Below are 56,527 nucleotides of genomic sequence, written 5' to 3'. Positions count from 1 at the left end.
CCTCGGCCCAGCGCTCCAGCCGCGCCATCCAGGACAGCTTGTAGGAGAACTTCTTCTCGTCATCGATCGGATTGCCGTTCGGCAAATACAGCGAGGCAACGCGCAACGCGCCCTTGTCGGTCGAGAACACGCCCTCGATGAAACGCGCCTGATCGTCGGCATCGTCGCCCGGCAGGCCCCTGATGACCTCGTCGAAGCGCAGCTTCGACAGGATGGCGACGCCGTTGAATCCCTTTTGGCCATAGATTTCGACGTTGTAGCCAAGCGCCTCGATCTCGGCCCGCGGAAACTGCTCGTCGACCGTCTTGATCTCCTGCAGGCAGGCAATATCGGGCGCGCTTTCCGTCAGCCAGTGTGTCAAATTGCCGATACGGGCCCGAACGCCATTGATGTTCCAGGTGACGATTTTCATGACGGCCTCATTGCTGCTCGGGCGGATGGCGTTCGACGAGGCCGATCGTATTGCCTGCCGGATCCTTTAGAAAGGCCATCCATTCGCTTTCCCCCGCCGGCCCGAACAGGCCCTCGGTATCGCGGTGGACGAGCATCGGCGGCGCAGTGAAGGGGACACCGGCGGCTTTTGCCGAGGCGTGGAAATCGTCAAGGCCCGAAATGTCGAGATAGACGGTGCCGGCCGGCAGGCCATCGGTGAACAGCAGCCGCACATCGCCGGCCATGATGAAGGCGATGCCAGGCGGATCGAAGCGCACGTGCACGGCCATGCCAAGCACGTCCTGCCAGAACGCCAGCGTTGCATCGAGATCGCGCCCGGCTGAAAGCGCGACCTGACGGACCGCGCTAATGGTAGGCATTCTCTAAATACTGAAGCTGGTGCCGCAGCCGCACGAGGCGACCGCATTCGGGTTCCTGATCTGGAACGACTGGCCCATCAGATCGTCGACGAAATCGATCACCGAGCCGCCCATATAGACCAGCGAGAGGTCATCGATCAGCACGGTGGCGCCGTCCTTCTCGATGGCNCGATCACCGAGCCGCCCATATAGACCAGCGAGAGGTCATCGATCAGCACGGTGGCGCCGTCCTTCTCGATGGCGACGTCGTCATCGTTGCGGGTGTCGACCAGGTCGAACCTGTAGGAAAAGCCGGAACAGCCGCCGCCCTCGACCGAAATGCGCAGCGCCGTCTTGCCGGCTTCGCCAGACACAACCTTGGCAATCCGCCTGGCGGCGGCGTCGGTCATCTCGACTTTCATGGCGGTCTTGGCATCAGCGCCCATGGGCGTCACCTTGCTTTCGGTTCCACATGATAGGTATGAAGCGCGAGGGGGCAAGTCAACTGCGGCGTAGGCTATGGAAATTGGCGGGGCTATGGAAATTGGTTGGGGCTATGGAAATCGGTTGGGGCGATGACAAATGAGTTGGGCGACATCGGATTCGGCTATCGGCCGCGCGCCGCCTATGCCTGCGATCCGGCAAAGTCGCGCGGGCGGCTGTTCGACGAGGTGGAGAGCCCGACCCGGACGCCGTTCCAGCGCGACCGCGACCGCATCATCCATTCGACGGCCTTCCGCCGGCTGAAGCACAAGACGCAGGTGTTCGTCGCGCATGAGGGCGACCATTACCGCACCCGGCTGACGCATTCGATCGAGGTGGCGCAGATCGCGCGCGCCCTGGCGCGGGCGCTGCGCGGCGACGAGGACCTGGCAGAGGCGGTGGCGCTGGTGCACGATTTCGGTCACACGCCCTTCGGCCATACCGGCGAGGACGCGCTGAACCAGAAGATGGCGGCCTGGGGCGGCTTCGACCACAATGCACAGTCGCTGCGCGTGGTGACGCGGCTGGAGAGCCGCTATGCCGAATTCGACGGGCTGAACCTCACCTGGGAGACGCTGGAGGGGCTGGTCAAGCACAACGGACCGCTAACCGACGCCAGCGGAAACGGGCTGACGGGGCCGGTGCCGCAAGCGATCCGCGACTATTCGGAGCTGCACGACCTCGAGCTCGACCGCTTCGCCGGCATCGAGGCGCAGTGCGCGGCGATCGCCGACGACATCGCTTACAACAGCCATGACATCGATGACGGCCTGAGGTCGGGCCTTCTGACGCTAGAGATGCTGGAAAATGTCTCGCTGCCCGGCTCGATCCTCGACGGCGTGCGTCAGCGCTATCCGGCGCTGGACGATGTGAGGACAGGGCACGAACTGATGCGCCGGCAGATCACGATGATGGTCGAGGATGTCATCGTCTTCACCACCGCCAATCTGGCCCGCATCAAGCCGGACAGCGCCGACGCGGTGAGGGCGGCAGGCGAGACGATGGTGACCTTTTCAGCCGAAATGGCCGCTTTCGAAGAGGAATTGAAAGCCTTTCTCTACAAGCATCTCTATCGACACAGCGAAGTCGTGCGCGTGCGCAACCAGGCCGAGCAGATCGTCAACGACCTGTTCGAGGTCTATTTCGCCGATCCGCGCGCCATGCCCGATGGCTGGCGCGAAGGGCTCGACCGGGCTGATGATCGCATCAAGGCGCGCAGCGTCGCCGATTTCCTGGCGGGCATGACGGATACCTACGCTTTGAAGGAACACCGCCGTTTGTTTGACCATACGCCTGAATTAAGCTAGGCGGGGCTCGATTTTGCCGGCCAATAGACCGGATTCCCGCAAAGCCGCCAGAGCCAGGGCCACACCAATGAACATCTTCGCCGATTTCAACGCGCGAATTATAAAGGCCGTCGAAGCGCTTGATTTGAAAGACAAAGACGGCGGTTCGCTGGACTTGTCGCGCGTCGCCGTCGAGCCGCCGCGCGACGCCAGCCATGGCGACCTGGCGACCAATGCGGCAATGGTGCTGGCCAAGCCGACCGGCCAGCCGCCGCGCGCACTGGCTGAAAGGCTGGCGCAAGCGCTGCGCTCCGACCCGGACATCGCCGCTGCAGACGTTGCCGGTCCGGGCTTCGTCAATCTCAGGCTCAAGGACGCGTTCTGGCAGGTGCATCTGACTGCGCTGCTCGGCGAAGGCCGCAATTACGGCCGCTCGACCGTTGGCGGCGGCAAGAAGGCCAATGTCGAATATGTCTCGGCCAACCCGACCGGACCGATGCATGTCGGCCATTGCCGCGGCGCGGTGGTGGGTGATGCGCTCGCCAATCTGATGGCCTTCGCCGGTTATGACGTGATCAAGGAATATGTCATCAACGACGCTGGTTCGCAGATCGACGTGCTCGGCCGCTCCGCCATGCTGCGTTACCGCGAGGCGCTCGGCGACGACATCGGCGAGATTCCTGCCGGGCTCTATCCAGGCGACTATCTCGTGCCGGTCGGCCAGGCTCTGGTAAGCGAATTTGGCCGTTCCTTGCTGCAGATGCCGGACGAGGAAGCGCTTGCCATTGTCAAGGACAGGACGATCGACGCGATGATGGCAATGATCCGTGAGGATCTGGCGCTGCTCAATGTGCATCACGACGTCTTTTTCTCGGAGCGCACCCTGCACGCCGACAACGCCCGGAAAATCCGCTCGGCGATCAACGGCCTGACCCTCAAGGGCCATATCTACAAGGGCAAGCTGCCGCCGCCCAAGGGCGAGAAGCCGGACGACTGGGAGGATCGCGAGCAGACGCTGTTCCGCTCGACAGCGGTCGGCGACGACATGGACCGGGCGCTGGTCAAGTCGGACGGCACCTTCACCTATTTCGCCGCCGACGTCGCCTATCTGAAGGACAAGGTCGATCGCGGTTTCGTCGAGCTGATCTATGTGCTTGGCGCCGATCATGGCGGTTATGTGAAGCGCCTGGAAGCGCTCGCCCGGGCGATTTCCGGCGACGAGGTGAAGCTCACCGTGCTGCTTTGCCAGTTGGTAAAGCTTTTTCGCGAGGGCGAGCCGGTGCGCATGTCGAAGCGGTCGGGCGATTTCGTAACGCTGCGCGAAGTGGTGGAGGAGGTCGGGCGTGACGCGATCCGCTTCATGATGCTCTACCGCAAGAACGATGCGCCGCTCGATTTCGACTTCGCCAAGGTGACCGAGCAGTCGAAGGACAATCCGGTGTTCTACGTCCAGTACGCCTCGGCGCGCTGCCATTCGGTGTTCCGACAGGCGAGCGAACAGTTGGGCGAGGCCAATTTCGATCGCAATCGGCTGGCCGCCGCCACCGCTTCGCTGACCGACGAAGGCGAGATCGGCCTGATCAGGAAGCTTGCCGAATATCCGCGGCTGATCGAATCCGCGGCGCTTGCGCTCGAGCCGCACCGGCTGGCATTCTACCTCTACGATCTTGCCTCCAGCTTCCACGGACATTGGAACCGCGGCACCGAAAATCCCGACTTACGTTTTGTTAAGGTTAACGACCGACAATTGACCCATGCCAGACTAGGGCTGGTGCAGGCTGTTTCGGACGTTTTGACGTCCGGCCTGACGCTGATCGGAGCCGATGCGCCCACCGAAATGCGTTAGGTTTGACTAAAAAACCTGTCACCTTTTGCCCACATTGCGCTGGTAAGGGCCAACCCTGCGCGACGTCAACGGCGTCCGAATGAGTGCGAGTTCGGGAACAATAATGGCAGACAGAACCCAGCTGAAAGCAGCCGCCCAAAACGATATCGCCAACGATGATCCGTTCGCGGAACTGACCAGGATCATGGGCTTCGACCCCCGCCAGCCGGTCAAGCCGCAGGCCCAGTCGACGGCGGCTGCAGCAAGTCAGCCAGCGGACGACGGCGATTTCGGCATCGACCTCGAGAAGGAGTTGATGGGCGAATTCGGCGGCGACGCCAATGACGGCGCAGCCGAGCTTCGCGAGCCGGCTTTCGACGCGGCTGCTACTGACCCAATCGACGACGAGCTTGTCGCGTCGCTCGAACAGGATCTCCTGCTCGACGACGATGCTGTAGACGAAACCGCCGTTGCCATTGCTGCCGACGATGTGCGCTCTGGCGTTGCCGGAACTCCCTCGGCTGCTGAAGCTGCTTTCGACGACGATTTCGACGAAGCGCTCGCCAGTTCGCTCGAAGACGTGTCGCTATTCGAAGACGATTTGCCGGTGGACGACAGGCTTGGGAACGACGAGCTTGGGAACGACGAGCTTGCCGCGTCGCTCGAACAGGATTTCCGGCTGGACGACGACACGGCCGACGAAACTGCCCATGTCGTTGCCGCCGCCGACCTGGGTTACGGTGTTGCCGAAGTATCCGCGCCGGCTGTTGAAGCGGTGTTCGACGACGATTTTGACCATGCGATCGCCAGTTCGCTCGAAGACGTGTCGCCGTTCGAAGACGATTTGCCGGTAAACGACGAACTCTCTGCGTCGCTCGAACAGGATTTCCGGCTGGACGACGATGCGACGGACGAACAGAATACCGCCGCCGACATCTCCGCGCCGGCCGCTGACCCCGCCTTCGACGATGAATTCGACAACGCCGTCGCCAGCTCACTCGGAGACGAGCTGACGCTCGACGAGCACGTGCAGGTGGAGCAGGCTGCCGAAGCCGCCGACATCGCCGCGCCGGCCGCCGAACCCGCGTTCGACGATGAATTCGACAACGCCGTCGCAAGCTCGCTCGAAGACGAGCTGACGCTCGACGAGCATGAGCCGATCGAGGCCGCTGTCGAGGCTCCCGCTGCGCCCGTTCGGGCCGTTTCGGATGAGTCCGACGAGGACTTTGCCGACCACGACACCATGCCCGACGTCGCCATGGATGACGTCGACATGGATTTCGACATTCGCACGGCTGGGCCGGTCGAAGTCGACGAGCCAGAAATTGACGAGCCGGATTCTATCGCCGCCAACGACGACGAGCCTTCCGCCGCGACCCCGGAACATGCGTTGGACGACGATTTTGAATTGAGCTTCGACGACACGCTTGCCGATGAAGCCGAGGAGCCGGCTACTCAGGCCCCCGGCGTTGCAGCCGAACCGACGGCGCCAGCCGCCGTCGCTGAGGAGCGGAGCCTCGAAGACGAATTGAACGCGCTGTTGGGCACCATGAGCGCACGGGCTGCCCCGGTGGCAGCGTCCGCGGCCGCCATGGTCCAGCAACCTGTAGCCGCGGCTGGAGAAGCCGCCGACGAACCAGTGGATCCCACCGACGAACTGGCCGGGAGCCTTGACGAGCAAGACCTTTCGGAGCAGTCGAATGAAGACGCGGTCCAGGCCGCCGACGCCGATCTCGACACCGTTCTCCTCGACGGGCTCGAGGGCCATGATTTCGGCGCTGAAGAAGCTGTCGGACCGGCTGATATCGAGTTCGACGATGATGCATTGCACGCCGCCTTCGCCAAGGACATCGGTCTGGATCATGGCGATGACGTTGCGGCCGCCGCTCCACAGCAGGATCCGAATGATTCGCTCAGCTGGATGACGGCACCCTCCGCCGCGCCTGCGCCGGTCCGTTCGTGGAGCCGCGTAACGCCGGTGGCACAGCCGCAACCCGCCTTTGCAGCCCAGCCGACGGCTTCGGCGACCACAGAAACAACGACACCGCCAACCGCTGCGGCACCCTCCTATCAGGATGAGCCGGCCTATCAGGATGAGGCGGCCGAAGACGATGCCGCCAATGCGGCACCTGCGCCAGCTCAAAGCGAACAAGCCTCTGCATATGACGAGATGCCCGATGTCGAGACAGTCGATGTGCCCGAGCGCGTCGTAGCGCTGGCGGACGACCTCGATATTCCGGAACTCGACTCCAATGAAGACGCACCGCCGGCGCCTGCCTATGACGATCTCGATACCGAGTTCGCCAACCTTCTCTCGGAAATGAATGCCGTGGACGTCGCTGCCGGCCCGGCGCGCAGCGCGGCGTATGACGACGAATCCTACAAATCCGGATTCAAGCCGGGGGCCGGACCCCAGCCGGGGGCAGGGTTCCAATCAGCGGCCGGGTTCCAGTCAGGCTATGAGCCCGACCGCGTTGAAACGCGGACCTATGCGGCGAGACCCGCAGAAGCCCCCGTCAGTGCGTCTTACGCCGATGCTGCCAGCGGCTTCGATCTGGGCGACTTGCCCAGCGGCCGGCCGGTTTCGCAAGCGCAAGCCAACGACTTTGCCCTGGACGAACTCGACTACGACCCCGAACTGGATGAGGCCATGTCGGTTCCAGGCCTGGCCGAGCAGGATGCCGCGAGGCCCCGGAGCCGCGGCCTGCTGGTCGCCGCAGTCGTCGGCGCCGTGGCGATCGCCGGCGGTCTCGGCGCCTTCGCGCTGTCTTTCGGCGGCAACGGCGGCACCGATGCGCCGGTCATCGTCAAGGCGGACAACGCACCGATCAAGGTCAGGCCGGAAAACCCGGGCGGCACCGTCGTGCCGAACCAGGACAACAAGGTTTACGACGCCGTGGCCAAGGGGGGCGCGAGGCCTGCCGAACCGGTCCAGGAAAAACTGGTCACCAACACCGAAGAGCCGGTGGACGTGGCGGCCAAGGAACCGCCGCAGAGCCGTGTGGTCGATCTTTCGCCCGACGACATCGACACGGCTGAAGCCGCCGATGCGGCCGGCGGCATGCAAGCGGCCGGCGGCACGCAAGCGGCCGGGAATGCCGACGCCGCCGCGCCGGCACCCAAGTCCGAGGATCGTATCGCCCAGGTTCTGCAAGAGGCCGAGCAGGGCATCGAGCCGGATGTCGTCGCCGTTGCGCCACGCAAGGTGAGAACCATGGTGGTCAAATCTGATGGTTCACTGGTTGCGCGCGAGGATCCGGCGCCTGCGGCATCGCAGGTGGCTGCCGTCGAGCCTGTCGATCCGGCGCCGCAGCTTGTGGCCCCGGCGGGTCAGGCCGGCGAAGCGGCGCAGACCGGTACCGTAGCGTCTGTTGCCGACCAGGCAAGTGGCGACCTGTTGGGCGGCGACCCAGTGGCCGGCGACCGGGCCGAGACCGCCACGCCGGAAGCAGTCAATCTGGCCGCCGTGCCCACGGCTGAGGCTGAAGCCCAAACCAACCAGCCTGCCAACACGCCGGCCACGGTTCCGGTGGCGCCGCAGCGTCCGTCCGACCAGCCGGTCGACGTCGTCGGTGAGGTCAAGCCCGACCAGGTTGCGTCCATCAGTCCGGCGGCGGCCTCGACCGGCGGTGGCTCGTGGTCGATGCAGATCGCCTCGCAGCCGACCGTCGAAAGCGCCCAGTCGACCTATCAGGATCTGCAGCGTCGCTATGGCAGCGTGCTTTCCGGCCACACGGCCAACATCGTCAAGGCCGAGATCGCCGGCAAGGGAACGTTCTATCGCGTTCGCGTCCCGGCGAAGTCGCGCAACGATGCGATCAGCCTGTGCACCGACTACAAGGCTGCCGGCGGCAACTGTTTCGTGTCGCGCTAACCATTTTCAAATCTCCCGCCCTTGGGCCGAAAGAACCGGCGCGGTCACAGACCACGCCGGTTTTCTATGGTGGAAGGAGTTCCTCGTGTGGAAGGGATTCCGGCTCGAGCGATGTGGCTCGATGCGATTCCCTTTGTCTGCGTGAAGCTCTAAACTCCCGCCCATGACCGAATCAAAATCCATGATCCTTGGCTGCGCCGGGAAATCGCTCACACGCGACGAAATCAGTTTCTATCGCAGCGAATGCCCGTGGGGATTCATCCTGTTTGCCCGCAACATCGGCGAGGCCGAGCAGATCCGCGATCTGGTCGCCGCGATGCGCGATTGTGTCGAGCGCCCGGACGCCCCGGTGTTCATCGACCAGGAAGGCGGCCGTGTGCAGCGCCTGCGGCCGCCGCTGGCACCGAATTATCCGGCCGGTGGCGCGCTCGGCGCCTTGTGGCGCAACGACCACGATGCCGGCAACCGCGCAGCATGGCTGATGGCGCGGCTGCATGCTTTCGACCTGCTGCGCTACGGCATCACGGCTGATTGCCTGCCGGTGCTCGACGTGCCGATCGAGGGCGCCAGCGACGTCATCGGCGCGCGCGCCTATGGCAAGGAGCCTCGTGCCGTCATCGAACTGGGCCGCGCCGCGGCGGAGGGCCTGATGTCGGGAGGCGTGCTGCCGGTGATGAAGCATATTCCCGGGCATGGACGGGCCTTTGCCGACACGCATTTCGAACTGCCGACCGTCGATGCCTCGATGAGCGACTTGCAGCGGCATGATTTCGCCCCGTTCAGGGAGCTCAATCATTTGCCGATGGCGATGACGGCGCATGTCGTCTACAGCGCGATCGACCCGAAGAACCCGGCCACGACCTCCGGCAAGGTCATCGACGAGATCATCCGCGGCGAAATCGGTTTCGACGGGCTGCTGATGAGCGACGACACCTCGATGAAGGCACTTTCTGGGGATTTCCCGACAAAGGCGGCGGCGATCCTTGCGGCGGGCTGCGATCTGGTCCTTCACTGCAACGGCGTTTTCGAGGAGATGGTCGGCATTGCGTCGCGCACAACGGGGCTTGAAGGCACGTCGCTGCAACGCGCGCAACGGGCGCTGACCTATATCAAGAACCGCGATCGGGCTGATGAAACCGAGATACGCGCCGAATTCGCCACCTATTTCGATGCGGTGGCCTAGACCATGATCCCGAACGGTGGGAGCCGGTTTTTCGGAACAGATCACGGTCAAACACGAAGTTAGAAGCAAAGGAAGCGACAGGAAGTGGCGGAAACATTGGACAGCAAGGCCGGCAAGGCCGCACCGATGGACCGTCTTTGGGCCGAGAACGACGATTCGCGGCTGACCGGCGATCCCGCGCTGGTCGTCGATGTCGACGGTTTCGAGGGCCCGCTCGATCTTCTGCTGCATCTTGCCCGCAACCAGAAGGTCGATCTGTCGCGCATCTCGATCCTGGCGCTGGCCGAGCAATATCTGGCCTTCGTCGAAAAGGTGAGGGCGCTCAGGCTGGAGCTTGCCGCCGACTATCTGGTGATGGCGGCGTGGCTGGCGTTTCTCAAGTCGAAGCTTTTGATCCCCAAGCAACCCGGCGACGACGGTGAAAGCGGCGAGGAACTGGCGGCGGTGCTGCAATTCCGGTTGAAGCGACTGGAAGCGATGCGTGACGCGGCGGCACGCCTGGTCAATCGCAATCGGCTCGGGCGCGACGTGTTCGCCCGCGGCATGCCGGAAATGGTCATCGTCGAGAAACGCAACGCCTATTCGGCCTCGCTCTACGATCTGCTGACCGCCTATGCGGCGCAACGCCAGAAGCAGGCGATCACCAATGTGACGATCGCCAGGCGCGGTGTGTGGTCGCTCAAGGATGCGCGCGACATCCTGAACAGGCTGATCGGCACGCTTGCCGACTGGACGGCGCTGGACCGTTTCCTGGTCGAATATCTGACCGACCCGGACGAGCGGCGTACCGCGATTGCCAGTTCGTTTGCGGCGACGCTGGAACTGGTGCGCGAAGGCAAAATGGAAATGCGGCAGGACGACGTGTTCGCGCCGCTCTATCTGCGCGGTCGTGCGCAAGGCATCAGGGCAGTTGAGGTGGCATCATGAGCGAGCGCACCAACGCTTCGGTCATTCCGTTCAAGGTCGACGACGAGACCGAAGACGGCGTGCTCGCCGAGGTGCTGGCAGAAAGTCAGGCCCAGAACTTGTCCCAGAATCCTGGCGAGCGGCTGCATATGGCAGAGGCCGTGCGCATGGCCGAGGCAATCGTGTTCGCCAGCGCCGAGCCGGTCAGCGAAAAGCAGCTTGCCGGACGCCTGCCCGGCATCAATATTGCCGCGGCGATGGCTGAACTGCAGCAGATTTATGCGCGGCGCGGCGTCAATCTGGTGCGCGTTGGCGATGCCTGGGCGTTCCGCACCGCCGGCGATCTCGCTTTCCTGATGAGCCGCGACACGGTGCAGCAGAAGAAGCTTTCCCGTGCGGCGCTCGAAGTGCTGGCGATCATCGCCTACCACCAGCCGGTGACGCGCGCCGAGATCGAGGATGTCAGAGGCGTCGAGACCTCGAAGGGCACGCTGGACACGCTGATGGAGACCGAATGGGTGAAGATGCGCGGCCGGCGCCGCACACCCGGCCGTCCCGTCACCTACGGCACCACCGACATCTTCCTCGACCATTTCGCGTTGGAGGAGATCCGCGATCTCCCAGGCATGGAGGAATTGAAGGGTGCCGGGCTGCTTTCGGGCCGCATGCCGTCGAATTTTTCCATTCCGATGCCGCCGGCCGACCCGGACGTGCTGACCGATGACGAGGATCCGCTGACCGACATCGACCTTGAGGAACTCGGCCTGTTGACGCCGCGTGTCGAGGAAGATTGACCGCAACGACGTGCCGAAAGCGATGGTATTTAACGGCTGCGCCGATTGGTAGCGGGCTGAGGCGCCGAATCTGCGTGACTTCGGCCACTCATTTATAAACTCTGTCGCGGTTGTGTTTGAATCCCGGCGCGAAAGCGCATAGATCATCGTCAGAGAAAACTTTCGAGAGAGATTGTTATGGGTTCATTTTCGATTTGGCATTGGCTGATCGTGCTGGTGATCGTGCTGCTGGTGTTCGGTCGCGGCAAGATTCCCGAGCTGATGGGTGACATGGCCAAGGGTATCAAGAGCTTCAAGAAGGGCATCGCCGACGACGAGGTTGCCGAGGACAAGCGCACCGTCGAGCACCGTGCCGACGAAACCGTTTCGGCAGCGAAGGAAAAGGCCAGCAAGAGCTGAGCCCAAAACTTTAGTCGGAACGTATCGCCATGTTCGACATCGGCTGGACCGAGATGCTGGTGATCGCGATCGTCATGATCGTGGTCGTCGGGCCCAAGGATTTGCCCAAGATGCTGCGCACTTTTGGCCGCACGACGGCGAAGATGCGCGGCATGGCAGCCGACTTCCAGAAACAGTTCAACGATGCGCTGAAGGAGGCCGAGCTTGACGACGTCAAGAAGTCGGTCGATTCACTCAGAAGCCTCAACCCGGCCGCCGAGATCAGGAAACAGCTCAACCCGTTCGAGCAGGCGGCGGCCGACGTCCGTTCAGGCGTCGACGCGGTGATGAAGCCGAAGCCGGCCGCAGACCCGGTCGCGCCGGCTGCTTCGACGCCGCAGGATACCGAGCTGAACAATGGCGCGACGGTGCTGCCGGGCGTCGAAGCCCCGGAAGCGGCGCCGGCGGCGCCGACCTTTCCGGCGATGACCGATGGTTCGGTGACCCCGCCTGTCGCGACGGCGGCGCCGGCCGCATCGCCAAAGGCCTCGGCGGCGAAGACGGAGGCCGCCCCAGCGAAAGCGATGCCGGCCTCCAAGGCCGCAGCGAAGCCAGCGGCAAAACCTGCTGTGACAAAGACCGCGGCTAAAAAGGCCGAGCCGAAGCCCGCACCGGCAGCAGTGAAGAAGCCGGCCGCAGCCGCCAAAAAGACGGCGGGAGCCGCCAAGTGAGCATTTCGGAAAAGGACGAGATCGACAAGTCGGCGGCTCCGCTGATGGAGCATCTGATCGAGTTGCGCCGGCGGCTGATGTGGTCGATCGGCGGGTTCTTCGTCGCCTTCCTGTTCTGCTTCTTCTTCGCCAAGCAGTTGTTCAACCTGCTGGTCATCCCGTTCAAATGGGCGACGCAATGGGCAGGGCTCGACCCGCACAAGGTCGAGCTGATCTACACGGCGCCGCAGGAATTCTTCTTCACCCAGGTCAAGCTGGCGATGTTCGGCGGCATGGTGATCGCCTTTCCGCTGATCGCCACGCAGATCTACAAATTCATCGCGCCCGGTCTCTACAAGAATGAACGCAACGCCTTCCTGCCGTTCCTGATCGCTTCGCCGATCCTGTTCCTGATGGGCGCGTCGCTGGTCTATTTCTTCTTCACGCCGATGGTGATGTGGTTCTTCCTCGCCATGCAGCAGGCCGGCACCGACGACCAGGTGCAGATTTCGCTGCTGCCGAAAGTGTCGGAATATCTCAGCCTGATCATGACGCTGATCTTCTCCTTCGGGCTGGTGTTCCAGTTGCCGGTGGTGACCAGCCTGATGACGCGGGTGGGCATGCTGTCGTCCGAGGCGCTGGTCGAAAAGCGCAAATGGGCAATCGTCATCGCCTTCGTCGTCGCGGCTATTCTGACGCCACCCGACCCGATAAGCCAGATCGGTCTGGCCGTTCCCACGATCCTTCTCTACGAGGTCTCGATCTGGTCGGCCCGGCTGATCGAGCGCAGCAAGGAACGGGAACGTCTGGCGCGCGAGAAGCGGGAGGCTGCGGAAGCGGCGGCCGAGAAGCCGGCGGACGCGTCGTCGACCTAGCGGCATCGCCGTTATCTTCAGGTTTGCGGGACAGCGCGGGGCGCGAGGGAACTCGATCTTCACATCTTGCATCGGTCAAGGATGCGGTTTACGCCCCCTCTAGCCTACTTGAGGACGAACAGACCATGCTTGACATCAAATGGATTCGCGACCATCCGATGGCCCTTGTCGAGGCGCTCCAGAAGCGCTCGTGGCCGGCTGCGGAGGCGCAGTCCACGGTCGATGATCTGATCGCCAGGGACGAGGCGCGGCGCGAACATCTGACCGAGCTGCAGACCAGGCAGGAGCGCCGCAACGCCGCCTCGAGAGAAATCGGCAACGCCATGCGCTCGGGCGACGCCGCCCTTGCCGAAAGACTGAAGGCCGAGGTCGGCGAGATCAAGGCCTTCATCCAGAACGGCGAGGCGCGCGAACGCGAGCTCGACAAGGCGCTGAACGACGCATTGGCGGTGCTGCCCAACGTGCCGCTCGACGACGTGCCGGTCGGCAAGGACGAGCACGACAACGTCGTCAAGCGCACCGTCGGCAAGGTGCCGGCCCGCCCGAACTGGGTGAAGGAGCATTTCGAGATCGGCGAAGCGCTCGGCATGATGGATTTTGAGCGGGCGGCGAAACTGTCCGGTTCGCGGTTCACGGTGCTCAAGGGCGGACTGGCACGGATGGAACGCGCGCTCGGCCAGTTCATGCTGGACGTGCATACGACCGAGCATGGCTACGAGGAGGTCCAGCCGCCGCTGATGGTGCGCGACGAAGCGCTTTTCGGCACCGGGCAACTGCCGAAATTCGAGGAGGATCTGTTCTTCGCCCCGCATGGGGACGGCAGGCTTGGCCTCATTCCCACCGCCGAAGTGCCGCTGACCAATCTCGTGCGCGAAGACATCACGCCGCATGAAAGACTGCCGCTGCGCTATACCGCGCTGACCTCGTGCTTCCGCTCGGAAGCGGGCTCGGCCGGGCGTGACACGCGTGGCATGCTGCGCCAGCACCAGTTCTACAAGGTCGAACTGGTGTCGATCACCGACCAGGACACCTCGCTTGCCGAGCACGAGCGGATGACCGAATGCGCTGAGGAAGTGCTGAAGCGGCTCAGCCTGCCATTCCGCACCGTGACACTGTGCACCGGCGACATGGGCTTTGGCGCGCGCAAGACCTATGACATCGAGGTCTGGCTGCCGGGCCAGAACGCCTATCGCGAGATTTCGTCCTGCTCGGTCTGTGGCGATTTCCAGGCGCGGCGCATGGATGCCCGCTACAAGGACAAGGACGGCAAGGGCAACCGCTTCGTCCACACGCTGAACGGTTCCGGCACTGCCGTCGGCCGCGCCCTTATTGCCGTCATCGAAAACTACCAGAATGAGGATGGCAGCGTAACCATTCCTGAAGCGCTTCGGCCTTACATGGGCGATCTGGAAAAGATCGAATCGAGATAATGCGTATCCTCCTGACCAATGATGACGGCATCCATGCCGAGGGCCTTGCATCGCTCGAACGCATCTCCCGCACGCTGTCGGACGATGTCTGGGTGGTGGCGCCGGAGCAGGATCAGTCCGGCTATGCGCATTCGCTGTCGATCTCGGAGCCGCTGCGCCTGAGAAAGATCGGCGAAAAGCACTTTGCCGTGCGCGGCACGCCGACCGACTGCGTCATCATGGGCGTGAAAAAAATCCTGCCCGCAGCACCAGACCTGATCCTGTCCGGGGTCAATTCCGGCGCCAACATCGCCGACGACGTCACCTATTCGGGCACCGTTGCCGGCGCCATGGAAGGCGCGCTGCTCGGTGTGCGCTCGATCGCGCTCAGCCAGGCTTATTCCTATGTCGGCGAGGATCGCCTCGTCCCTTACGAAACCACCGAGGCGCTGGCGCCGGCGCTGCTCAAAAAACTGGTCGCCATGCCGCTGCCGGATGGCGTGCTGCTCAACGTCAATTTTCCGAATTGCCTTCCCGAAGAGATCGCCGGCGAGGTGGTCACCTCGCAAGGCAAGCTCGTCCACAGCCTGTGGGTCGACGAGCGCCGCGACGGCCGCGGGCTTCCCTATTATTGGCTGCGCTTCGGCCGCGAGCCGGTCGAGGGCAAGCAAGGCACTGATCTCTATGCCATGCGCAACCGGCTGGTGTCGGTGACGCCGCTGCAGCTCGATCTCACAGCCCATGAAATTCGCGATCAACTGACCAAGGCGCTCGCATGAACCTGAACCATGGTCCGACGGGCGATGACCGCGAAGGCTTCGCCGCTTTCCTGCTCCGCCTGCGTGGCAAGGGCGTGGTGCCGAAGGCGCTGATCGCCGCCTTCGAGGCGACGCCGCGGCGCGGCTTCCTTTCCGCACCGTTCCATCCGATCGCCTGGTCGGACCGCATGCTGCCGATCGAATGCGGCGAGGCGATCGAGGGCGCCGATCTGCAGGCTGCGGTGATCGCAGCACTTGCCATCGAGCCGGGCAACCGGGTGCTCGAGATCGGCACCGGGTCGGGCTACACGGCGGCGGTGATGTCGCGGCTCGCCGGGCGCGTCGTCACAATCGATCGCTACAAGACGCTGGTCGAGCAGGCCAAACAGCGCTTCGAGGCGCTCGGCATCGGCAATGTCATCGTGCGCCAGGCGGACGGCTCCAACGGACTGGCCAATGAAGCGCCGTTCGACCGTATCGTCGCGTGGGCGGCCTTCGACAGCCTGCCGCGCTTCCTGCTCGATCAATTGTCGAGCGGCGGCATCGTCATCGCCCCGATCGGACCCGAGGAGGGCGAGCAGGTGCTGGCCAAGCTGACCAAGGTCGGCAGCCGCTTCGAACGCGAGGACATCGGTCTCGTACGCCTGCAGCCGATCCTGCGCAGCGTGGCCGCGGTCATCTAGGATCTGTCGATATTCAGGTGATGCCCGCAACTCACCTGTCTGGTCCGTCTCCGGCTTGCCTCAGCTCAATCACGCCCGTCCAATGCAACTTTAAATATTTTAAGAAAATTTGCGTCTGATTCTAGAGGTTTAACCGGCCGGTAACATTAACGCGCTTTAATCACGGTCAGTCTGTACCGGGTATCTGCGGGTAAATGCGATGCAATTCAGTATTTTGAAGGCAAACGGACGCAACCTGGCGCGGGGTATCGCCGTCCTGATGGTTGCGGGCACTACGGCGGGATGCAGTTCCCAGGTCTCGCGGTTCAACAGCGTCGACGATGTCTTCACGTCGTCGACAAACAACCAGCGCGCCATCATCGACAAGCAGGACGCCGCCCAGCCCTATCCCGGCGATGCCGCCGCGGTTTCGGCCGCGCCGCTCGACGGCAGCCACACCCAGTCGGTAAGCCGTTCAAGCCTCGAACCCGTCACGACGCAGCAATTGCCGCCGGTCGACCAGGCGCAGCCGGCTAGCGCGTCGGCGCCCGCCGCCAGTCCGGCTCGCACCGCTTCGGCGCCAGCCGCTCCCCGGGTCGACCGGACTGCGACCGGAACCGTGGCAAAGCCGTTCAAAGAGTCACAGCCCGATGCTCCGCGCATGGCGACGGCGGGCGGCGAGCCGCGTGCCACCGAGATCATCGTCAAGGACGGCGAGACCATTTCCGGCCTGTCGCGGCGCTACGGCGTGCCCGCCGACGCGCTGATGAAGGTCAATGGGCTAAGCGCGACCAACGGGCTGAAGACCGGCCAGAAGATCGTCATCCCGGCCTATGCCTATTCGGGCAAGAAACCGGCGCCGAAGCTTGCCGACGCCAAGCCTGCGAACGACACCAAGCACGATGTGCCGGCCAAGGCGCCGGAGATGGTCGCCGTGCTGCCGCAGCAGCCCAAGCTCAAGGAGGGCAAGTCCGCCGCGCAGGTGGATGCATCGGCCGCGGCAAGCCAGCCAAAGGACGCCGCACCCAAGGCGGCTGGTGCCGGTGGCTCCTACACCGTGCAGCAGGGTGATACGCTGTCGGCCATCGCCAGGAAGACCGGCGTCGGCGTGGTTGCGTTGAAGCAGGCGAACGGCATGCAGGACGGTCTGCTCAAGATCGGCCAGACATTGAAGGTGCCGGCCGGCGGAACCGCGACAGTTGCCAACGCCAAGCCGGCAAAGGTCGATCCGGTAACAACTGCCACCACCCCGCCTGCGGCGAAGACGACGCCGTCGGAAACGCTCGCCGCCTACACGCCGCCGAAGAAGGAAAAGGTCATCCAGCAGGCCGAGGACGACGACGCGGTCGCGCCGAACGCCACCGGTATCGGCAAGATGCGCTGGCCGGTGCGCGGCCGCGTGATCTCCAGTTTCGGCGGCGGCAAGGACGGTGTCGACATCGCCGTGCCGGAAGGAACGCCAGTCAAGGCGGCCGAGAACGGCGTCGTCATCTATGCCGGCGATGGCCTCAAGGAATTCGGCAATACGGTGCTGGTGCGCCACGAGAACGGTTTGGTCACAGTCTATGGTCACGCCCGTTCGATAGAGGTCCAGCGCGGCCAGAAGGTCAAGCGCGGCCAGGAAATCGCGCAGTCCGGCATGAGCGGCACCACCGACTCGCCGAAACTGCATTTCGAAGTGCGCAAGAATTCGGCGCCGGTCGATCCTTCGACCTATCTTGAATAAAGAAAGTCGATCCTTCGACCTATCTTGAATAGAACAAGAAAAGCGATTGCGGGCCGCCGGACCTCCAGTCCGGCCCGCCGGCTCAGCCCGCTCCGCAAGGGGCGGGCTTTTTCAGAGGCGTTTCCGGACCATGATCTTGTCCGAAAACCGGGCTCCACTTTTTGCTACGCTGACCTTCGGTTCGGGATCATGGTCTAATCCTGGAGCGACTTGCCGAGCCGGCCTGCCAGATCCTGGGTATACTGCCAGGCGACGCGGCCCGAACGGCTGCCGCGCGTCGTCGCCCATTCCAGCGCCTCGGCGCGCAGCGTCTCGGGATCGATGGCAAGTCCGTGATGGCGGACATATCCGTCGATCATGTCGAGATACTCGTCCTGCGAGCATTTGTGGAAGCCGAGCCAGAGGCCGAAACGGTCCGAGAGCGAGACTTTTTCCTCGACCGCTTCCGACGGGTTGATGGCGGTCGAGCGCTCATTGTCGATCATGTCGCGCGGCAAAAGGTGGCGCCGGTTCGACGTGGCGTAGAAGATCACATTGGCCGGGCGGCCCTCGACTCCGCCTTCGAGCGCCGCCTTCAGCGACTTGTAGGACGTGTCGTCGTGGTCGAATGAGAGGTCGTCGCAAAACAGGATAAAACGGTAAGGCGCTGCCTTCAGCAGCGCCATCAGCTTCGGCAGTGTGTCGATGTCCTCGCGGTGGATCTCGATGAGCTTGAGTGGCAGGTCCAGCTTTGCCGATGCGTTGACCGCCGCATGCACGGCCTTGACCAGCGAGGATTTTCCCATGCCGCGTGCGCCCCACAACAGCACGTTGTTGGCTGCGTAACCGGAGGCGAAACGCTCGGTGTTGTCGATCAGTATGTTGCGGACGCGGTCGACGCCGCGGATCAAACCGATGTCGACGCGGTTGACCTTGCGCACCGGCTCCAGATAGCCGGGATCAGCCTGCCAGACAAAGCAGTCGGCCCCGCCGAGATCGGTTTCCGGCACCGGAGGCGGGGCGAGGCGGGCGACCNGCCGAGATGGGTTTCCGGCCCCGGAGGCGGGGCGAGGCGGGCGACCGCCTCGATCAGGCGGTCGAGCTTCCTGTTCAGGGCTTCGATGGTGCTGTCGGTCATTCTTGTCTTTTGTTTTTGCATTCAGGAAGCAACGGAACCTATTGATTCCGGCGGTTTCGGAACCGGCTCCAACCTTTTGTTAGGGCACGATCTTTTTCGAGAACCGCGCTCCATCATTCGGGACCATGCTCTAACACGGCTCAACCAGCCGGAAAAGCAGCTGAAATGCTCGGCCGCAGTTGCATTGGCAACTTTACCGACTATATTCCGGCCAAATTTCACGGGGCCGCCAAATTACCCGTTTGGCGGCTGTTTTTCAGGAGTACTTCGATGTTCGTGACACCGGCATATGCCCAAGGCGTCGGCACCTCCCCGGATATGTTCATCAGCATTTTGCCGTTTGTCCTGATTTTCGTGATCATGTATTTTCTGATCATCCGGCCGCAGCGCACGCAGTTGAAGAAGCGCGGCGAGATGCTGGCGGCGGTGCGCCGCGGCGATACGGTCGTCACTGGCGGCGGTTTCGTCGGCAAGGTGACCAAGGTCATCGACGACAACGAGCTCGAGATCGATCTCGGCGGTGGCACCAAGGTAACGGCGCTGCGCTCGACGATTGCCGATGTGCGCGTCAAGGGCGAGCCAGTGGCGAACCAGAACGCCAAGAAATAAACCGATTGTCGGCGAACGATCTGCGGAAACACCCCGACCGACAAACGCCATTTGCTGAATTTTCGCGCTTCAGGACGAACCTGATCTGGCTGGCCGCCGGTATCACGGGGCGCCAACGATCTCGTGATGCCATTGCGCGCTGGTCCCATGACGGCAAGATTGACAATAGTTGAAGAAAGCCCGATGGCAGCATCAAAGTGAACTGCCTTGTGCTCGACAATCACCTTTGTGCGGACCACGGCGAGCCAGTGGCGAACCAGAGCGCCTAGAAATAACCCAATTCCAGGCGGAACGATCCGCCCGAATGCCGTGACGGACGACGCCATATGCTCTATTTCTCGCGCTTCAAGATGATCCTGATCTGGCTGGCCGTGGCCGCCACAGTGATCCTGGCTGCGCCCAATCTTTTTTCGGCAAGCACGCTCGCCAAGCTTCCCGACTGGGTTCCGAAGCGCCAGATGACGCTCGGCCTCGATCTGCAGGGCGGCTCGCATATCCTGCTCAGGATGGATCCGAACGATCTGATCAAGGATCGGCTGGAGACGACGCGGGACGAAATCAGGACGCGGCTGCGCGATGCCAAGATCGGTTATACCGGCCTTGCCGGATCAGGCCGGGCTGTGCAGGTCCGCATCACCGATCCTGGTCAGGTCGAAGCCGCCAAGACGGCGCTGAAGACATTGACCGATCCGGTGGCCGCCGGCCTGTTCAGCGGCGGCTCTGTCCAGGAAATGTCGCTGGATGATACCGAGTCCGGCCTGCTCAAATTCGCCTTCACCGATGCCGGCATCAAATATCGCACGTCGACGGCGCTGGCGCAGTCGCTCGAAGTCGTCGAGCGCCGCGTCAACGAACTCGGCACCACCGAGCCGATCGTGCAACGCCAAGGCGACGACCGCATTCTGGTGCAGGTGCCGGGCCTGCAGGATCCGCAACGGCTGAAGGACATTCTAGGCCAGACCGCCAAGCTGACCTTCCAGATGGTCGACCAGTCGATGCCGGTGCAGGACGCGCTCAACGGTCGTCCGCCGGCCGGATCCTCGGTGTTGTATTCGCAGGATGATCCGCCGGTTCCCTATCTGATCGAGAACCGCGTCATCGTTTCTGGCGAAAATCTCGTCGATGCGCAGGCGACGTACAATTCACAGACCAATGAGCCGGTGGTTTCGTTCACCTTCGATTCCAAGGGGGCGGCGCGTTTCGGCCAGGCCACCTCGCAGAATGTCGGCAAGCTGTTTGCCATCATCCTCGACAATCAGGTGATTTCGGCGCCGCAGATCCGCGAACCGATCCTTGGCGGCAGCGGCCAGATCTCAGGCAATTTCACCGCCGAGAGCGCCAACGATCTCGCCGTGCTGTTGCGTGCCGGCGCGCTGCCGGCGACGCTGACGGTGATCGAAGAGCGCACGGTAGGCCCTGGGCTCGGCGAGGATTCCATTCACGCCGGCAAGGTTGCCGGCGTGATCGGCTCCATCCTCGTCGTCGTGTTCATGTTCGTGGCCTATGGCTTTCTCGGCTTCATTGCCAACATCGCGCTGGCGGTGCATGTCGCGATGATCATCGGGTTGTTGTCATTGCTTGGCGCGACACTGACATTGCCCGGCATCGCCGGCATCGTGCTGACCATCGGCATGGCGGTCGATTCAAACGTTCTCATCTACGAGCGCATCCGCGAGGAGCGACGAAACGGCCGCTCGGTAATCCAGGCGATCGACACGGGCTTTTCCAAAGCGCTGGCGACCATCGTCGATTCGAACGTCACCTCGCTGATCGCGACCGTGGTGCTGTTCTGGCTCGGGACCGGCCCGGTGAAGGGCTTTGCCGTAACCTTCGCCATCGGCATTCTGACCACCGTCTTCACCGCCTTCACCTTCACCCGCCTGCTGGTGTCGATCTGGCTTCGCCGCGCCCGCCCGAAGGAATTGCCGCGCGCGCCGGTGACCTTCGTCCCGCCGGGCACGCGAATTCCGTTCATGGGCATCCGCCGCTGGACATTCGCGCTGTCCAGCGTGCTGTCGGTCCTGGCGGTCGTGCTGTTCATGACCGTCGACATCAATTACGGCATCGACTTCAAGGGGGGGTCGCTGATCGAGGTCCAGGCCAAGGATGGCACCGCCGATATTGCCGACATCCGCGGCAGGCTTTCGGAACTCAACATCGGCGAAGTGCAGGTGCAACAGTTCGGCGACCCGAACGACGTCTTGATCCGCGTCGGCACGCAGGAGGGCGGCGAGAACGCCGAACAGACCGTCATCGACAAGGTGCGTGGCGAGTTGCAGGACCATTACGATTTCCGCCGCGTCGAGGTGGTGGGACCGACGGTTTCCGGCGAGCTTGCCAAGCAAGGCACCATCGCCATGCTGATCGCGCTGCTCGGAATCCTGGTCTATGTCTGGTTCCGCTTCGAATGGCAGTTCGCGGTCGGCGCCATCATCGCCACGGTCCACGATGTGGTCATGACCATCGGCTTCTTTGTCATCACCGGTCTCGAATTCAACCAATCGTCGCTTGCGGCGATACTCACCATCATCGGCTATTCGCTCAATGACACGATCGTCGTCTATGACCGTGTTCGCGAAGACTTGCGAAAATACAAGAGGATGCCGTTGCCACAATTGTTGAACAACGCCATCAACGAGACGCTGTCGCGAACGACGCTGACCTCGGTGACGACGATGCTCGCGCTGCTGGCGCTGGTGCTATTCGGCGGCGAGGTGATCCGCTCGTTCACGCTGGCGATGCTGTTCGGCGTCGTCTTCGGAACCTATTCGTCGATTTTCATCGCCGCGCCATTGCTCATCCTGTTCAAGCTGCGGCCGGAAACCGCGACGGCCGATGTGGAGAAGCCGGTGAGCGGCGGCAAAGCCATAGCAACCTGACGGGCGGCCAACGGGATGACCAAAGGCATTGTCATCCGTGAGGCGCATTTCCCCGGCCGTGCGCCGATCGAGGCCTATGGCAATGGCGGGTTTCGTTTCGCCGACATGTCGCATCGCGGCTCGCTCCTGTGCCTGCCGTCGGGCATCTATGGCTGGGAGCCGGCTGATCCCCTGGCACTGACGGCGGCGGATTTCGCCAAGCTGCTCAACGAGGCTGACCAGGTCGAGATCCTGCTGGTCGGCGCCGGCAAGGATCTCAGGCCGTTGCCGGCGGCGCTGCGTGCTGTGTTGAAGGCGGCGGGCATTGCGGCCGATCCGATGTCGACTGGTGCTGCCGTGCGGACCTACAATGTTCTCCTGGCGGAAAACCGTGCGGTGGCCGCCGCGCTGATTGCCGTCGAGTGACGTGAGCGAAAACGCCAAAATCGTCATGGAAACGGTGCGCGCCGCCGACCATGATCGCTATGTTTGCGCGCTCTATGCGCCCGAGGACAAGCGTGACGCGCTATTTTCGCTCTATGCCTTCAATGCCGAGATATCAGGCATTCGCGACCGTATCCGCGAGGCACTGCCCGGCGAGGTGCGACTGCAATGGTGGCGCGATGTCATCGCCGCCGAGGACGCCGGGGTAGGCACAGGCCATCCCGTCGCCGACGCGTTGAAGGCGACGATTTCCGCCCATCACCTGCCGAAGCCCGCCTTCGAGAACATGCTCGAAGCCCGTATTTTCGATCTCTATGACGACCCCATGCCGTCGCGCACCGATCTGGAAGGCTATTGCGGCGAGACAGCAGCGGCGCTCATTCAGCTTGCAGCGATGGTGCTCGATCCCGTCGAAGCGCCGCGTTTCGCCGAACTTGCGGGCAGGGCAGGTTGCGCACAAGCGATGACCGGCCTTTTGCTGCTGCTGCCATTGCATCGCAAGCGTGGGCAATGCTTTGTCCCGGCCGACATTCTGGCCGCGGCAGGATCGTCTTCCGAGGAGTTCGTTGCAGGCGATGACGGGCCTGGAGCACAACGCGCCGTCGCCGCGATGATCGCGCTGGCGCAAGAACATCTTGCAGCATTCGAGCAGGGCGCAGCGTCGTTGCCGGATTCGCTCAGACCAGCATTTTTGCCGCTGGCCTTGTCGCGCGCCTATCTCGGCAAGATGGAAAGTTCTCGTCAGTCACCTCTGAACGAGGTGGCGCGGCTCTCGGCCTGGCGCCGGCATTTTCTGTTGTTGCGCCGCGCGACGCGAGGCTGGCCGGACGCCTGAAGGCTGCCAAGGATGAAGGAATCCGGAAAGCCGGAACTATCACGGCAGCCGTAGACGTCTGTCACGATGGGTCGCTCGATCCGCCATCGCGCATCAGCGCCTCATAGTCGTGACCGCCATAGAAGATCTTGACGATGCGGACGACATCGTCATCGACAACGCAAGCGATGATGGCAGAGTGCTCGAACGGCACTGTTCGCAATCCCGGCGCAATGTCATCGCGCGACCGGCCACCCCGAGGCGCATTGCCGATGCTCTGACAGCGGTCTTCGATACGCAAGACGAATTTCAGCGCGACTTCCGGACTTCCGCCAGCCTCTACGATGCTCCTGAAAATGTCGGCCAGATCATTCCTGGCGGTTTCTTGATGCTCGACTTCAAGCCGTTGAATCATCAGAACGGCTCGAAAGTCGGGCGACGAATCCCCGAAGGTGAGCGCGAACCTCTTCTCCTGAATAGCCCGGCCTTGTATCCTCGATCGATGCCTTCACGCGCGCCCTGATCGAGGCCATGCGCTCGGCATGCTCTTCCTCCTCGCGCTGGAAGGCGCGAAGGGCTGCACGGATGACCTCGCTCGCCGATCCAAAGGTGCCATCCTCGACCTTTTCGCGGATCATGCGCGCCATGGCGGGCGTGACAGTGACGGACAGTTTCTCTGCGGGTTCCATGGAATTGCTCCCTATAGTAGGATATTATCCTACTCTCCTGTCGACCGATCGACAAGAACAGACAGGCGGGCTACTCCGCCGCTTCCGCCTGGGAAGGCAGCCCCAGCCATTCGCGGCAGGTGGCCAGCGCGCGCGATGTCACCGCACGCCGCTTGGCGACGGTCTTGTCCTTGCCGCGCAGGCGTTTTCCCTCGGCTTTCGGCGCTTCCACCGGTGGGAACAAGCCGAAATTGATGTTCATCGGCTGGAATGAGCGCTTTCCTGGCTCGTCGTCGGAAACGATGTGACCGCCGGTAATATGGTTGAGCAGCGCGCCAAAGGCTGTGGTCATCGGCGGCAGCGCCGGCGCGTGGCCCAACCGCTCGGCGGCGGCAAAGCGCCCGGCAAGCAGGCCGATGGCGGCACTTTCGACATAGCCCTCGCAGCCGGTGATCTGGCCGGCGAAGCGCAGGCCAGGTCGTGATTTCAACCGCAGCGATTGGTCAAGCAACGTCGGCGAATTGATATAGGTGTTGCGGTGCAGGCCGCCGAGGCGGGCAAACTCGGCGTTTTCGAGGCCCGGGATGGTGTGGAACACGCGCACCTGTTCGGCGTGCTTCAGCTTGGTCTGGAAGCCGACCATGTTGTAGAGCGTGCCCAGCGCATTGTCCTGGCGAAGCTGCACGACGGCATAGGCCTTTACCGACGGATTGTGCGCATTGGTCAGCCCCATCGGCTTCATCGGCCCATGGCGCAGCGTCTCGACGCCGCGCTCGGCCATGATCTCGATCGGCAGGCAGCCGTCGAAATAGGGCGTGCCTTCCCATTGCTTGAATTCGGTCTTTTGGCCGTCGACAAGCGCCTGCACGAAGGCAAGATATTGCTCCTTGTCCATCGGACAGTTGATGTAATCCTTGCCGGTGCCGCCAGGTCCGACCTTGTCGTAGCGCGACTGGAACCAGCAGATGTCCATGTTGATCGTGTCGAAATGGACGATCGGCGCGATGGCGTCGAAGAAGGCGAGCGCATCGGCCCCGGTCACTTCCGCGATCGATTGGGCGAGCCCTGGTGCGGTCAGCGGGCCGGTGGCGATGATCGCCTGGTCCCAATCCGCCGGCGGCAGGCCTGGCACTTCCTCGCGCTGGATGGTGATGAGCGGGTGCGCTTCGAGCTTTTTTGTCACCGCTCCGGAAAACCCGTCGCGGTCGACAGCCAGCGCTCCGCCGGCCGGCACCTGGTGCGCGTCGCCGGCGCTCATGATCAGCGAACCGGCCAGCCGCATTTCGGCGTGCAGCAGGCCGACGGCGTTGGTCTGCGCATCGTCGGAGCGGAAGGAATTGGAACAGACGAGTTCGGCCAGTCCATCCGTCTTGTGCGCATCGGTGCCGCGTATGGGACGCATTTCATGCAGCACGACGGGAACGCCGGCTTCGGCCGCCTGCCAGGCGGCTTCAGAACCGGCAAGGCCACCGCCGATGACGTGAATGGGATTCTTGTTCATGAGCGCCGAAATAATCCTTTGTAGCTGCGATTGCAATTACAGGAGCCGGCCGTGTCGGCCGCGTTGTTGCCGCCAAGCGCTGCAATCGTCTACTGTCGGAGAATGGACGGGGTGCTTGGGATGTTTGCCAGAGCGACATTTCTGACAGTCGTGATCGCCGTGGGTGGATCAGCGGCCGCCGGCGAACTGGCCGCGACGGCTTCCAAGCGGATCCCCATCTGCCACGGCTACAGTTGCAACTATCGCACGATGCTGGCGCTTGGCCCCGGTGATGGCGCGCGTTTCCGCTCTATCCTGCGTGCCGGCGCCGGTTCGCCCCAAGCCGAGCGTGCGGCTATTTCGAAGGCTGTTCGGTATTTCGAGCAGCGCATTTTCCGGGCCACCGGCATTCGCGATCTGCCGCAGTCGGAATTCGGCGCATCGCGCATCAGGGGCCAGATGGATTGTGTCGACGAATCGACCAATACCCATGCGCTGCTGGTCTATCTTGCCGAGCGAAAATTGCTCAGGTTCCACAAGGTCGAGGACAAGGCCTCGCGAGGCTTGTTTGTCGACGGGCGCTATCCCCATTGGACGGCGGTGATCAGCGACCGCAGGGGCACCGAGTGGGTGGTGGATTCCTGGTATGCGCCGATGGGCGACGCACCGGACATTTTTCCGCTCAGCCAGTGGAAGAAGCGAGGTGTGCTGGAAAGCGGTGCGCTCGACTGACGACAGGGACTTCCCCGCCAGAACGAATTCCCAGGTGCGTCGACCCTGAAAAACAACAACACCCGCCGGGGGAGGATCCGGCGGGTGTCGTTTTGCTGGTCGATCCTCGGGAGGAGGTGAAGATCGACCGTATTCGCCATCGCCGGGGAGGAGGTCGGCTTTGACGAAATTCCTTTCGCCTGATGAAAGGGGGCGAAACCCTTTTGGACGAAATCGCTTCGCCCTGGGGGAAACAACGCCCGCCGCGGGAGGAGGTGCGGCGGGCGCCGTTTTTGTGGTCAACCCTCGGGAGGAGGTGAAGGCTGACCGTATCCGTCAGGGTCGGGGAGGAGGTCGACCCTGGCGAAATTCTGACTAGATCGCCTTGCGGGCGATGCTCTTGATCTCTTCGCGGACGATGCCGAGATCATGCAGCTGGCGGTTCGAAAGGCGACCCAGCTCGGTAACTGTCGAGCGATAAACGCGCCAGTTACGATAGTTGCGGATCAGGTTCATTGTCGTTCTCTTTTCAAGTCAAACTGGTTCGGACCATTTGCGGTCCGAAGAGGATTAGACCGCCTTGCGGGCGACGTAGTGGATGTCGCTGCGGCTGATGCCGAGGTCGGTCAGTTCGCGGTTGCTCAGGCGGCTCAGCTCGGAAACGGTGTCCCGGTAGCGGCGCCAGTTGCGGTAGTTGCGGATCAGGTTCATGGTATTCTCGTTTCGTCTTTCTTCGGATCATTCCGTCTTTGTGTACGCCCAGAAGATAGGTCGGGTCATATCGATTTAAAAGCGCTATTGGTGCATGGCAGCAATGCAAATTGTGCAATGCACAATCACCGGCAATTCTCGTCTTCAACATAGATAGGCCCGAATCTGAAAATGCCGTAGCGTCAACGGTTTGTCCGGGTCGGCTGAAGAAACGACCAGCTGGAGGAGAAAAGGCATGGCGAGCTATTCGTCGCGAGTCACGGCCGATATCGCACGATGGCTGCAGGCCGGACTGATCGACGCCTCGACGGCCGACGCGCTGACGCGCGACGTCGAGGCCAATGAGCGCAAATCGCTGAGCTTCGGCACGATCCTGGCGATGATGGCGGCGTTGCTTTTTGGTGCGGCCGTCCTGATCTTCGTCGCCGCCAACTGGGAAGCCATCCCGCGGCTGGCGCGGGTGGCAGCCCTCTTCGCCATCATCTTCGCCGGCTATGTCGGCGGCGCCGTGCTGAAGACACGCGACCATGCTGCAATCGGCGAGGCACTCTGGATCGTCGCCGCAGCGGCATTCGGCGGATCGATCGCGCTGATCGGCCAGATGTATCATTTGTCAGGCGACGAAGCGTCGGCCTTGATCACCTGGGGCGCGGGCACCGCCCTCGCGGCAGTCGCGCTGCGCTCGAACCTGCTGACCGTCGCTTCTGTCGGCATTGCCGAAGCGTGGCTGTTCCTGAGAGGGTTCGATTATTTCAGGCGCACGGAATTTCCGCACCTCTTCGTCGCCATGGCGATCGTGTTGTTCGCCATTTCGTTCTGGACCCGCAGCCAGGCGGCGCGGCATCTGATCATCCTGTCGGTCATCTTCTATCTCGTGCTGTTGTTTACGGAATACGAAACGCTGCAGGTCGCCGTCCCGCTCATTGTCGTGTCGGCGCTGCTTTTCGCGGCTGCGATCTTCGCTGCCGAGCCCGTCGACCGGATATTGCAGCTTGGCGGCCGTCTGCCCTTGCACGCGCTGATCGGGTTTCTCACCGGCCTGGCGATGATCCAGTTCGAACTGGCCAGTGAAAGCAATAACAGCGGCTTTGGCATTGCCTCGGCCATTGCGCTTGCCGGCATTGTCGCGGCAATCGTGCTGGGCGGCCGCGAGAGCAGGGGCTTGCGCTGGGTTGCCTATGCCGGCTTCGCCTTCGAACTCGCCATCATCTATGTGGTGATGCTGCAGTCGATGCTCGACACGGCAGGCTTCTTCCTTGCAGCCGCTGTGCTTCTTGGCGTGCTTGCCCTTGTCATCCTCCGCGTGGAGAAGCGCATGAAGCTCCCGAGCGTAGAAGGAGCAGCGGCGTGATGACCGGCAAAAAACTGATCATTTCAGCGCTGGTGCTGGCACTCGTCCAGATCGGCTTCCTGGTGTGGATCATCGCCGGCCGAGCGGCGATCCTGCGCGACGGCAAGCAGGTGCTGCTGAGGGTCGAACCGATCGATCCGCGCGATCTGCTGCGCGGCGACTACATTATACTCAGCTATGATATTTCGCGCCTGCCGGTGAAGCTGATCGCCAACATTCCGACCGGCAAGCTGACGAGCGACGATACGCCGATCGTTGTCAGGCTGAGACAGGGCGCCGGCGGCTATTGGGGCGCAACCACGGCCTGGTTCGGGCAAGCGCCTGGGCCGGCAGCATCCGATGCAGTCGATATCGTCGGGCATGTGTCAGAAGGGTGGGATCTCAGCGCAGCCACGACGATCGCGCCGAATTACGGCATCGAGCGCTTCTATCTGCCGGAAGGCGAGGGGATGGCGATCCAGAACGACATGCGGGTGCGGCCGTTCGGCGTCCGCGTCGCAATCGCAACCGATGGCGCCGCGCAGATCAAGGCGCTGATGGACGGCGACAAGACGCTGTTCGAGGAACCGCTCTATTAGTATTGGCCCGGATTAGAATTGGGAAAGCGCGACCGCGACCCCCAACGCCTTCCGGTACTGGAACCTTAGTCCACTGTTCGAGGGAGCAGTGGTGCGGGTAGAGGGACTCGAACCCCCACGTTCTCACGCCAGAACCTAAATCTGGTGCGTCTACCAATTCCGCCATACCCGCTGGCTTCGTGTCACCGTGACATGTCTATGTCACAACCCATGTCACAAGTTCAACACTTAGATTTTCGAGGTTTTTGGGCCTCGCGTTGGTGTCCGGGGGGCACGGCGCGGACTTTCTGTCCAAAGTAGGCGACGGCGGCGCGAACGAACTCGTCGGCGGCCGGGTCTTCCTGCCCAAGGATGTATTCAAATTCTTTCAAATTGATTCGGAATATTTTCCTACCCGTAAGTCACGACCGCAAACATTGTTTCGTGTTAGCGATTCAAACACTCTCTGGGTTCGTTATTGCTAAAGTAGCAAATTCGAAACTGCTGCTGTGGGGTAATTTCCAAAGGAGAGTGTCATGGCAAACGTCGTTAACAGCTTCGCCGCAGCTTTGGCCTGTAGTGCACTTGTTTTATCTCTTTCTTTTCCCTCCAGCGCAGGCGGCATTAGCGTCGGCGCCGGCGCATCGGTTGGCGGCCGAGGCGGTGTAAACGCCGGTCTCGGCGCATCGGTTGGCGGCCGAGGCGGCGTAAACGCCGGTCTCGGCGCCTCGATCGGCGGCAGTGGCGGCGTCAATGCGGGAGTCGGCGCTTTCGATCGGCGGTAGCAGCGGGGTAAATACGGGAGCCGGTAAATCGATCGGCAGCAAGAAACGCATTATCGCGGGTGTCGGCGCTTCGATCGGCGGCCGAAGCGGGGTGAATGCCGGCGCCGGTGCGTCGATCGGCGGCAGCAGGGGCGTTAGCGCTGGTGCCGGCGCCAATGTCGGCGGCACTCGTGGCGTCACGGCTGGCCTGGGCGCCAATGCCGGCGGCACAGGTGGTGTCACGGCCGGCCTGGGCGCCAATGCCGGCGGCACCGGCGGTATCACTGCTGGCGCAGGCGCAAATGTAGGCGGCACCGGCCTCGTTGCAGCGGGTGTGAGTGCCAATGTTGGTGAGACGACCGGGGTCGGCGTCGGTGTAGGCGTCGGCGGCGGGACCCTTGCTGGCACACCCGCGACTCCTGGAACACCCGGGACTCCTGGCGTGAGCGTGGTCGCGCAGATGTCCAGCAGCCAGTTGATACGGATGAAGAAGCGCTGCGTGGATGTGCTCGGGAGCGGCGGCACATACGATCGCGACCTGCGTGAGCTCTGCTTGCTGATCGCACGCCGCTGAGAAGACTGTTGCGCAAACGGGAGTGTCGCATCGGCCGTACAGACTTTGACAACACTCTCCTGGCCTCGCGGCCGGCCCGCCACTCGGAAGGTGGCGGGCTTCTCTGCGTCAGGACCGCTGTGCCAAGCGGCTGACGACTTCGGGGTAGCTACACCAGCGGGAGCCAAGTCGGAGTGGAGCCTAAAATCCAGCGCGTCCAGCAATCCCGCCGCATCCGCGTTGCCCGCAGGCAGCCATCATTCTGTCAATGTCGCGGTCAAAATAGCGGCCGTTCGCCGGTGCATGATCCCGAAAAACGAAAAATCGTATTTTTGGGGATCATGCGCCAAAATCAAGGTGCTCCGGCTTCCTGTGCGCGTCCAAGATGACGCGCGGCGCTGTAGACGCGAAGATGGTTGAAAATCGGCCGCGCCTGTGACAAAAGGCGTGTCGAATGTGACGGGATGCGACGATCCACTTCTGCAGAATGTGATAAGAAGTCGGAAAAACAAAGACTTATTCACATTTTGGAGCGTGTTTCTGGACGATTTTGAGCCGCGTTGAGTGGACAGATCGCCAAGTCCCGCACCAAAAGCCATTCCCGGCAAGATCATACCGGCAGGCTGTAAACGGCAAGAGCCGTTTGGCTGCGGAAACGAAGGTTCTATGATGCAGGTCACCGAAACGCTCAACTCCGGTCTCAAGCGCGAGATCAAGATCACCGTGCCGGCCGGTGACATGGAAGCCAAGCTGATGGCGCGGCTTTCAGATGCCAGGAGCAAGGTCCGCATCAACGGCTTTCGCCCCGGCAAGGTGCCGGTGCAGCACCTGCGCAAGGTCTATGGCAAGTCCTTCATGGCCGAAGTGGTCAACGAGATCCTCAACGATTCGACCCGTTCGATCATTACCGGCCGTGGCGAAAAGGCTGCCATGCAGCCCGAAGTGATCATGACCGAGGACGAGAAGGAGGCCGAGAAGATCCTGGCCGGCGGCGCCGACTTCGAGTTCCGCCTGAACTACGAGATCATTCCGCCGATCGAGATCAAGGATTTCTCCGACATCAAGGTGACGCGTCAGGTGTTCGACGTGCCGGATTCTGAAATCGACGAGCAGGTCAAGCGTGTCGCCGAATCGGCGCGCACCTACGAACCGAAGACCGGCAAGGCCGCCGAGGGCGACCGCGTGACGATCGACTATGTCGGCAAGATCGACGGCGAAGCCTTCAGCGGCGGCGCCGGCACGGACCAGCCGCTGGTGCTCGGCTCCAAGGAATTCATTCCCGGCTTCGAGGATCAGCTCATCGGCAGCAAGGCCGGCGACGAGAGGCAGGTCACGGTCACGTTCCCGGAAAACTACCAGGCGGCGCATCTTGCCGGCAAGGAAGCCACCTTCGACGTAACCGTCAAGGAAGTGTCCCAGCCGGGGGCGTTGGAGATCAACGACGAAATGGCCAAGAATCTCGGCCTGGAGTCGCTGGAGCGCCTGCGTGAGGTGGTGCGCGGTCAGATCGAGAACCAGTTCGGCTCGATGACGCGCCAGAAGATCAAGCGCCAGCTGCTCGACCAGCTCGATGCCGCCTACTCGTTCGAGGCGCCGTCGAAGCTTGTCGAGGCCGAGTTCAACAACATCTGGAACCAGGTCAACCGCGATCTGGAAGCCGCCGGCCGCACCTTCGCCGACGAGGAGACGACGGAAGAAGAGGCGCGCGCCGAATATATGCGGCTTGCCGAGCGCCGTGTGCGTCTCGGCCTGGTTCTCGCCGAAATCGGCGAGAAGGCCGGCGTTAACGTGTCGGACGAGGAACTGCAGCGCGGCCTGCTCGAGCAGGTGCGCCGCTATCCGGCCAACCAGCAGCAGGAAGCCTTCGAATTCTATCGCAGCAATCCCGAAGCGCTGAACACGCTGCGCGCGCCGCTGTTCGAGGAGAAGGTGGTCGACCATCTACTCAGCCAGATTTCGGTCACCGACGTCAAGGTCAGCAAGGAAGAGCTGATGGCCGACGACGAGGACAGCGAGACGGCCAAGGCGAAGCCGGCGAAGAAAGCCGCAGCGAAGAAGGCCGACGCCAACAAGTCCGACGCCGATAAGGCCGACGATGCGGAAGAGCCCAAGAAGAAGGCTGCGCCGAAGAAGAAAGCTGCCAAGGACGCCGAATAACACGACATTCTGCTGGATGTGAAGGGCCGCCCTCGAGGCGGCCTTTTCAATGCCGCCGACGTCGCAAAACCGCTGCCGCCACCGCTGCCGCCCTATTCGCGCGGCAATTGATTGACGAGGATCCGCATCACCGTGACCCGTTCGGGCAGCTCGACGAGAAACTCTTCGTCGCGCGGCAGGTGATGGATCTTATGCGGGTCACCGCCGGTGAAGCTCGCCATGGCTTCGACGTCAGGCCAGTACGAGATTGTCACGAACTCTGTTTCTTCTTTAAGATCCTCGCGAAACAACTGCACGCCAAGTGCCTTCTCCTGAAGCGGCGGAATGCCTTCGCGACGTAGATATGGCTCGTAGGCGTCCGCCAGATCACGGCGTGTCGTTCCCCGCCAGATCCGGGCGATTGCGGCGTTGTCGATCATGGCGTGCGCTCCTCTCGATGGGTTGTCATGATGGGGCAGCGATGGCGGAATCCGCTGCGGTGTTTGCGGGCGATTAATGCAGGACCTTGCCCAGAAACCGTCGCACCAGTGGGTGGGCGACCTCGAAATGGGTCTCCAGCAGCCAGTGCCCTGCGTCGTCCAACAAATGCAGCTCGGCCTCGGGGAGATCGCGCAGATAGGCGCGCGCTGCCGGCTCGGGCATGTATTCGTCCTTCGGTCCCCAAAGGATCATTGCCGGTGGCCGGTGCTCGCGCAGGTATGCCTGGTAACGAGGGAACCAGTCGAGATTAGCCTTGAGCTTCTCCATCAGTCCGACCGAAAGCGCACGGCGCACAGCCGTATCCATCAGCGGCCAATGCAACTTCCACAGATCGGGCGGGACTCGTCGAGCGACGTCGTCATCGACTTCGCCTACGAACTCGGCGCGAAAGCCGTCTTCGCTCACCGCCTGTTCGAGCGGCGCACGGTTCGCTGGCGAAGGATCACGCCAGAAACTCCGGATCGTTTCATACTTCGGGCCAAGAGCATCGGCGTAGATGTCGCCATTCTGTATGATCAGGGCCCTGATCCGCGATGGGTGCGCTATGGCGTGGCGGAGGCCGATCTGCGAGCCGTAGTCGTGCAGCCATAGCGCGTAGCTGCCGAGCTCCAGCGCGTCGGTGAACAGCTCCAGGAACGTTGCATAGGCATCAAAATCATAACCGAACCGTGCCGGATCGCCACTGTAGCCAAAGCCGGGGAAATCCGGCGCGACCGTCCGCCACCGGTCGGCGAGCGCCGGCATCAGCCGGCGATACTGGAAGGATGAGCAGGGATAGCCATGCGGAAGCAGCAAAACCGGCGCGGTTTCAGGACCTGCTTGTCTGTAAAAGACGGTCTCGCCGTCGATCGTGAGGGTGCCGTGGCGCACCTCCAGGTCGCTCCTGTCGTTCATAGACACTTCTCTGATTTTTTGTCTTGCAGATGTTTAAACCGTAGCTGGTCTAACGCCTTTACCCGGCATGCGTTCCGGTTGCGCTCGACGCCGATCGGCCTGCCTCGTCGCCTTTGCGGCGATCCTGCGGGTCGACTTCTTCTATCTGCCGGCCAGTTTCTGTGGTATGTAGATGCCGCAATTCCATGCGGGAGACGCGGATATTCCGCTCTGTCGTGAAGGGGCGCATGCCGTGTCGGCACGCGCTGATCGTCCAAGGCAGATTTGGCGATCGGGAGGATATGCCATGCGTGCAATCGCGTTTTTCGCAGTCGTGTCCGTTGCGACCTTTGTCACGAGCCAATCCCAGGCACAGGATGCCGCCGCGGGTGAGAAGGTCTTCGCCAAATGCAAGGTTTGTCACGTCGTTGACAAGGACCAGAACAAGGTCGGGCCGTCGCTGAGCGGCGTCATCGGCCGGACGGCCGGCACGCATCCGGGCTTCAAGTATTCCAAAGCCATGACCGAGGCGGGTAAATCCGGCGTCAAATGGGACGACGCCACGCTGACGAATTATCTTCGCGATCCCAAGGCCATGATCAAAGGTGGGAAGATGGCGTTTCCCGGCCTCAAGAAGGACGAGGATCTCGCCAACGTCATCGCCTATCTGAAGCAATTCTCCAAATGACCCGGTTCTTCCGCCAGGAAGTAACCCGGTTCTTCCGTCGGCCGATGGGCCGGCCAGATTGCGTGTTCCAATCGGTAGTCGCCTGAAATGTCGGCTCGGGAAAGCGGCCTCAAGGATACCGGTATCCCAATTTCGGAAGCGACGGTCAGTGATTTCTTCGCGCTTCTGAAACCACGCGTCATGGCGCTTGCTGTCTTTACCGCTTTCGTCGGGCTGATGGTGGCGCCCGGGGCGATGAATCCGGTCATCGCCGTGATTGCAATTGGTGCAATTGCGGTTGGAGCGGGCGCGGCCGGGGCACTCAACATGTGGTACGATGCCGATATTGACGCGTTGATGTCGCGCACGTCAAAGCGGCCGGTCCCGTCAGGCCGGGTCACGCCAGGCGAAGCGCTCGGCTTCGGCCTGGTGCTTTCCGTACTTGCGATCATGACGCTCGGCGTGCTGGTGGGGTGGCTCGCCGCATCGCTGCTGGCCTTCACCATCTTCTTCTACGTCGTCATCTACACGATGTGGCTGAAACGCTCGACGCCGCAGAACATCGTCATAGGCGGCGCCGCGGGTGCGCTTCCTCCGGTCATCGGGTGGGCGGCCGCCACCGGCGCCGTCGGGGTTGAAAGTCTCGTCCTGTTTCTGATCATTTTCCTCTGGACGCCGCCGCACTTCTGGGCGCTCGCGCTGTTCAAGATCGGCGACTATGCTGCGGCCGGCATTCCGATGATGCCGAACGTGGCCGGCCAGGTTTCGACCAGAAAGCAAATCTTCGTCTATTCGCTGATCCTGGCACCAATCGGCGTGCTGCCTTGGGCTTTCGGATTCGCGAGCGGATTGTACGGGATTGTTTCGGCCGCATTGGGCGCGGGTTTCATCTGGCATGCCTGGAAGCTTCTGGTCGACAAAAGGTGGGCTGAAGGACGGGAGATGAAACGCGCAAAGGCGCTGTTTGCCTATTCGATATTCTATCTTTTCGCGATCTTTGCCGTGCTGCTTGCCGATACCGTTGCAATGCGTGTCGTCATGTCAGCCGGAAATTGACGGCATGACCTGCCTCGTGGCTGCATTGAATCCTGATGCTCTCGGATTGTTTGCCGGGTTGAGAATCGGCGATTTCTGAACGAGGTGCGCCCGAACCTGCTCAAACCTCACGTTGGCACTGCGCAGAATCCCAGAACCAGCAGAATAACTATGCCAAGGCCGAGTATAAGAACGGTCTTTCCATCCATGACCTTCACCCTTCAACCCAGCTTTGAGACTAGCGAAGAAAGGCCGTTAGAGCTAGCGGGATCACCGGAGCCGTCCCCGCAGACAAAGGGCGGCGACAAATGCCATGCAAGAGCGTATGTTGATCATGGTGCAGGTCGCGGTTTTGCGTGGCCAGTCACGCTGAACGACAGCACCGTGAAATCGCGACCTTACCGGACCTGGTCTGGAGGAATGGTCATGGCAAGTTTTCACGTGATTGCAGGCGCCAGCGAGACGCTGGAGCACACCAGAATTCGAAAGATCGGCGTTTCCGACCTTTTCGACGCGCTCAAGCGTGGCGTCGACGATTTCATGGTCAAACCGTCGCACATCGTTTTCCTCTGCCTGATTTATCCGCTTGTCGGCGTCGTGCTCGCTGTCTGGACGTCGGGCAACAATGCGTTGCCGCTGTTGTTTCCGCTGGTATCTGGTTTTGCGCTGATCGGTCCATTCGCGGCGCTCGGCCTGTATGAGATCAGCCGGCGGAGAGAGGCCGGGCTCGACGCCTCATGGAGCCACGCTTTCGAGGTCAGGAACTCTCCAGCGCTGCCGGCCATCGCGGCGGTCGGGATCATGCTGCTTGCGATCTTCATTGCCTGGCTGTTGACCGCGCAGATATTTTATCAGCAGGTGTTCGGTTCGGCCCCGCCGGAATCACTGTCCAGCTTCATCGGTGAAATATTCGCCACCGGACGCGGCTGGACGCTGATTATCGTCGGCCACGCGATCGGCTTCGTCTTCGCCGCGGTCGTGTTGTGCACCACGGTCGTCGCGTTCCCGTTGTTGCTCGACCGCGACGTCGGCGCCTACGAAGCCATCCACACCTCGGTGCGGGTGGTCCTGGCGAACCCGATCGTGATGGCTGTCTGGGGCCTGATTGTCGCCGTCGCCCTGATCATAGGCTCGCTGCCGGTGTTCGCCGGGCTGGCGGTGGTGCTGCCGATCCTCGGTCACGCCACCTGGCACGTCTATCGGAAAGTCGTGGAATCGCCGGCCTCCACCAGACCGGCGGACTGAAAAAACTCTGCCCTGCCGCACCGGCGAGAGGCCGCTGCGGCAGGTTGGCAAGAGTGCTTAGTAAGCCGGGTAGCTAAAGCGGGCTTGCTGTGCGTCGCTGGTCAGGTTGCGGAAATCCTTGCCGCTGACATGCACGAGCGTCCTGTGGTCGCCACCCTCGAAATAGATATCGCCGGCATTGCCGAGGCTTTCATCGACAATCACCGGCACATCGTAGGCCGCGCCGATCGGCGGGATGGCGCCGGTGTCGCAATCCTCGAAGAGCGAAACCACCTCGTCCTCGGAGGCGAGCCCAATACGCTGGTGCATGACGTCCTGCAACGTGCCGAGCTCGATCCTGTGCGTGCTGGGGACCACGGCCAGCGCATAGCCACCGTCGTGGTGAACCACCACCGATTTGGCCATTATGCTGCCGGGCACATGTGCCGCTAAGGCGGACTGCCTGCTTGTCGACGTGCGGTGGTGCTCGACGGTATCGTAGGAAATTCCTTTCTCGTCGATAAAGTCCTTCAATCTGTTTGCGATCGTCATCTTGAGCCTCCCTTCCTGGAGTTCACGACGGAGAACCGACGAAAATCGTTCTCCTTCTGTCGTTTTCCGGTGGTGACAAAAATGGGCCAGCTGTCGACCGTTTCAAGGCAACGCAGAGCGGGCCGTGAACAGCCCCTCCGGCCCTCGACGGGAAATGCTGCCCGAACCCGGATTGCGCGTCAGGGCTCGGCCCCAAAAAACAGCATCCGGGTGAGAAGCGTGTACTCCGATTCGAAGACCATCATTGCCACGAACACCAGCACCAGGATCGGCGGCAATATGATCGCATAGGTCAGCGCCAGCCGCTCCCAGGCCATGTGCATGAAGACCGCGACGATCAGCCCGGCCTTGAGCATCATGAAGATCAGGATCAGCGACCATCTGAGATAGCCGTGGAGGCCGACATAGTCGACCAGATAGGAGCAGGCGCTGAGGATGAACAGCCATGCCCAGACCACCAGATAGAGCCTGATCGGGTGCTCCTGATGGACCTCCGCAGGGGCAATGCCTGCTGCTGCCGCATCATGCGCTTGCGTTCCGTGCAGCGTATGTTGCCCCAGACCGTTTGCGGTTGCTTCAGCCATATCTGCCTCTCACCAAAGCCATGTCTGCCTCTCACCAAAGATAGAAGAATGCGAAAATGAACACCCAGACCAGGTCGACGAAATGCCAGTAGAGCCCCATGATCTCGACGTGCTCGTAGCGGCCCCTGCGACTGGTGAAGAACCCGGGCCGCCCGGTTTCGTAATCTCCGCGCCAGACCTTTCGCGCCACGATGATCAGGAAGATCACCCCGAACGTCACATGGGTGCCGTGAAAGCCGGTGATCATGAAGAAGGATGACCCGAACTGCGCCGCACCCCACGGATTGCCCCAGGGCCGTACCCCCTCGGAGATCAGCTTGGTCCATTCGAAGGCCTGCATGCCGACGAAGGTTGCGCCGAGCGCTGCGGTCAAAAGCATCAGGATCGCCGTCTTGCGGCGGTCGTGGCGGTAGCCGAAATTCACCGCCATGGCCATCGTTCCGCTGCTCGAGATCAGCACGAAGGTCATGATGGCGATAAGGATCAGTGGAATATTCGAGCCGCCGATATGAAGGGCAAAGACCTCGCTCGGATTGGGCCACGGCACTCGGGTGGACATGCGCGCGGTCATGTAGGAGAGCAGGAAGCAGCCGAAGACGAAGGTGTCGCTGAGCAGGAAGATCCACATCATGGCCTTGCCCCAGGACACGTTCTTGAACGCGCGCTGATCCGAGGACCAGTCGGCGGCGACGCCTTGCAAGCCAGCCGGCCGCGCCTGTGCTTGGCCGGTATGCGTCACTGTCGTGTCTGCCATCCGTCCGGCCCTCCTAGGTCAGCAGCTGTCGGCAAATTTCGATAAAAGTCGCGGCCCAGCCGGCCAGAAGTGCAAAAATGGCGAGCCAGACGAAAAGCAGGAAATGCCAGTACATGGCGCACAGTTCGACGCTGAGGCGAAGCCGCTCCGGCCGTGCTCCGTTCCAGGCGCCGGCAGTTGTTCTGCCCAGGCCCACCAGCCCGCCCAGTATGTGCAGCCCGTGCATCCCGGTTATCAGGTAGAAAAAACTGTTGGCCGGATTGGCGGTCAGCAAGTAGCCGTCGGCGGTCAGTTCCCGCCAAGCCACAAGCTGTCCAACCAGGAAGGCAAGCGCGGTGAGCCCAGCCGTGACGAGGCCGAGCCTGACCGCGTCGATCTCGCCCCGGCGCGCAGCGACCGAGGCGCATTGCAGCGCGATGCTGCTCAGGACCAGCACGCCGGTGTTGAACCAGAGCACGCGCGGCAGCGGCAGCGCCTGCCAGTCCGACAGCGCCATGCGCATGAAGTAGGCGCTGGTGAAAAGCGCAAACAGGCAGCCGACGACGGCGAGGAAGACGCCGAGGCCGATCTTGGCGGTCGGCAGCGCTGATCCTTCCGGGCCGATAATATCCCCGATCAAACCTTGCTCGAGCCATGGCTTGGTCATCAGCCGCTGGTGGGAAAGCCACCATCCGGCAAAGCCGGCGATGACGAGGAGGAAGACCAGGATGACGCTCATGCCGGCTCCCTGGAGGATCCGAAGGAGCCCGGCATGTTTTGCGGGATAAAATCCTCCTTGGCGCCCGGCACGCTGTAGTCATAGGCCCAGCGATAGACGATCGGCAGTTCCTTGCCGAAATTGCCATGGGCAGGCGGTGTTTCCGACGTCTGCCATTCGAGCGTCGTGGCGCGCCATGGATTGCCGCCGGCCTCGCGGCCATGGCGGATGCTCCAGATCAGATTGAACAGGAACACGATTTGGGCAAAGCCGACGAGGAACGCCATGATGCTGATGAACGCGTTCAGATCGTGGGCCGACTCGGTCATCACCGTCGTGGCGGTCAGTTCGTTGTAGCGGCGCGGCACGCCCATCAGGCCGATGTAGTGCATGGGAAAGAAAATCAGATAGGCCCCGAGGAAGGTGACCCAGAAATGGAACTGGCCCATGGCCTCGTTCAGCATCCGGCCAGTGACCTTCGGGTACCAGTGATAGATCGCCCCCAAGATCACGAGGATCGGGGCAACGCCCATGACCATATGGAAATGGGCAACGACGAACATCGTGTCCGATAGCGGAACGTCGACGACGACGTTGCCGAGAAACAGTCCGGTCAGCCCGCCATTGACGAAGGTGACGATGAAGGCCAGCGCAAAAAGCATCGGCACGGTGAGGTGGATGTCGCCGCGCCACAATGTCAGCACCCAATTGTAGACCTTGATCGCGGTCGGGACGGCAATGATCAATGTCGTGGTGGCGAAGAAGAAGCCGAAATAGGGATGCATGCCGCTGACATACATGTGGTGCGCCCAGACCACGAAGCTCAGCGCGCCGATGCCGACGATGGCCCAGACCATCATCCGGTAGCCGAAGATGTTCTTGCGCGCATGGGTGCTGATCAGGTCGGACACGATGCCGAAGGCCGGCAGCGCCACTATGTAGACCTCGGGGTGGCCGAAGAACCAGAACAGATGCTGGAACAGGATCGGGCTGCCGCCGCCGTGCTGCAGTTGTTCGCCCATCTCGACGATGGCCGGCATGAAGAAGCTGGTGCCGAGCGCACGGTCGAACAGCATCATCACGCAGGCGACAAACAGCGCCGGGAAGGCGAGCAGCGCCATGACTGTCGCGGTGAAGATACCCCAGACGGTCAGCGGCAGGCGCATCAGCGTCATGCCGCGTGTGCGGGCCTGCAGCACCGTCACGACGTAGTTCAAGCCGCCCATGGTGAAGCCGATGATGAACAGGATCAGCGAGACGAGCATCAGGATGATGCCCCAGTCCTGGCCGCCTGGTGTGCCGGTCATGATCGCCTGCGGCGGATAAAGCGTCCAGCCGGCGCCGGTCGGTCCGCCGGGCGCAAAGAAGCTCGACACCAAAACCAGCACGGCGAGCAGGTAGATCCAGTAGCTCAGCATGTTGACATAGGGAAAGACCATGTCGCGCGCGCCGACCATCAGCGGGATCAGGTAGTTGCCGAATCCGCCCAGGAAGAGTGCCGTGAGCAGGTAGATCACCATGATCATGCCGTGCATGGTGATGAACTGGTAGTAGGCTTCCGGGGTGATGAAGTCGAAGGTGCCGGGGAAGCCGAGCTGCAGCCGCATCATCCAGGACAGCACCAGCGCCACCATGCCGATTGCCGTCGCCGTCGCCGAATACTGGATGGCGATGACCTTGGCGTCCTGCGAAAAGACGTACTTCGTCCACCAGCTGTGCGGATGGTAGAGTTCCATCTCCGCGACTTCGGCCGGCGGTACCCCATCTGCAGGTGTGACATCGACCATATAGGAACACCTCCGTGTCCTTTTCGGCCAGGCTCGACAGTTTCGAGCCGTGCCGCAATTTCAACCCAAATCGCCGTCTTTGCCGGCGTCTACTCTGCCGAGCCCACCTGCTGGGGGGCCGACAATTGCGCAAAAGTCTGCTGTTCGCCGAGCCACGCCAGATAGTCTTCCGGCGTGTCGACCATCACCACGCCATTCATCAACGGGTGCCCCTGGCCACAAAGCTCGGCACACAGGACCTGAAAAGTTCCGGTCTTGGTCGGGGTGAACCAGAAATAGGTGACCGAGCCCGGGATCATGTCCATCTTGGCGCGGAATTCCGGCACGTAGAAATCGTGCAGCACATCGATCGAGCGGAGCAGCATCTTGACCGGCTTGCCGACCGGCAGATGCAGATCGGCGGCTTCGACGACGACATCGTCCTGGCCGTTGGCGTCACTGGGGTCTACGCCGAGAGGATTTTCAGGGCTGACGTTGCGGGTGTCGGACGTGCCGAGCTTGCCGTCCTTGCCGGGCAAGCGGAAACTCCACTGCCATTGCTGGCCGACGACTTCGACCTCGGTTGCGTCGCTTGGGACGCTGACGAACTGGTTCCAGACGAACAGGCCGGGAACCAGCATGGCGGTGACGCCGATTGCGGTGACGATCGTCAGCCACCATTCGAGCCGCTTGTTCTCGGGTTCGTATGCAGCCTGGTTGCCCTCCCGGTGACGGAAGCGGAAGACGCAATAAGCCATGAATAGGACGACGGCGGCGAAGACGACGCCGGTGATCCAGAAGGTGATGATGATGGTGTTGTCGATATAGTCCCAATTAGAGGCAATCGGCGTCCACCACCATGGGCTCAGGAAGTGGAACAACACTGAGCCCACAACTACCAAAACGAGTACAAGCGCTATGGCCATATCCCGTTCCTCCCGGCATTCCAAGGGCGCGAAGCCGTCCCAGGAAATGCCAAATGCATCATAGCTCGATTTCCGGTCGAAATTCTAGTGCGGTCTTCCCGTCAGACGAAAACGCAATGGCGATGATGTGGAAGAACCCAAGAAGAAGAAGGCTGCGGCGAAGAAAAAACCTGCTGGGGCACCGAACAACACGGCGTTCTGCCGGATCGTGAAAGGCCGCCGGCTCGCGGGGGAGGAGGCTGGTTCGGAATGGTGCCGACGCGATAAAGGCGATTGTTTTTTCGCCGACCGGCTCCTGCTGTCCTGGCGATGCGGCCGCTGTCGGGGCGAGGCGAGGCCGATTTCGACCTAACCGGGTTCAGCGAGGCGGTCGGTCGGAATCGCCGGCACCTGCAACATAGAGTTGCTGTGATCGAATCAGCAACGCTCCCTTGACCGTTGCGCTTAAGAGATGCAGTGAGTTTTTCCGGTGCAAACGTCTCGAACGCAGCCGCGCAGCCACCGGTGCGCCGGATCGGCATCCAGCCGCGGGTGCCACAAAAGTGAGACCGCGATTTCCGGCAGGGGAACCGGCAGACGGAACCAGAACATTCCATCGCGCAGGTTTCCCGTATAGCGTTCGGGAACGCTGGCGATCAGGTCTGAGGCACGCGCCAGAGCCAGAGCTTCCGAAAAGCCGCTGACGACCGTCACGATCTCCCGTTTCAACCCTAACGGCGCAAGGGCATCGTCGATCGGTCCCCTGTCGAGTCCGCGACGGGAGATGAGGATGTGCCGGCCGGCTGCGTAGCGGGCAGGGGTCATCGTGACCTCGCACAATGGATGTCCCATCCGCACGACGCCGACGAAAAGATCACGGAACAGCGCTTGCGCGCGCATCTCCGGTCCCGTGGCCTTTCCGACAACGCCGGTTTCCAGGTCTACGCTACCGTCGCGCAGAGGCGTGCTGTCCTTGTCCGGCTTCAGCACAAAACGCAGCCGCACGCCCGGTGCTTGTTCGCCGACGCGCGCAATGAGATCCGGCCCGAAATTCTCGACAAAGCCATCCCTGTTTCTAAGCGTGAAGGTCCGCTCAAGCCGTTTCAGGTCGAGCATCTCAACAGGACGCAAAACGGCTTCGGCGCTCTGCACAAGCTGACCGACGCGCTCGCGGAGCTCGAGGGCCCGAGGTGTCGGAACGAGGCCGCGTCCGGCCCTGACCAGCAGCGGATCGCCCGTCGTCTCACGCAATCGCGCCAGCGCTCGGCTCATCGCCGACGGGCTCAGCCGCAGCCTTCTGGCGGCGCGCGCCACGCTGCCTTCCGTCAACAACACGTCAAGCGTGACAAGCAGATTGAGGTCGGGATGCGACATATGATGATCGTAGCATGGCCGGCACGATCTGACATGGCGTCAAACGCAATGATTACGTGCAAATGATGCGCCTTCCGCCATCTGAAGCAAAGGACTACCTGTCTGCCAGCTCCGTTTCGGGAGTCGCGCCAGAAAACGGAGTTCATGTTGAAGCCAATCGATGCAGGACGGGCAGTCGCCGAAAATCCAGAACGGGCACCTGCGGTTCGGTGGGCGCTCGCCAGCCTTTCGCTATCGATGTTGCTGTCCTCGCTCGGCATCAGCATCGCCAATGTCGCCTTGCCGACGTTGACGCAGGCGTTCGACGCCTCGTTCCAGGAGGTCCAGTGGATCGTGCTGGCTTACCTCCTCGCCATCACCACCCTGATCGTCAGCGTCGGGCGACTAGGTGACATCACCGGTCGCCGGCGGCTGCTGCTGGCCGGGCTGTTCCTGTTTACGGTGGCCTCGGTCCTGTGTGGCGTCGCGCCGACGCTCTGGTTGCTGATTGCAGCCCGGGCGGCCCAAGGCTTGGCGGCGGCCATCATGATGACCCTGACCATGGCTTTTGTCGGTGAGACGGTGCCGAAGGCAAGGACCGGCAGCGCCATGGGGCTGCTCGGAACGATGTCGGCGATCGGCACCGCTCTCGGTCCCTCGCTCGGCGGTCTGCTGATTGCCGGAGCCGGTTGGCGGGCGATCTTCCTCGTCAACGTGCCACTGGGCTTGCTGGCATTTTGTCTCGCCTACCGCTATCTGCCGGTTGATCGCCGGGAGCCGAAGACGGATCGGGCCGGCTTCGACGTTGTCGGCACGCTGCTGCTTGCCCTGACGCTTGGCGCCTATGCGCTCGCGATGACGATCGGGCGTGGCAGTTTTGGTCAGCTCAACCTGGCTCTATTCGTGGCTGCAGTCTTCGCGGCCGGTTTGTTTGTGCTTGTCGAGGCGAGAGTGGCGTCGCCTTTGATCCGATTGGCCGCTTTCGGCAATACGACGTTGAGCGCGAGCCTCGCCACGAGCGCGCTCGTGGCGACGGTGATGATGGCGACACTGGTGGTCGGGCCGTTCTATCTGTCTCGTGCGCTCGGGCTCGACGCCGCTGTTGTTGGCATCGTCATGTCGGTCGGTCCGCTTGTCGCCGCGCTGACAGGTGTGCCGGCTGGTCGCATAGCCGACCGTTTTGGCGCTGGGCGCATGACCGTCATTGGGCTTATCGCGATAGCCGCCGGTTGCTTCATTCTATCCGTGATGCCGGCAATATCGGGCATCCCTGGCTACATCGCCCCGATCGCCCTCATCACATCTGGCTATGCGCTGTTTCAAACGGCAAACAACACCGCTGTCATGTCGGATATCCGCCCGGACCAGCGGGGCGTCATTTCCGGCTTGCTCAATTTGTCGCGCAATCTCGGGCTCATCACCGGCGCATCCGTCATGGGCGCCGTGTTCGCATTCGCCTCAGAGGCCATCGACATCGCAACGGCGCGGCCCGACGCCATCGCGACCGGTATGCGGATCACGTTTGCAGTCGCGGCAATACTGATCATCGTCGCGCTCGTCGTTGCGGTCGGAGGCCGCGTTCTCGCGGCACGCCCGTCGCTGCCTGGCGTGTCATGACACGAGACCGGACGCTTTGGGGCCGATGCTTGTCCAAACAGGGCGTCAGATCAGCAGCAGGCCCTTCATGCTGGCATGACCCTTCTTGCCGATGATGATGTGATCGTGGACGGCGATGCCGAGCGGTTTGGCCGTCTCGATGACCAGCTTGGTCATCTCGATGTCGGCGCGCGACGGCGTCGGGTCGCCTGACGGATGATTATGCGCCAGAATGATCGCCGTGGCGGAGAGTTCGAGCGCCCGCTTGACCACTTCGCGCGGATAGACCGGCGTGTGGTCGACGGTGCCGACCTGCTGCACCTCGTCGGCGATCAGCGCGTTCTTCTTGTCGAGAAACAGGATACGGAACTGCTCGCGCTCCTCGAAGGCCATGACCGACCGGCAGTATCCGAGAACCTGTGTCCAGGACGACAGGACCTCGCGGCCCTTGATCTCGCTACGCGCCGCGCGTTGGGCGGCCGCGGCAACGATCTTCAGATCGAGTGCCACTGCCGGACCGATACCGCTGACCTCCTCAAGCCGTGCGACGGGGGCGCCAAGCACCTCGGCCAGCGTGCCGAAGCGTGCCAGCAATGCCTTGGCGACGGGCTTGGTGTCGGCGCGGGGGATCAGGCGAAACAGCAAGAGCTCCAGCAATTCGTAGTCGGGGAGGGCGTCGGAACCGGCCGCAAACCGTTGGCGCAAGCGGTCGCGATGGCCGAGATAGTGCGGCTTTTCGGGCGACTTATCGACCGAATTGGCTTTCGCGAGCGGTTTTATCGGTGTTTCGGGAAAGAAGATCCGTTCGTCATCGTCGCTGGTCTTTCCCATAGGCCGCCCGCATTTTCTTGACCGGAAAGATCCGGCCCTCGCGCAAACACTATGCTGGCAGGCCGGGGCGGTCGAGGTTTTTTGGCGACAGCGTGAAAATCTCGCATCCGGTCTCGGTGACGCCGATCGTGTGCTCGTACTGCGCCGATAGCGAGCGGTCGCGTGTCACCGCCGTCCAGCCATCCGACAGCACTTTTACGTGCGGCCGGCCGAGATTGATCATCGGTTCGACGGTGAAGATCATGCCCGGCCGCATCTCGACGCCCTCGCTGGCGCTGCCATAGTGTAGGATGTTCGGCGCATCGTGAAAGAGCTGGCCGACGCCGTGGCCGCAGAAATCGCGCACCACCGAGCAGCGCTCGGCTTCGGCATAGGTCTGGATGGCGGCGCCGATGGCGCCGGTGCGGGCGCCGGGCCTGATCGCGGCGATGCCGCGCATCAGGCATTCGTGCGTGACCTCGAGCAGGCGCTCGGCGGCGCGCTTGATCGTGCCCACCGGATACATGCGCGAGGAATCGCCATGCCAGCCATCGAGGATGTAAGTGACATCGATGTTGACGATGTCGCCGTCCTTCAACGGCTTGCTGTCGGGGATGCCATGGCAGACGACGTGGTTGATCGAGGTGCAGGACGACTTGGTGTAGCCGCGATAGTTGAGCGTCGCCGGCAATGCGCCGTGATCCATGCCGAACTCGAAGACGAAGCGGTCGATGGTTTCGGTGGTGACGCCCGGCGCGACGATCGACACCAGTTCGTCGAGGCAGCGCGCGGTGAGATCGCAGGCCTTGCGCATGCCGGCAAAGCCTTCTTCGCCATAGAGGCGGATCTGGCCGGTGTTTCTGAGCGGTGCCGTGGCGGCGTCGAGATAGGTGACCATTGTGTCCGTCTTGCCGGGTGAAAGGGCTTCTGTTGAGCCCGCGAGAAAAGTCCCCCAGATTTGGCACCGGACGGCGCCAGGTTCAAGGACGAACTGCCGGCGATTGGGCTCAAGCCGGCGATATTCATGCTTTGCGGCTTCATCTTGTGCGTGTCCGGCCCCATGCCGGGCCGTTCGTCCGCACTGACGACATATTTTGTGAGCAAGAAGTTTCTGGGCAAGAAGCGGGGCCTGAGCGGAAAGCGGGTCAAAGCAACTTTTTGCGGCGAGCGGCGTTGCTGCGCGTTCTGGAGAGACAGGAATGGACAGATTGCAATTCGAGGTGCCGGTGCGTATCACGACCGCGCCTGGCCTGCCGGTCGAGGAAATATACAGCGTCGAACAGGCGCTGGATTTCCTGCAAGGCTGGCCGGTTCGCCGCCAGGGCCCAGTCTATCAGGCCGCGTTCAACGCCTGCTTCGGCGCCACCGTCGACCTGGTCGAGACCGAGGAGGCTTGCCGGGCGTTCATGACATTCTGCCGGGTGAGCCGCCTGCTGGCCAGGGATGTGATGGTCCCGCGCAAGCGCGGAGGCGAGGCGAGGGGGCTGAGGGCTTAACGGCTGAGTGGGTAAGTCCCAGCAAACTGCTTGATGCATGGCTCCGTGTGTTGACGAGTGGCAAATCTGCCCTCGGTGGCAACGCCTGTCGGTGATGCTGTGCCAACCAGCCACGAATCGGCTATGCGTCGCGCATGCAGGAAACGTCTCTTTACATCCCGGTGAAGCGGTTTCTTGAGAGTCTGGACTTCACTGTCAAAGGCGAGGTTGGCGGCTGCGATGTCGTGGGACTGCGTGACGGCGAGCCGCCCGTGCTCGTCATCTGCGAATTGAAGCTGCAGTTCAACCTCGAACTCATTCTTCAAGGTGTTGACCGTGCTGCGTCATGCGATGAGGTCTGGCTCGCGGCGAGGATGTCAAGTCGAGGCAAGGGCCGCGAGCACGATCGCCGGTTCCGTGCGCTGTGCCGGCGGCTCGGCTTCGGCCTTCTCGGGGTTGGCTCCGCCGGCAACGTCGAATTGCTGCTCAGTCCGGCCGCCTTGCCGCCCCGGCGAGACCCGAGGCGAAGATCGCGCCTGGTGGACGAGCATCGGCGCCGGCGCGGCGACCCTGTAGTCGGCGGCGGCTCGCGTACGCCGGTCATGACCGCTTACCGGCAGGACGCGCTGGCCTGCGCCGCTGCCATGGTCGACGGCCCAAAACGCCCGCGCGATCTGAAAACCATTTCGCCACGCGCCGCCAATATCCTGCTTCACAATGTCTATGGCTGGTTCGCCAGGGCCGAGCGCGGCGTTTATGCGCTTACCGACGTTGGCCGTGCTGCGCTACAGCGCTGGCCTCAATCGGCTTCTGACGAGGCGGCACGAGTCGTTTGAGCGACTTGCAGCGGCAGGCAGACAACGAAGCCCCCGTCAAGTGACAGAAGAGGTAGAGCGGCTTACGGTTGCCGGCCGCGCAACCGTGAGCAGAGTGGTCAGCCCCAGCGGCAGCGACGGCTGGATGACGGGCTTCTCGCGCTCAGGTTTCTTTAGAATGTAGAGCGGCTTGGCTGTCCTCAACTGCTGCAATTGTCGCCGGGCCTTGGCGCGCAGGGCGGTTTCCGCGGGGGCGGGCGATCCATTCTCGAGGACCAGAGTGAAAGCCTGGGCCGCCTCATCCGTCCGCTGCAGGGCGAGAAGGCTGCGGCCCAGGGCATAACGCGCCAGAATGAGGCCTGGATTGAGGTCCGTTGCTCGCCCAAACGACTCGATGGCTGCGGAGTGGTCGTTTAGCGACTGCTGCGCAATGCCCAGGCAAAGCCAGGCGTTTACAGATTGCGGCGACATGGCCGCAAGCGCGCCGAAGCATTCCGCAGCCTGACGGTGATCGCCCTTGGTGCCCAGAACGTGACCGAGTCCGTACAGAGCCTGATCATGCGTCGGCTCGGTGTTCAGGATCTGGCGATAGATGTTTTCGGCCTGGATGACCCAACCCTTCTTGTGGAGGCCGGCCGCCTGCTGCAACGCGCCGACCAAGGATCGCCTGTCCAGCTGGTCGCCAAGGTTCCGGCCGGTTTTGGTCCGCACAAGAGTGCAGTTGAGGACGGTTTCGTGGGTGCCGAAGGAATATTTGTAAGGTTCGTTGCCGCGCAGGAAATCATATGTCCGGAAACCGTTCTCGATCGCGCGGCGGATGCAATAACCGTGCAGGACCAGTCCCGACGGCAGCATGTCGGCCGTCTCGTCGCGCCCGACCATGTGGAACAGCATGCTCTTCTTGACCGGATCGAGGAAGATCGCGAGAGCGCTCAAGGGCCGGTCGCCGTGCCAAAGCACAGGCACAAACAGCGTGCCCCGTTCGAAAGCTTGCCTGAAAAGCAGTCGGTTGCTCTTGACCAAGCCGGGAACGAGATTCCCCTTTCGCGGCGTCCACTTGATGCGCCAGAACTCGAGCAGAATGTCGATATCGCGCTCGATGGTAGAGGCGTCGGCATGCGTTATGCGAAACTCGTCAGAGTTCTCCAGCTTCCGGAGAAATCTCCGCATCTTTTGGCGGGTGTTAGCGCTGAGATTGTGCAGAAGATAATCTTCCCATGAGGACGGGAGGTCGATCGCCGGGCATATGCAGTTGTCAACATTGTCAACCTGGTTGACGCGCCTCATTCGACGCATCGTCAGCCGATTGTCGGAAAGCTGCTCCATCAGCCAGCCTATCCTGCGTTCCGACATCCGCAGGTTTTCCAGATGCAGGCTGGCCCAATGCATCGTCTTCAGATGCTTCGCGAAAACCGCGATTGCCCGGTAGGCGTATTCCGGCGCGCAGAGGATGCCGGTATAATCGGCTGCGAGGTTTCCCCCCATATACACTTCATGGTAGATTTCGCCGGTATTTTTCCTCATGCTGGTGCGCAGCCGGAGCGGCAGAAGCGCGACATAGGGAGAGCCCGGCGGCCCCTTGCGCGCCGCCAAAATGAACCATTCACCGTCGAAGCGTCGAAGATAGTGGGAAAGAAAGTCCCACGAGACGAAGAAATGCGCGTCAGGATCCCTGGCGTAGAGGTCGTCCCAGTTGTCGCGAAGCCCGTTCAGTTCTTCCGGGCGTGTCAAGACGTCGATCTGCATATATATCCCCCCCGCCTCTACGGTCAGCGCTCATTAAATGCCCTAGCCATGCTGTCCTTGATCGGCTTGGACAGGTAGCTGAAAAAGGTCCGCTCCGCCGTCTGGATGAGAATTTCAGCGGGCATGCCTGGCGTCGGAACAAATCCAGGCACGCGAGCCAGTTCGCTGACTGGCAGGTTGACGCGCGCCAAATAGACCTCCTTTGCGGTCGGACCGGAAGCGTCGGGGAGCGAGTCGGCAGAGACGTAGTAGACTTCGCCGTTCAGAACCGGCGTCGTGCGCGCGTTGAGCGCGACCAGCCGTACCGTCGCCTTTTGTCCGACCTTGACATTGTCGATCTCGGTGCGAGGCACCTGCGCTTCTATGATAAGCGGCACATTCGCCGGCAAGATCTCCATGATGCTCTTGCCGCTCTCGATCACGCCGCCGGACGTGTGGTAGAATAACCGCACGACAGTGCCCGAAACCGGCGCATTGATCGTCGCTCGGCGCAGCACGTTTTGCGCCTCGCGGGACTGTTCGCGGATGCTGTCCAGTTCGGTTTCAACGCCCTCGAGTTCGTCGAGCGCCGCCTGGCGGTAGGCGTTTTCTGTCTGCCGCATCTCCTGTTCGTGCTTGATGACCTGGGCGCCGGTCTCGGATATCTCGGCTGAGAGCCGCCCCATCTGCCCTTCGGCATCTGCTATGGCGCGCTGAATCGCCTTGATCTCGGTCGCGCGGATCAATCCTTGGTCGAGCAGGGTCTTCTTGCCGGTATACTCCTCGCGTAGCAGACCGAGCTGTATCGTGACCGCTTTCAGCAACTGCTCATAACCGCCCGCCCGGAACTTCAGGGCGCCGATGTTCTGGTCGAGCAATCGGATCTCGCTGCTCATTTTGGTGCGCGAGCCCTCGAAGTTGAGACGCTGGCTATGCATGATCGAAGCAATTTCCGGGTCGTCGCGATTTTCGGTTATTGTGGCCGGGAACTGTATAGTCTCCGCCCCGTGCACCTCGGCGGTCAAGCGCGCCACGATCGCTTCAAGGCGCGCCTGGCGGAAGAACAACTGCCGTTCCTTTGCCCGCGCGGCCGTTTCGTCGAGCAGCACCAAAGGCTGATTGGTTACGACATGGTCGCCTTCGCTAACCAGAAGCTGCTTGATGATACCCCCTTCGAGGTGCTGGACGATCTTGTTCTGCCCAGTGGCCACGAAGCTTCCTTGCGCGACGATCGCGGCTGCGAGCGGTGCCGTGAATGCCCAGGTGCCAAATCCGCCGAAGGTGACGGCCATCAGCAGCAATCCGGCGGTCGTCTGCTTCCAAATGGAACGCGGAACGGCGCCATACCATTGAGCGTCTTCGATCTTGGCTATTTCCTTCACGGCCGTTCTCTCTCATTTGACCTGAATATTGGCAAAATGGCCGCCATCGAGGCTCATGCCGCGCGCCGCCAAAGCCTGGAGCACGTCCTGACGCATCCCGAAAAGAGCCACGGTGCCGTTGACGAGCACCAGGATCTTATCCACGGTCTGCAGCAAAGCAGGCCGCTGCGTGATCGTCACCATCGTGATCTTTTGCTCTTTGGCTTGCTGCAGGGCGCGCGACAAAGCCAACTCGCCAGCGGTGTCGAGGTTCGAATTCGGCTCGTCGAGGACCACCAGTTTCGGGCTGCCGAAAAAGGCGCGCGCCAGAGCGATACGCTGCTTCTGCCCGCCAGAAAGCGGCGCGCCATCGGCGGCGACAAAGGTCTCGTAGCCATGCGGGAGCGAGGCGATCAGTTCGTGCACGTCGGCTAGCTTGGCGGCTTCGTAAATTGCGCCATCGTCGACGTTTTCGCGCATTCTGGCGATGTTCGCCTTGATCGACCCCGGGAAAAGCTGCACGTCCTGGGGAAGGTAGCCGATGCTTTCACCAAATTGCCGCTGATCCCAGTTCCGCAGGTCCATCAGGTCGAGCCGCACGCTTCCCGAAGTTGGAAGGATCGAGCCGACGAGCATTTTGCCCAGGGTCGTTTTTCCGGCGCCCGAATTGCCGATGATCGCCAGCGAGTCTCCGGCCTCCAGGCCAAAGCCGATGCCATTGAGCACGACACGTTTGGTTCCTTGCGGCACGAACAGCAGCCGCTCGACATCGAGGCGCCCTTCCGGACGCGGCAGCTTCAGGCGTTCGAAGTTCAGCGGGGATTCCTTCAGCAGCGCACTGATGCGGCCAAAGGCGGCGCGTGACTGCACAACCTGGTTCCACCCTTCAATCGCACCCTCGATCGGGCCAAGTGCGCGACCGGCAATGATTGACGCGGCGATGACCATGCCACCCGTGACCGAGCCTTCGATGGCCAGGTAGGCGCCCCAGCCGAGCATTATGACCTGGGTCAGCAGCCGGACGCCCTTGGAAAGAGAAGCAAAGGCTATGTTTCGGTCCTGAGCTATGACCTGCCATTTGAGCGAGTTGCCGGTATCCTTGCCCCAGATCCACACGGCTTCGGGGATCATCGCGAGCGCGTTGATGATCTGCGAGTTGCGCGACATCGAATCGACGTGGAGGTTGGCTTTGGTTTGGCTTGTGTTGGCCTCGCCGAACGGCTTGGCGGTTGCGCGCTGGTTGGCGAGCGTGATGGCCAGCAGCAGCAGCGCCGTCGCCACGACGATAAAGCCGAGGTCGGGGTGGATCAGGAATATCGCCAGCATGAACAACGGGGCCATCGGCGCATCGAGAAGAGACAGCAACGTGCCGGACACCAGAAACGTACGCAGCTGCTGAAGATCCCCCAGCGTCTGATATTCGCGCCCGTTGCTGTGCAGTGAAGCCCTGGCGGCTGCGCTGAGGATTGGTCCGCCCAGTTGGGCGGCGACCTCGACCGCTGTGCGCATGAGGATGAAGCGCCGGATGGCGTCAAAAACCGACTGCAGGATGACTGCGCCGACGATCACGATCGTCAGCATCACCAGGGTGTCGACCGAGCGGCTCGTCAGCACGCGATCCGAAATCTGGAAGAGGTAGACAGGTATCGCCAGCACCAGCACGTTGGTCGCGATCGTGAAGATCATCACCGCGATGAGGTTCTTCTTGACCGCGCGAAGGCCGGCTGTGAGGCTTGCCGAGAGATCGACTGGGCCGAGACGCTTGTGGAATGCGCCGCCGCCGCCATTGCCGCCGCCACCGCCGCCCCCCTTGCCGGTTCCGGTCGGGCCGCCGCCGCCAGGCACTTCCCGGGCAAGCAAGGGACCGCGGTCGCCCTCGATTGTCACGCCGGGCAGAACCGGCTTGTTCTTCATCTCCTGCGTGGGCGGCTCTACTCGCGCGCTCGGCTGGTCCTGCTTGCCAGGTTCGTCCTTCGGCGCGTTCGGCGTCTTCCGCTCCAATATTTCCGGCTCGGGCTTGCGCGCGGGTTCTTCCGTTGGTGNGGGCAGAACCGGCTTGTTCTTCATCTCCTGCGTGGGCGGCTCTACTCGCGCGCTCGGCTGGTCCTGCTTGCCGGGCGCGTCCTTCGGCGCGTTCGGCGTCTTGCGTTCCAATATTTCCGGCTCCGGCTTGCGCGCCGGTTCTTCCTTTGGTGGCAAGGCGCGCTGGGCCGGCTCGGAGATCCGAGGGCTTGGTGGCCGGATCTCCTGCGTGGGCGGCTCTACTCGCGCGCTCGGCTGGTGCTGCTTGCCGGGCGCGTCCTTCGGCGCGTTCGGCGTCTTCCGTTCCAATACTTCCGGCTCGGGCTTGCGCGCCGGTTCTTCCTTTGGGGATACGGCGCGCTGGGCCGGCTCGGAGATCCGAGGGCTCGGTGGCCGGATCGGGNCGTCCTTCGGCGCGTTCGGCGTCTTCCGCTCCAATATTTCCGGCTCGGGCTTGCGCGCGGGTTCTTCCGTTGGTGAGACGGCGCGCTGGGCCGGCTCGGAGATCCGAGGGCTCGGTGGCCGGATCGGGTCGGGCCTTCTCATGCTGTCTGCGGCTGGAGGAGTGGGCGTGGCCGGCAGCGGAGCCGAAGGCGCTTTCGCTTGCGGGGAGGGTGGTTGCACCTCGCGTTGCTGAGCGCTTCTATCACCAGGTAAAGGCGCGGTGGAAGGGCGCGCTTGTTCGGTGACCTTGGCTGGCGTCGCGTCGCGAAGCGATGTCGGCGTTTCGGCTGGCCGGGCGTCCACTATGCGCCACAATTCGGCAACGACATCGTCCAGTTTTTCTACCGAACGATCGACCGCCTTGCTATGACGAAACAAAGACTGTGCGATCGGCTCGGCGGCCTCGATGGACGCCTCGCTTCGCCCGACTGCTTCGCCGCCGTCATCCGGCCGATCCCATTCTGGTTCTTGGGCGAAAGCGCGCCCGGTTTGATCGCGATCTTCGGTCATTGCTGCCACCCCGGTTCGAAAATCACGCGAGAACGCTTTGCATCGGATCGGAATAGGTCTCAGGCACGAGCGAGGGATACGCCACGTTTTGAGAGGCTTCCGGCGCCAGCATGTCGTCATCGAGGAAAGCGACCGCTTCATTCACCAGCACGTCGGGATTCTGGCCGCCAAGATCAGGGCCGGTGGAAATCAGCTCCGCCTGGATGAGGATCTCGTCCGAATAGATGCCACCGCCGACATAGGTCTTGCCGGTGGAATCCACGTCGGCAATGTAGGCATAATTGACCAGCGAGTTGGTTCCCGTCGAAATTGTCCAGTCCGCCTCCGGATGCGCCAGCGCATTCATGGCCAGGGCCACCTGATCGCTGTCACCAAGAATGGTGGTCTGTTTGATGTATTGCAGATTGAGGATGTCCCCGGAGATGTAGAGCACGCGAATCGCCCCGATGCCCGCGAATGGGCCGTCGCCCAGTATGTCGGAAAGGTCAGCTTTGCCGTTCTGCAGGCTTTCACACGCCTTGCGATAAGCTTCAGACATCGCCTCGAAGCGATCGGCGGCGCCGTAATTGACGATGTTGGCCTGGTTCCAAAGCAGATTGTCGCTGGTGGAGGCCGCGCCTTCGCCGGTTGTCTGGAAACCATCGACCGCGCCGATCAGGTCGTTGTCCAGGAGCACGTTCAACTGATGGATGATGTTGGCGTCGTAAATGTTTCCGCCGACGACGATCAGGTCGTAATTGAAGCCCAGTTCGTCCAGCGAAATGTCGTTGGCCGCCGTGTTGGCGCCGGCTGTCACCAGCGTCTTGACTCCCGATGACGACAGGACGGAAACGTCATTGTCCATCATGAAGGTGTATTGCTGGATCCAGTTCATGATGAGCAGGTCGCCTTCGACCTCGGTGACAACCCAGTGCTTGGGAAAGTCACCCTGCTTGGCCTGCGACGCCGCAGCTTCCGCCGACGGATCGATGCGCTTGAACATCGCGATATTGAAGCCTTGGGTCGGATCGGTGGCGTTCAGGCCCCAACCGTTGATGGAGGAACTGACGAGGTCGCTGTCGCACGAGACATTGATCTGAATGATCGCGTTGAGCTCGACATGGTCGCCCATCACCGCGCAAACCGGCGACTGCAGCCAATTGTTGGCCATCGCCACGCTGTTGACGAGGAGATTGCCGCCGGCTTCCAGCTCGACCGAAACATCGATGTCGATGCTTCCGGACCCAGGCGTGTAGGAGGGTTGCTCGGCCTCTTCTTCCTCGTCCTCGTCCTCCTCCTCGGCTCGACGGTGCTTCTCCGGGAGGTGATCGTCGAGCTTGGGCGCTTCGTCCATGGATTGCCCATTGACGTAAGTGCCTTCGATGACGTCTGCCTTGACGACGAAAACATCGGCTTCGCCATCCGTTTCCTCCGGATAGCCGTTGAGCCGTTCGCCGGCTGTCTTGATGACAGCCACTATCTCCTCGGACGAACCCGGCATTTCCAGATCGTCGATCGGCGACAGATCCGCCGCCGCGCCCAGCAAGGTTGCCATTTCGGCAGCATGGTCCGCTGCTGCGGGAGAGAATTTCAGGCCATGTCCGCCAGCGCCTACATAGTCGTTATCGGAGAGCCGAAGCTCCTGATTGATAAGGACCGCCACCGAGCCAGGGGGCTCGATATGGGGCAGGATCAGGCGTGAAGGCGCACTCCCCATCGGCGGCGCGTCCGGGTGGAACAGAAAACCTGGATAGGCGACGTCCGGCTGCGGGATCGCAGGGATGTCTGGAGGAGCGAATTGGAAATCCGACCAGGGTGTCGTCAGGACAAGTTTGGGTGCAACTGGCGAATACTCGATGGAGGGAACGAAATCCTCCAGATCGTATCCTGCGTCGACGTTGACCGTTTGACTGGCAAGCTCCGGCGTTTCTTCCTCGACCGCCTGGGCCGCCTTGAATTCGTCATAGGCTTTCCTGAGACGGGCTTGCTCCAGTGTGATTTCAAAGAGTCCCACAAAGTGGCTGATCGCCTCGGTGATCTTGTCCATATACACGGAAGTTTCCTCCGGTTTTCGAGATCATCCGCGCCCTTGCCGGGTCGCGCTTCTCTTCTCTGGTTGGGAAGACTGCGCGGGGTTTTCCTCCGCGCAGTCCCTTTTTTGCAGGTCTCGCCGCGGCGAAACCGGCCATGCCAGTTATGTCGCGTCGTCTTCGCCAACCAGCGAGCTGGTGAGGTTGCCGCCCACTACTGTCATGTCGACCGAGTGGCCTTGCAGGTTGGCGCCCATCACGATCTGCTGGTTGAAGCCGTTCATGTCGATGGTGCCATTGGCGTTGGCCTGGCTTATGGCTTCAATGTGCTGGTCGTGGCCGATATTCGACCCCCAGCTGCCGCCGCCGCCGCCGTCGCCAGCCGCGCCGCCGGTCGCAGTCGCTGCGCCGCCGTT

The 56,527-nt window shown here is 62.2% G+C and carries 52 protein-coding genes, 1 tRNA gene and 2 pseudogenes (1 of these 55 cut by a window edge); 29 read left to right on the top strand and 26 right to left on the bottom strand.

What is annotated here, in order from left to right:
* The 3 genes and pseudogenes from xth to X738_RS73305 all read right to left on the bottom strand — a co-directional run.
* On the bottom strand, positions 1–412 hold the 5' portion of the coding sequence (xth, locus tag X738_RS73315) for an exodeoxyribonuclease III (protein WP_023802580.1). Its footprint begins 383 nt before the window's first position; 412 of the gene's 795 nt are visible here — the first part of the coding sequence; its start codon is at positions 410–412; its stop codon lies off the left edge, out of view.
* A 7-nt stretch (positions 413–419) separates the two neighbouring features.
* Entirely contained in the window at positions 420–812 is a 393-nt protein-coding gene (locus tag X738_RS73310; protein ID WP_023802579.1) for a VOC family protein, read from the bottom strand.
* Between the two features lie 3 nt (positions 813–815).
* Positions 816–1,237: pseudogene (locus tag X738_RS73305) on the bottom strand (HesB/IscA family protein).
* Between the two features lie 129 nt (positions 1,238–1,366).
* On the opposite strand from X738_RS73305, the gene X738_RS73300 reads away from it, so the two are divergent.
* The 13 genes from X738_RS73300 (at position 1,367) to X738_RS73240 (ending at position 17,660) form a co-directional block, all read left to right on the top strand.
* The gene (locus X738_RS73300; protein WP_023802578.1) at positions 1,367–2,581 is read left to right on the top strand and encodes a deoxyguanosinetriphosphate triphosphohydrolase; all 1,215 of its coding nucleotides are present in this window, start codon (positions 1,367–1,369) and stop codon (positions 2,579–2,581) included.
* 67 nt (positions 2,582–2,648) lie between these two features.
* Positions 2,649–4,406 carry an arginine--tRNA ligase gene (argS, locus tag X738_RS73295; protein WP_023802577.1) on the top strand — a complete coding sequence of 586 codons (1,758 nt, stop codon included), beginning with the start codon at positions 2,649–2,651 and terminating at the stop codon, positions 4,404–4,406.
* 103 nt (positions 4,407–4,509) lie between these two features.
* A complete protein-coding gene (locus X738_RS73290) occupies positions 4,510–8,259 on the top strand; it encodes an SPOR domain-containing protein (RefSeq protein WP_023802576.1) in 3,750 nt (1,249 codons plus the stop codon).
* A gap of 163 nt (positions 8,260–8,422) precedes the next feature.
* Positions 8,423–9,442, top strand: coding sequence for a beta-N-acetylhexosaminidase (gene nagZ, locus X738_RS73285; RefSeq protein WP_023802575.1), 1,020 nt, complete (start codon positions 8,423–8,425; stop codon positions 9,440–9,442).
* Between the two features lie 126 nt (positions 9,443–9,568).
* The gene (locus tag X738_RS73280) at positions 9,569–10,369 is read left to right on the top strand and encodes a segregation and condensation protein A (RefSeq protein WP_023802574.1); all 801 of its coding nucleotides are present in this window, start codon (positions 9,569–9,571) and stop codon (positions 10,367–10,369) included.
* Positions 10,366–11,142: an SMC-Scp complex subunit ScpB gene (gene scpB, locus X738_RS73275; protein ID WP_023802573.1), complete on the top strand. Its 777-nt coding sequence runs from the start codon at positions 10,366–10,368 to the stop codon at positions 11,140–11,142. The genes X738_RS73280 and scpB overlap by 4 nt, the downstream gene beginning before the upstream one ends.
* Before the next feature lie 177 nt (positions 11,143–11,319).
* A complete protein-coding gene (locus tag X738_RS73270) occupies positions 11,320–11,541 on the top strand; it encodes a twin-arginine translocase TatA/TatE family subunit (RefSeq protein ID WP_023802572.1) in 222 nt (73 codons plus the stop codon).
* 29 nt (positions 11,542–11,570) lie between these two features.
* Positions 11,571–12,251 (top strand): Sec-independent protein translocase protein TatB, encoded by a 681-nt coding sequence (gene tatB, locus X738_RS73265; protein ID WP_023802571.1) that lies wholly within the window; start codon positions 11,571–11,573, stop codon positions 12,249–12,251.
* Between the two features lie 44 nt (positions 12,252–12,295).
* Positions 12,296–13,105 carry a twin-arginine translocase subunit TatC gene (tatC, locus tag X738_RS73260; RefSeq protein WP_051407946.1) on the top strand — a complete coding sequence of 270 codons (810 nt, stop codon included), beginning with the start codon at positions 12,296–12,298 and terminating at the stop codon, positions 13,103–13,105.
* A gap of 125 nt (positions 13,106–13,230) precedes the next feature.
* Positions 13,231–14,535: a serine--tRNA ligase gene (serS, locus tag X738_RS73255; RefSeq protein ID WP_023802569.1), complete on the top strand. Its 1,305-nt coding sequence runs from the start codon at positions 13,231–13,233 to the stop codon at positions 14,533–14,535.
* The gene (gene surE / locus X738_RS73250) at positions 14,535–15,293 is read left to right on the top strand and encodes a 5'/3'-nucleotidase SurE (protein WP_023802568.1); all 759 of its coding nucleotides are present in this window, start codon (positions 14,535–14,537) and stop codon (positions 15,291–15,293) included. The genes serS and surE overlap by 1 nt, the downstream gene beginning before the upstream one ends.
* Positions 15,290–15,955 (top strand): protein-L-isoaspartate(D-aspartate) O-methyltransferase, encoded by a 666-nt coding sequence (locus X738_RS73245; protein WP_031256387.1) that lies wholly within the window; start codon positions 15,290–15,292, stop codon positions 15,953–15,955. Before surE ends, X738_RS73245 begins: the two co-directional genes overlap by 4 nt.
* Positions 15,956–16,154: 199 nt before the next feature.
* Entirely contained in the window at positions 16,155–17,660 is a 1,506-nt protein-coding gene (locus X738_RS73240) for a LysM peptidoglycan-binding domain-containing M23 family metallopeptidase (RefSeq protein WP_023802566.1), read from the top strand.
* Between the two features lie 194 nt (positions 17,661–17,854).
* Here X738_RS73240 and X738_RS0143535 read toward each other — a convergent pair whose 3' ends face one another.
* Positions 17,855–18,649 carry an ATP-binding protein gene (locus tag X738_RS0143535; RefSeq protein ID WP_373420478.1) on the bottom strand — a complete coding sequence of 265 codons (795 nt, stop codon included), beginning with the start codon at positions 18,647–18,649 and terminating at the stop codon, positions 17,855–17,857.
* Positions 18,650–19,047: 398 nt separating this feature from the next.
* On the opposite strand from X738_RS0143535, the gene yajC reads away from it, so the two are divergent.
* The 4 genes from yajC (at position 19,048) to X738_RS73220 (ending at position 23,523) form a co-directional block, all read left to right on the top strand.
* The gene (gene yajC, locus X738_RS73235) at positions 19,048–19,386 is read left to right on the top strand and encodes a preprotein translocase subunit YajC (RefSeq protein ID WP_023802565.1); all 339 of its coding nucleotides are present in this window, start codon (positions 19,048–19,050) and stop codon (positions 19,384–19,386) included.
* Positions 19,387–19,712: 326 nt separating this feature from the next.
* A complete protein-coding gene (secDF, locus tag X738_RS73230) occupies positions 19,713–22,265 on the top strand; it encodes a protein translocase subunit SecDF (protein ID WP_023802564.1) in 2,553 nt (850 codons plus the stop codon).
* Between the two features lie 15 nt (positions 22,266–22,280).
* Positions 22,281–22,670 (top strand): Mth938-like domain-containing protein, encoded by a 390-nt coding sequence (locus tag X738_RS73225; protein ID WP_023802563.1) that lies wholly within the window; start codon positions 22,281–22,283, stop codon positions 22,668–22,670.
* A 1-nt stretch (position 22,671) separates the two neighbouring features.
* Positions 22,672–23,523: a phytoene/squalene synthase family protein gene (locus tag X738_RS73220; RefSeq protein WP_031256383.1), complete on the top strand. Its 852-nt coding sequence runs from the start codon at positions 22,672–22,674 to the stop codon at positions 23,521–23,523.
* 61 nt (positions 23,524–23,584) lie between these two features.
* On the opposite strand, the gene X738_RS73215 is transcribed toward X738_RS73220, so the two are convergent.
* The 3 genes from X738_RS73215 to trmFO form a co-directional block, all read right to left on the bottom strand.
* The gene (locus tag X738_RS73215; protein ID WP_084833875.1) at positions 23,585–23,917 is read right to left on the bottom strand and encodes a type II toxin-antitoxin system RelE/ParE family toxin; all 333 of its coding nucleotides are present in this window, start codon (positions 23,915–23,917) and stop codon (positions 23,585–23,587) included.
* A complete protein-coding gene (locus X738_RS73210) occupies positions 23,901–24,191 on the bottom strand; it encodes a type II toxin-antitoxin system ParD family antitoxin (protein WP_023802560.1) in 291 nt (96 codons plus the stop codon). Before X738_RS73210 ends, X738_RS73215 begins: the two co-directional genes overlap by 17 nt.
* 70 nt (positions 24,192–24,261) lie before the next feature.
* Entirely contained in the window at positions 24,262–25,671 is a 1,410-nt protein-coding gene (trmFO, locus tag X738_RS73205; protein ID WP_023802559.1) for a methylenetetrahydrofolate--tRNA-(uracil(54)-C(5))-methyltransferase (FADH(2)-oxidizing) TrmFO, read from the bottom strand.
* 120 nt (positions 25,672–25,791) lie between these two features.
* Between trmFO and X738_RS73200 the strand changes: the two genes are divergently transcribed.
* Complete coding sequence (locus X738_RS73200) at positions 25,792–26,382, top strand: hypothetical protein (RefSeq protein WP_245277801.1); 591 nt, start codon at positions 25,792–25,794, stop codon at positions 26,380–26,382.
* Between the two features lie 354 nt (positions 26,383–26,736).
* On the opposite strand, the gene X738_RS82010 is transcribed toward X738_RS73200, so the two are convergent.
* Both X738_RS82010 and X738_RS82005 read right to left on the bottom strand, forming a co-directional pair.
* Positions 26,737–26,877, bottom strand: a complete 141-nt coding sequence (locus tag X738_RS82010; protein WP_023802557.1) for a DUF1127 domain-containing protein — start codon at positions 26,875–26,877, stop codon at positions 26,737–26,739.
* 54 nt (positions 26,878–26,931) lie between these two features.
* Positions 26,932–27,072: a DUF1127 domain-containing protein gene (locus X738_RS82005; protein WP_006335194.1), complete on the bottom strand. Its 141-nt coding sequence runs from the start codon at positions 27,070–27,072 to the stop codon at positions 26,932–26,934.
* A gap of 235 nt (positions 27,073–27,307) precedes the next feature.
* Between X738_RS82005 and X738_RS73195 the strand changes: the two genes are divergently transcribed.
* Both X738_RS73195 and X738_RS73190 read left to right on the top strand, forming a co-directional pair.
* Entirely contained in the window at positions 27,308–28,423 is a 1,116-nt protein-coding gene (locus X738_RS73195) for a DUF2157 domain-containing protein (protein ID WP_023802556.1), read from the top strand.
* A complete protein-coding gene (locus tag X738_RS73190; RefSeq protein ID WP_036270244.1) occupies positions 28,420–29,001 on the top strand; it encodes a GDYXXLXY domain-containing protein in 582 nt (193 codons plus the stop codon). Before X738_RS73195 ends, X738_RS73190 begins: the two co-directional genes overlap by 4 nt.
* An 89-nt stretch (positions 29,002–29,090) precedes the next feature.
* Here the strand turns inward: X738_RS73190 and X738_RS73185 are convergent.
* Positions 29,091–29,173, bottom strand: a tRNA-Leu gene (locus tag X738_RS73185).
* Positions 29,174–29,733: 560 nt separating this feature from the next.
* On the opposite strand from X738_RS73185, the gene X738_RS85310 reads away from it, so the two are divergent.
* Together X738_RS85310 and tig are read left to right on the top strand one after the other, a co-directional pair.
* Positions 29,734–30,318, top strand: coding sequence for a hypothetical protein (locus X738_RS85310; RefSeq protein WP_051407944.1), 585 nt, complete (start codon positions 29,734–29,736; stop codon positions 30,316–30,318).
* A 648-nt stretch (positions 30,319–30,966) separates the two neighbouring features.
* A complete protein-coding gene (gene tig, locus X738_RS73180; RefSeq protein ID WP_023802554.1) occupies positions 30,967–32,454 on the top strand; it encodes a trigger factor in 1,488 nt (495 codons plus the stop codon).
* Positions 32,455–32,546: 92 nt separating this feature from the next.
* On the opposite strand, the gene X738_RS73175 is transcribed toward tig, so the two are convergent.
* Together X738_RS73175 and X738_RS73170 are read right to left on the bottom strand one after the other, a co-directional pair.
* Positions 32,547–32,873, bottom strand: coding sequence for an antibiotic biosynthesis monooxygenase family protein (locus X738_RS73175; protein ID WP_023802553.1), 327 nt, complete (start codon positions 32,871–32,873; stop codon positions 32,547–32,549).
* Between the two features lie 73 nt (positions 32,874–32,946).
* Positions 32,947–33,828 (bottom strand): alpha/beta fold hydrolase, encoded by an 882-nt coding sequence (locus tag X738_RS73170; RefSeq protein ID WP_031256375.1) that lies wholly within the window; start codon positions 33,826–33,828, stop codon positions 32,947–32,949.
* A gap of 286 nt (positions 33,829–34,114) precedes the next feature.
* On the opposite strand from X738_RS73170, the gene X738_RS73165 reads away from it, so the two are divergent.
* The 3 genes from X738_RS73165 to X738_RS73155 all read left to right on the top strand — a co-directional run bounded on the left by X738_RS73165 (position 34,115) and on the right by X738_RS73155 (position 36,754).
* Positions 34,115–34,495 carry a c-type cytochrome gene (locus X738_RS73165; RefSeq protein WP_023802551.1) on the top strand — a complete coding sequence of 127 codons (381 nt, stop codon included), beginning with the start codon at positions 34,115–34,117 and terminating at the stop codon, positions 34,493–34,495.
* Between the two features lie 87 nt (positions 34,496–34,582).
* Positions 34,583–35,530 (top strand): heme o synthase, encoded by a 948-nt coding sequence (locus X738_RS73160; RefSeq protein WP_023802550.1) that lies wholly within the window; start codon positions 34,583–34,585, stop codon positions 35,528–35,530.
* Positions 35,531–35,935: 405 nt separating this feature from the next.
* Positions 35,936–36,754, top strand: coding sequence for a DUF2189 domain-containing protein (locus tag X738_RS73155; protein ID WP_023802549.1), 819 nt, complete (start codon positions 35,936–35,938; stop codon positions 36,752–36,754).
* Between the two features lie 57 nt (positions 36,755–36,811).
* Here X738_RS73155 and X738_RS73150 read toward each other — a convergent pair whose 3' ends face one another.
* From X738_RS73150 to coxB, 6 genes are all read right to left on the bottom strand, one after another.
* Positions 36,812–37,285: an aminoacyl-tRNA deacylase gene (locus X738_RS73150; protein ID WP_023802548.1), complete on the bottom strand. Its 474-nt coding sequence runs from the start codon at positions 37,283–37,285 to the stop codon at positions 36,812–36,814.
* A gap of 179 nt (positions 37,286–37,464) precedes the next feature.
* A complete protein-coding gene (locus X738_RS73145) occupies positions 37,465–37,869 on the bottom strand; it encodes a cytochrome C oxidase subunit IV family protein (protein ID WP_023802547.1) in 405 nt (134 codons plus the stop codon).
* A gap of 31 nt (positions 37,870–37,900) precedes the next feature.
* Positions 37,901–38,623, bottom strand: coding sequence for a heme-copper oxidase subunit III family protein (locus tag X738_RS73140; protein WP_023802546.1), 723 nt, complete (start codon positions 38,621–38,623; stop codon positions 37,901–37,903).
* Between the two features lie 13 nt (positions 38,624–38,636).
* Positions 38,637–39,341: a cytochrome c oxidase subunit 3 gene (locus X738_RS73135; RefSeq protein ID WP_023802545.1), complete on the bottom strand. Its 705-nt coding sequence runs from the start codon at positions 39,339–39,341 to the stop codon at positions 38,637–38,639.
* On the bottom strand, positions 39,338–41,107 hold the full coding sequence (ctaD, locus tag X738_RS73130) for a cytochrome c oxidase subunit I (protein WP_023802544.1): 1,770 nt from the start codon (positions 41,105–41,107) through the stop codon (positions 39,338–39,340). The genes X738_RS73135 and ctaD overlap by 4 nt, the downstream gene beginning before the upstream one ends.
* A gap of 89 nt (positions 41,108–41,196) precedes the next feature.
* Positions 41,197–42,012 (bottom strand): cytochrome c oxidase subunit II, encoded by an 816-nt coding sequence (gene coxB, locus X738_RS73125; RefSeq protein ID WP_023802543.1) that lies wholly within the window; start codon positions 42,010–42,012, stop codon positions 41,197–41,199.
* A 127-nt stretch (positions 42,013–42,139) separates the two neighbouring features.
* Between coxB and X738_RS73120 the strand changes: the two genes are divergently transcribed.
* Entirely contained in the window at positions 42,140–42,364 is a 225-nt protein-coding gene (locus X738_RS73120; protein WP_023802542.1) for a hypothetical protein, read from the top strand.
* Positions 42,365–42,456: 92 nt separating this feature from the next.
* On the opposite strand, the gene X738_RS73115 is transcribed toward X738_RS73120, so the two are convergent.
* The gene (locus X738_RS73115) at positions 42,457–43,365 is read right to left on the bottom strand and encodes a LysR family transcriptional regulator (protein WP_023802541.1); all 909 of its coding nucleotides are present in this window, start codon (positions 43,363–43,365) and stop codon (positions 42,457–42,459) included.
* Positions 43,366–43,512: 147 nt separating this feature from the next.
* On the opposite strand from X738_RS73115, the gene X738_RS73110 reads away from it, so the two are divergent.
* Entirely contained in the window at positions 43,513–44,961 is a 1,449-nt protein-coding gene (locus X738_RS73110) for an MFS transporter (RefSeq protein WP_023802540.1), read from the top strand.
* Between the two features lie 45 nt (positions 44,962–45,006).
* On the opposite strand, the gene radC is transcribed toward X738_RS73110, so the two are convergent.
* The gene (gene radC / locus X738_RS73105) at positions 45,007–45,771 is read right to left on the bottom strand and encodes a RadC family protein (protein ID WP_023802539.1); all 765 of its coding nucleotides are present in this window, start codon (positions 45,769–45,771) and stop codon (positions 45,007–45,009) included.
* Between the two features lie 49 nt (positions 45,772–45,820).
* The gene (gene map / locus X738_RS73100) at positions 45,821–46,648 is read right to left on the bottom strand and encodes a type I methionyl aminopeptidase (RefSeq protein WP_023802538.1); all 828 of its coding nucleotides are present in this window, start codon (positions 46,646–46,648) and stop codon (positions 45,821–45,823) included.
* 301 nt (positions 46,649–46,949) lie between these two features.
* Here map and X738_RS73095 point away from each other — a divergent pair, with 301 nt between their 5' ends.
* Together X738_RS73095 and X738_RS73090 are read left to right on the top strand one after the other, a co-directional pair.
* Positions 46,950–47,246 (top strand): DUF982 domain-containing protein, encoded by a 297-nt coding sequence (locus X738_RS73095; protein ID WP_023802537.1) that lies wholly within the window; start codon positions 46,950–46,952, stop codon positions 47,244–47,246.
* 134 nt (positions 47,247–47,380) lie between these two features.
* Positions 47,381–48,061, top strand: coding sequence for a DUF2161 domain-containing phosphodiesterase (locus tag X738_RS73090; RefSeq protein WP_023802536.1), 681 nt, complete (start codon positions 47,381–47,383; stop codon positions 48,059–48,061).
* Between the two features lie 36 nt (positions 48,062–48,097).
* Here X738_RS73090 and X738_RS73085 read toward each other — a convergent pair whose 3' ends face one another.
* The 5 genes and pseudogenes from X738_RS73085 to X738_RS86375 all read right to left on the bottom strand — a co-directional run.
* Complete coding sequence (locus tag X738_RS73085) at positions 48,098–49,786, bottom strand: GNAT family N-acetyltransferase (protein WP_023802535.1); 1,689 nt, start codon at positions 49,784–49,786, stop codon at positions 48,098–48,100.
* A 23-nt stretch (positions 49,787–49,809) separates the two neighbouring features.
* Complete coding sequence (locus X738_RS73080) at positions 49,810–51,147, bottom strand: HlyD family type I secretion periplasmic adaptor subunit (RefSeq protein ID WP_023802534.1); 1,338 nt, start codon at positions 51,145–51,147, stop codon at positions 49,810–49,812.
* Positions 51,148–51,159: 12 nt separating this feature from the next.
* Complete coding sequence (locus tag X738_RS73075; RefSeq protein WP_441295560.1) at positions 51,160–53,040, bottom strand: type I secretion system permease/ATPase; 1,881 nt, start codon at positions 53,038–53,040, stop codon at positions 51,160–51,162.
* 1,084 nt (positions 53,041–54,124) lie between these two features.
* Positions 54,125–56,128 carry a hypothetical protein gene (locus X738_RS73070; RefSeq protein WP_023802532.1) on the bottom strand — a complete coding sequence of 668 codons (2,004 nt, stop codon included), beginning with the start codon at positions 56,126–56,128 and terminating at the stop codon, positions 54,125–54,127.
* A 147-nt stretch (positions 56,129–56,275) separates the two neighbouring features.
* Positions 56,276–56,527: pseudogene (locus X738_RS86375) on the bottom strand (hypothetical protein); the annotation flags it as partial.

The sequence above is a fragment of the Mesorhizobium sp. L48C026A00 genome (assembly GCF_000502375.1).
Lineage (GTDB): Bacteria > Pseudomonadota > Alphaproteobacteria > Rhizobiales > Rhizobiaceae > Mesorhizobium > Mesorhizobium muleiense.
The sequence above is the reverse complement of the archived record's forward strand: the minus strand, read 5'-3'. Positions and strand labels throughout refer to the sequence as shown.

What these genes read in the sequence shown, in the direction of transcription:
- X738_RS73310 (WP_023802579.1), bottom strand. Translation starts at nt 812, where the DNA reads ATGCCTACCATTAGCGCGGTCCGTCAGGTCGCGCTTTCAGCCGGGCGC.
- X738_RS73300 (WP_023802578.1), top strand. Translation starts at nt 1,367, where the DNA reads ATGACAAATGAGTTGGGCGACATCGGATTCGGCTATCGGCCGCGCGCC.
- argS (WP_023802577.1), top strand. Translation starts at nt 2,649, where the DNA reads ATGAACATCTTCGCCGATTTCAACGCGCGAATTATAAAGGCCGTCGAA.
- X738_RS73290 (WP_023802576.1), top strand. Translation starts at nt 4,510, where the DNA reads ATGGCAGACAGAACCCAGCTGAAAGCAGCCGCCCAAAACGATATCGCC.
- nagZ (WP_023802575.1), top strand. Translation starts at nt 8,423, where the DNA reads ATGACCGAATCAAAATCCATGATCCTTGGCTGCGCCGGGAAATCGCTC.
- X738_RS73280 (WP_023802574.1), top strand. Translation starts at nt 9,569, where the DNA reads ATGGACCGTCTTTGGGCCGAGAACGACGATTCGCGGCTGACCGGCGAT.
- scpB (WP_023802573.1), top strand. Translation starts at nt 10,366, where the DNA reads ATGAGCGAGCGCACCAACGCTTCGGTCATTCCGTTCAAGGTCGACGAC.
- X738_RS73270 (WP_023802572.1), top strand. Translation starts at nt 11,320, where the DNA reads ATGGGTTCATTTTCGATTTGGCATTGGCTGATCGTGCTGGTGATCGTG.
- tatB (WP_023802571.1), top strand. Translation starts at nt 11,571, where the DNA reads ATGTTCGACATCGGCTGGACCGAGATGCTGGTGATCGCGATCGTCATG.
- tatC (WP_051407946.1), top strand. Translation starts at nt 12,296, where the DNA reads ATGGAGCATCTGATCGAGTTGCGCCGGCGGCTGATGTGGTCGATCGGC.
- serS (WP_023802569.1), top strand. Translation starts at nt 13,231, where the DNA reads ATGCTTGACATCAAATGGATTCGCGACCATCCGATGGCCCTTGTCGAG.
- surE (WP_023802568.1), top strand. Translation starts at nt 14,535, where the DNA reads ATGCGTATCCTCCTGACCAATGATGACGGCATCCATGCCGAGGGCCTT.
- X738_RS73245 (WP_031256387.1), top strand. Translation starts at nt 15,290, where the DNA reads ATGAACCTGAACCATGGTCCGACGGGCGATGACCGCGAAGGCTTCGCC.
- X738_RS73240 (WP_023802566.1), top strand. Translation starts at nt 16,155, where the DNA reads ATGCAATTCAGTATTTTGAAGGCAAACGGACGCAACCTGGCGCGGGGT.
- yajC (WP_023802565.1), top strand. Translation starts at nt 19,048, where the DNA reads ATGTTCGTGACACCGGCATATGCCCAAGGCGTCGGCACCTCCCCGGAT.
- secDF (WP_023802564.1), top strand. Translation starts at nt 19,713, where the DNA reads ATGCTCTATTTCTCGCGCTTCAAGATGATCCTGATCTGGCTGGCCGTG.
- X738_RS73225 (WP_023802563.1), top strand. Translation starts at nt 22,281, where the DNA reads ATGACCAAAGGCATTGTCATCCGTGAGGCGCATTTCCCCGGCCGTGCG.
- X738_RS73215 (WP_084833875.1), bottom strand. Translation starts at nt 23,917, where the DNA reads ATGATTCAACGGCTTGAAGTCGAGCATCAAGAAACCGCCAGGAATGAT.
- X738_RS73210 (WP_023802560.1), bottom strand. Translation starts at nt 24,191, where the DNA reads ATGGAACCCGCAGAGAAACTGTCCGTCACTGTCACGCCCGCCATGGCG.
- trmFO (WP_023802559.1), bottom strand. Translation starts at nt 25,671, where the DNA reads ATGAACAAGAATCCCATTCACGTCATCGGCGGTGGCCTTGCCGGTTCT.
- X738_RS73200 (WP_245277801.1), top strand. Translation starts at nt 25,792, where the DNA reads ATGTTTGCCAGAGCGACATTTCTGACAGTCGTGATCGCCGTGGGTGGA.
- X738_RS82010 (WP_023802557.1), bottom strand. Translation starts at nt 26,877, where the DNA reads ATGAACCTGATCCGCAACTATCGTAACTGGCGCGTTTATCGCTCGACA.
- X738_RS82005 (WP_006335194.1), bottom strand. Translation starts at nt 27,072, where the DNA reads ATGAACCTGATCCGCAACTACCGCAACTGGCGCCGCTACCGGGACACC.
- X738_RS73195 (WP_023802556.1), top strand. Translation starts at nt 27,308, where the DNA reads ATGGCGAGCTATTCGTCGCGAGTCACGGCCGATATCGCACGATGGCTG.
- X738_RS85310 (WP_051407944.1), top strand. Translation starts at nt 29,734, where the DNA reads ATGCGGGAGTCGGCGCTTTCGATCGGCGGTAGCAGCGGGGTAAATACG.
- tig (WP_023802554.1), top strand. Translation starts at nt 30,967, where the DNA reads ATGCAGGTCACCGAAACGCTCAACTCCGGTCTCAAGCGCGAGATCAAG.
- X738_RS73175 (WP_023802553.1), bottom strand. Translation starts at nt 32,873, where the DNA reads ATGATCGACAACGCCGCAATCGCCCGGATCTGGCGGGGAACGACACGC.
- X738_RS73170 (WP_031256375.1), bottom strand. Translation starts at nt 33,828, where the DNA reads ATGAACGACAGGAGCGACCTGGAGGTGCGCCACGGCACCCTCACGATC.
- X738_RS73165 (WP_023802551.1), top strand. Translation starts at nt 34,115, where the DNA reads ATGCGTGCAATCGCGTTTTTCGCAGTCGTGTCCGTTGCGACCTTTGTC.
- X738_RS73160 (WP_023802550.1), top strand. Translation starts at nt 34,583, where the DNA reads ATGTCGGCTCGGGAAAGCGGCCTCAAGGATACCGGTATCCCAATTTCG.
- X738_RS73155 (WP_023802549.1), top strand. Translation starts at nt 35,936, where the DNA reads ATGGCAAGTTTTCACGTGATTGCAGGCGCCAGCGAGACGCTGGAGCAC.
- X738_RS73150 (WP_023802548.1), bottom strand. Translation starts at nt 37,285, where the DNA reads ATGACGATCGCAAACAGATTGAAGGACTTTATCGACGAGAAAGGAATT.
- X738_RS73145 (WP_023802547.1), bottom strand. Translation starts at nt 37,869, where the DNA reads ATGGCTGAAGCAACCGCAAACGGTCTGGGGCAACATACGCTGCACGGA.
- X738_RS73140 (WP_023802546.1), bottom strand. Translation starts at nt 38,623, where the DNA reads ATGGCAGACACGACAGTGACGCATACCGGCCAAGCACAGGCGCGGCCG.
- X738_RS73135 (WP_023802545.1), bottom strand. Translation starts at nt 39,341, where the DNA reads ATGAGCGTCATCCTGGTCTTCCTCCTCGTCATCGCCGGCTTTGCCGGA.
- ctaD (WP_023802544.1), bottom strand. Translation starts at nt 41,107, where the DNA reads ATGGTCGATGTCACACCTGCAGATGGGGTACCGCCGGCCGAAGTCGCG.
- coxB (WP_023802543.1), bottom strand. Translation starts at nt 42,012, where the DNA reads ATGGCCATAGCGCTTGTACTCGTTTTGGTAGTTGTGGGCTCAGTGTTG.
- X738_RS73115 (WP_023802541.1), bottom strand. Translation starts at nt 43,365, where the DNA reads ATGTCGCATCCCGACCTCAATCTGCTTGTCACGCTTGACGTGTTGTTG.
- radC (WP_023802539.1), bottom strand. Translation starts at nt 45,771, where the DNA reads ATGGGAAAGACCAGCGACGATGACGAACGGATCTTCTTTCCCGAAACA.
- map (WP_023802538.1), bottom strand. Translation starts at nt 46,648, where the DNA reads ATGGTCACCTATCTCGACGCCGCCACGGCACCGCTCAGAAACACCGGC.
- X738_RS73095 (WP_023802537.1), top strand. Translation starts at nt 46,950, where the DNA reads ATGGACAGATTGCAATTCGAGGTGCCGGTGCGTATCACGACCGCGCCT.
- X738_RS73090 (WP_023802536.1), top strand. Translation starts at nt 47,381, where the DNA reads ATGCAGGAAACGTCTCTTTACATCCCGGTGAAGCGGTTTCTTGAGAGT.
- X738_RS73085 (WP_023802535.1), bottom strand. Translation starts at nt 49,786, where the DNA reads ATGCAGATCGACGTCTTGACACGCCCGGAAGAACTGAACGGGCTTCGC.
- X738_RS73075 (WP_441295560.1), bottom strand. Translation starts at nt 53,040, where the DNA reads ATGAAGAACAAGCCGGTTCTGCCCGGCGTGACAATCGAGGGCGACCGC.
- X738_RS73070 (WP_023802532.1), bottom strand. Translation starts at nt 56,128, where the DNA reads ATGGACAAGATCACCGAGGCGATCAGCCACTTTGTGGGACTCTTTGAA.